Annotated in this window: 57 protein-coding genes, 1 pseudogene and 1 riboswitch (1 of these 59 only partly in view); of the genes and pseudogenes, 35 read left to right on the top strand and 23 right to left on the bottom strand. The window is 72.2% G+C overall.

Annotated features, from left to right (window positions below; all coding sequences use genetic code 11):
• The 5 genes in view from ACFUUZ_RS15125 to ACFUUZ_RS15105 are tightly spaced (at most 38 nt apart) and all read left to right on the top strand, a layout consistent with a single transcriptional unit that may run on beyond the window.
• A protein-coding gene (locus ACFUUZ_RS15125; RefSeq protein WP_378696396.1) for a PDR/VanB family oxidoreductase crosses the window boundary here: on the top strand, positions 1 to 867 show its 3' portion. It extends 60 nt beyond the left edge of the window; only the last 867 of its 927 coding nucleotides appear in the window; the start codon falls outside the window, past its left edge; the stop codon is at positions 865 to 867.
• Positions 864 to 1844: a DUF3445 domain-containing protein gene (locus ACFUUZ_RS15120; protein ID WP_378696394.1), complete on the top strand. Its 981-nt coding sequence runs from the start codon at positions 864 to 866 to the stop codon at positions 1842 to 1844. Before ACFUUZ_RS15125 ends, ACFUUZ_RS15120 begins: the two co-directional genes overlap by 4 nt.
• Positions 1845 to 1882: 38 nt before the next feature.
• Positions 1883 to 2695, top strand: coding sequence for a tRNA (guanosine(46)-N7)-methyltransferase TrmB (gene trmB, locus ACFUUZ_RS15115; protein WP_378696392.1), 813 nt, complete (start codon positions 1883 to 1885; stop codon positions 2693 to 2695).
• Positions 2692 to 3384, top strand: a complete 693-nt coding sequence (locus ACFUUZ_RS15110; RefSeq protein ID WP_378696390.1) for an NYN domain-containing protein — start codon at positions 2692 to 2694, stop codon at positions 3382 to 3384. The genes trmB and ACFUUZ_RS15110 overlap by 4 nt, the downstream gene beginning before the upstream one ends.
• Positions 3384 to 6605: an MMPL family transporter gene (locus ACFUUZ_RS15105; protein WP_378696388.1), complete on the top strand. Its 3222-nt coding sequence runs from the start codon at positions 3384 to 3386 to the stop codon at positions 6603 to 6605. Before ACFUUZ_RS15110 ends, ACFUUZ_RS15105 begins: the two co-directional genes overlap by 1 nt.
• 106 nt (positions 6606 to 6711) lie before the next feature.
• Here ACFUUZ_RS15105 and ACFUUZ_RS15100 read toward each other — a convergent pair whose 3' ends face one another.
• Both ACFUUZ_RS15100 and ACFUUZ_RS15095 read right to left on the bottom strand, forming a co-directional pair.
• Complete coding sequence (locus ACFUUZ_RS15100; RefSeq protein WP_378696386.1) at positions 6712 to 8283, bottom strand: DUF2339 domain-containing protein; 1572 nt, start codon at positions 8281 to 8283, stop codon at positions 6712 to 6714.
• Positions 8284 to 9122: 839 nt separating this feature from the next.
• On the bottom strand, positions 9123 to 9575 hold the full coding sequence (locus ACFUUZ_RS15095; protein WP_378696384.1) for a hypothetical protein: 453 nt from the start codon (positions 9573 to 9575) through the stop codon (positions 9123 to 9125).
• Positions 9576 to 9855: 280 nt separating this feature from the next.
• Between ACFUUZ_RS15095 and ACFUUZ_RS15090 the strand changes: the two genes are divergently transcribed.
• Positions 9856 to 11049 carry a helix-turn-helix domain-containing protein gene (locus ACFUUZ_RS15090; protein WP_378696382.1) on the top strand — a complete coding sequence of 398 codons (1194 nt, stop codon included), beginning with the start codon at positions 9856 to 9858 and terminating at the stop codon, positions 11047 to 11049.
• Here ACFUUZ_RS15090 and ACFUUZ_RS15085 read toward each other — a convergent pair whose 3' ends face one another.
• From ACFUUZ_RS15085 to ACFUUZ_RS15070, 4 genes are all read right to left on the bottom strand, one after another.
• Positions 11050 to 11706 (bottom strand): DUF1707 domain-containing protein, encoded by a 657-nt coding sequence (locus ACFUUZ_RS15085; RefSeq protein WP_378696457.1) that lies wholly within the window; start codon positions 11704 to 11706, stop codon positions 11050 to 11052. It lies immediately after the preceding gene.
• 250 nt (positions 11707 to 11956) lie between these two features.
• Positions 11957 to 12589 (bottom strand): response regulator, encoded by a 633-nt coding sequence (locus ACFUUZ_RS15080; protein ID WP_378696455.1) that lies wholly within the window; start codon positions 12587 to 12589, stop codon positions 11957 to 11959.
• A 23-nt stretch (positions 12590 to 12612) separates the two neighbouring features.
• Positions 12613 to 13806, bottom strand: a complete 1194-nt coding sequence (gene macS / locus ACFUUZ_RS15075; protein ID WP_378696380.1) for a MacS family sensor histidine kinase — start codon at positions 13804 to 13806, stop codon at positions 12613 to 12615.
• On the bottom strand, positions 13784 to 15055 hold the full coding sequence (locus ACFUUZ_RS15070) for an AI-2E family transporter (RefSeq protein WP_378696378.1): 1272 nt from the start codon (positions 15053 to 15055) through the stop codon (positions 13784 to 13786). Before ACFUUZ_RS15070 ends, macS begins: the two co-directional genes overlap by 23 nt.
• Before the next feature lie 110 nt (positions 15056 to 15165).
• Here ACFUUZ_RS15070 and ACFUUZ_RS15065 point away from each other — a divergent pair, with 110 nt between their 5' ends.
• From ACFUUZ_RS15065 to ACFUUZ_RS15055, 3 genes are all read left to right on the top strand, one after another.
• A complete protein-coding gene (locus ACFUUZ_RS15065; protein ID WP_378696376.1) occupies positions 15166 to 16686 on the top strand; it encodes an adenylate/guanylate cyclase domain-containing protein in 1521 nt (506 codons plus the stop codon).
• 4 nt (positions 16687 to 16690) lie between these two features.
• Positions 16691 to 17776 (top strand): YbhN family protein, encoded by a 1086-nt coding sequence (locus ACFUUZ_RS15060; RefSeq protein ID WP_378696374.1) that lies wholly within the window; start codon positions 16691 to 16693, stop codon positions 17774 to 17776.
• 102 nt (positions 17777 to 17878) lie between these two features.
• Positions 17879 to 18241: a DUF3054 domain-containing protein gene (locus ACFUUZ_RS15055; RefSeq protein WP_378696372.1), complete on the top strand. Its 363-nt coding sequence runs from the start codon at positions 17879 to 17881 to the stop codon at positions 18239 to 18241.
• 31 nt (positions 18242 to 18272) lie between these two features.
• Here the strand turns inward: ACFUUZ_RS15055 and ACFUUZ_RS15050 are convergent, their stop codons facing one another.
• Positions 18273 to 19856 (bottom strand): NTF2-like N-terminal transpeptidase domain-containing protein, encoded by a 1584-nt coding sequence (locus ACFUUZ_RS15050; RefSeq protein WP_378696370.1) that lies wholly within the window; start codon positions 19854 to 19856, stop codon positions 18273 to 18275.
• A gap of 429 nt (positions 19857 to 20285) precedes the next feature.
• Between ACFUUZ_RS15050 and ACFUUZ_RS15045 the strand changes: the two genes are divergently transcribed.
• Positions 20286 to 20864: a hypothetical protein gene (locus ACFUUZ_RS15045; protein ID WP_378696368.1), complete on the top strand. Its 579-nt coding sequence runs from the start codon at positions 20286 to 20288 to the stop codon at positions 20862 to 20864.
• Between the two features lie 24 nt (positions 20865 to 20888).
• A complete protein-coding gene (gene aroQ / locus ACFUUZ_RS15040; RefSeq protein WP_378696366.1) occupies positions 20889 to 21329 on the top strand; it encodes a type II 3-dehydroquinate dehydratase in 441 nt (146 codons plus the stop codon).
• Position 21330: 1 nt separating this feature from the next.
• Here the strand turns inward: aroQ and ACFUUZ_RS15035 are convergent, their stop codons facing one another.
• The 7 genes from ACFUUZ_RS15035 to ACFUUZ_RS15005 form a co-directional block, all read right to left on the bottom strand.
• Positions 21331 to 21774, bottom strand: coding sequence for a nitroreductase family deazaflavin-dependent oxidoreductase (locus ACFUUZ_RS15035; protein ID WP_378696364.1), 444 nt, complete (start codon positions 21772 to 21774; stop codon positions 21331 to 21333).
• Positions 21775 to 21858: 84 nt separating this feature from the next.
• Positions 21859 to 23115 (bottom strand): allantoate amidohydrolase, encoded by a 1257-nt coding sequence (locus ACFUUZ_RS15030; protein WP_378696362.1) that lies wholly within the window; start codon positions 23113 to 23115, stop codon positions 21859 to 21861.
• A gap of 46 nt (positions 23116 to 23161) precedes the next feature.
• The gene (locus ACFUUZ_RS15025; protein ID WP_378696360.1) at positions 23162 to 24475 is read right to left on the bottom strand and encodes an FMN-binding glutamate synthase family protein; all 1314 of its coding nucleotides are present in this window, start codon (positions 24473 to 24475) and stop codon (positions 23162 to 23164) included.
• A gap of 11 nt (positions 24476 to 24486) precedes the next feature.
• Complete coding sequence (locus ACFUUZ_RS15020; protein ID WP_378696358.1) at positions 24487 to 25197, bottom strand: protein glxC; 711 nt, start codon at positions 25195 to 25197, stop codon at positions 24487 to 24489.
• The gene (locus ACFUUZ_RS15015) at positions 25182 to 26081 is read right to left on the bottom strand and encodes a glutamine amidotransferase family protein (RefSeq protein ID WP_378696356.1); all 900 of its coding nucleotides are present in this window, start codon (positions 26079 to 26081) and stop codon (positions 25182 to 25184) included. Before ACFUUZ_RS15015 ends, ACFUUZ_RS15020 begins: the two co-directional genes overlap by 16 nt.
• Before the next feature lie 10 nt (positions 26082 to 26091).
• A complete protein-coding gene (gene glnT / locus ACFUUZ_RS15010) occupies positions 26092 to 27429 on the bottom strand; it encodes a type III glutamate--ammonia ligase (RefSeq protein WP_378696354.1) in 1338 nt (445 codons plus the stop codon).
• A 17-nt stretch (positions 27430 to 27446) separates the two neighbouring features.
• Positions 27447 to 28634: an NAD(P)/FAD-dependent oxidoreductase gene (locus ACFUUZ_RS15005; RefSeq protein WP_378696352.1), complete on the bottom strand. Its 1188-nt coding sequence runs from the start codon at positions 28632 to 28634 to the stop codon at positions 27447 to 27449.
• A gap of 273 nt (positions 28635 to 28907) precedes the next feature.
• Between ACFUUZ_RS15005 and ACFUUZ_RS15000 the strand changes: the two genes are divergently transcribed.
• From ACFUUZ_RS15000 to ACFUUZ_RS14980, 5 genes are all read left to right on the top strand, one after another.
• Positions 28908 to 30260 carry an ammonium transporter gene (locus tag ACFUUZ_RS15000; RefSeq protein WP_378696350.1) on the top strand — a complete coding sequence of 451 codons (1353 nt, stop codon included), beginning with the start codon at positions 28908 to 28910 and terminating at the stop codon, positions 30258 to 30260.
• A gap of 15 nt (positions 30261 to 30275) precedes the next feature.
• The gene (locus ACFUUZ_RS14995) at positions 30276 to 30620 is read left to right on the top strand and encodes a hypothetical protein (RefSeq protein WP_378696348.1); all 345 of its coding nucleotides are present in this window, start codon (positions 30276 to 30278) and stop codon (positions 30618 to 30620) included.
• A gap of 7 nt (positions 30621 to 30627) precedes the next feature.
• Complete coding sequence (locus tag ACFUUZ_RS14990; protein ID WP_378696346.1) at positions 30628 to 31116, top strand: hypothetical protein; 489 nt, start codon at positions 30628 to 30630, stop codon at positions 31114 to 31116.
• Positions 31117 to 31145: 29 nt separating this feature from the next.
• Positions 31146 to 31814, top strand: coding sequence for a helix-turn-helix domain-containing protein (locus tag ACFUUZ_RS14985; protein WP_378696344.1), 669 nt, complete (start codon positions 31146 to 31148; stop codon positions 31812 to 31814).
• Between the two features lie 49 nt (positions 31815 to 31863).
• Positions 31864 to 31931: riboswitch (guanidine-III (ykkC-III) riboswitch) on the top strand.
• A gap of 10 nt (positions 31932 to 31941) precedes the next feature.
• Positions 31942 to 32256, top strand: a complete 315-nt coding sequence (locus ACFUUZ_RS14980) for a DMT family transporter (RefSeq protein ID WP_378696342.1) — start codon at positions 31942 to 31944, stop codon at positions 32254 to 32256.
• Positions 32257 to 32259: 3 nt separating this feature from the next.
• On the opposite strand, the gene ACFUUZ_RS14975 is transcribed toward ACFUUZ_RS14980, so the two are convergent.
• Entirely contained in the window at positions 32260 to 33063 is an 804-nt protein-coding gene (locus ACFUUZ_RS14975; protein WP_378696340.1) for an ArsR/SmtB family transcription factor, read from the bottom strand.
• A gap of 142 nt (positions 33064 to 33205) precedes the next feature.
• Between ACFUUZ_RS14975 and ACFUUZ_RS14970 the strand changes: the two genes are divergently transcribed.
• From ACFUUZ_RS14970 to ACFUUZ_RS14960, 3 genes are read left to right on the top strand one after another with little or no spacing between them, the layout of a single operon-like run.
• The gene (locus tag ACFUUZ_RS14970; protein ID WP_378696338.1) at positions 33206 to 34117 is read left to right on the top strand and encodes an ABC transporter ATP-binding protein; all 912 of its coding nucleotides are present in this window, start codon (positions 33206 to 33208) and stop codon (positions 34115 to 34117) included.
• Positions 34114 to 34968: an ABC transporter permease gene (locus tag ACFUUZ_RS14965; RefSeq protein ID WP_378696336.1), complete on the top strand. Its 855-nt coding sequence runs from the start codon at positions 34114 to 34116 to the stop codon at positions 34966 to 34968. Before ACFUUZ_RS14970 ends, ACFUUZ_RS14965 begins: the two co-directional genes overlap by 4 nt.
• Positions 34958 to 35194 (top strand): helix-turn-helix transcriptional regulator, encoded by a 237-nt coding sequence (locus ACFUUZ_RS14960; protein WP_378696334.1) that lies wholly within the window; start codon positions 34958 to 34960, stop codon positions 35192 to 35194. Before ACFUUZ_RS14965 ends, ACFUUZ_RS14960 begins: the two co-directional genes overlap by 11 nt.
• A gap of 1 nt (position 35195) precedes the next feature.
• On the opposite strand, the gene ACFUUZ_RS14955 is transcribed toward ACFUUZ_RS14960, so the two are convergent.
• On the bottom strand, positions 35196 to 36062 hold the full coding sequence (locus tag ACFUUZ_RS14955) for an NAD(P)-dependent oxidoreductase (protein WP_378696332.1): 867 nt from the start codon (positions 36060 to 36062) through the stop codon (positions 35196 to 35198).
• Positions 36063 to 36239: 177 nt separating this feature from the next.
• Between ACFUUZ_RS14955 and ACFUUZ_RS14950 the strand changes: the two genes are divergently transcribed.
• Positions 36240 to 36566: a winged helix-turn-helix transcriptional regulator gene (locus tag ACFUUZ_RS14950; RefSeq protein WP_378696453.1), complete on the top strand. Its 327-nt coding sequence runs from the start codon at positions 36240 to 36242 to the stop codon at positions 36564 to 36566.
• Here the strand turns inward: ACFUUZ_RS14950 and ACFUUZ_RS14945 are convergent, their stop codons facing one another.
• Positions 36567 to 37739 (bottom strand): glycerate kinase, encoded by a 1173-nt coding sequence (locus ACFUUZ_RS14945; RefSeq protein WP_378696330.1) that lies wholly within the window; start codon positions 37737 to 37739, stop codon positions 36567 to 36569.
• Positions 37740 to 37801: 62 nt separating this feature from the next.
• Positions 37802 to 39400: an alpha/beta fold hydrolase gene (locus tag ACFUUZ_RS14940; RefSeq protein WP_378696328.1), complete on the bottom strand. Its 1599-nt coding sequence runs from the start codon at positions 39398 to 39400 to the stop codon at positions 37802 to 37804.
• Positions 39401 to 39629: 229 nt separating this feature from the next.
• Here ACFUUZ_RS14940 and ACFUUZ_RS14935 point away from each other — a divergent pair, with 229 nt between their 5' ends.
• Positions 39630 to 39938, top strand: a complete 309-nt coding sequence (locus tag ACFUUZ_RS14935) for a GNAT family N-acetyltransferase (RefSeq protein WP_378696326.1) — start codon at positions 39630 to 39632, stop codon at positions 39936 to 39938.
• Here ACFUUZ_RS14935 and ACFUUZ_RS14930 read toward each other — a convergent pair.
• Positions 39935 to 40846, bottom strand: a complete 912-nt coding sequence (locus tag ACFUUZ_RS14930) for an AraC family transcriptional regulator (RefSeq protein WP_378696324.1) — start codon at positions 40844 to 40846, stop codon at positions 39935 to 39937. The two genes, ACFUUZ_RS14935 and ACFUUZ_RS14930, sit on opposite strands and share 4 nt — an antisense overlap.
• Positions 40847 to 40981: 135 nt before the next feature.
• On the opposite strand from ACFUUZ_RS14930, the gene ACFUUZ_RS14925 reads away from it, so the two are divergent.
• The gene (locus ACFUUZ_RS14925) at positions 40982 to 41734 is read left to right on the top strand and encodes an SDR family NAD(P)-dependent oxidoreductase (RefSeq protein WP_378696322.1); all 753 of its coding nucleotides are present in this window, start codon (positions 40982 to 40984) and stop codon (positions 41732 to 41734) included.
• On the opposite strand, the gene ACFUUZ_RS14920 is transcribed toward ACFUUZ_RS14925, so the two are convergent.
• The gene (locus ACFUUZ_RS14920; protein WP_378696320.1) at positions 41731 to 42492 is read right to left on the bottom strand and encodes a lysophospholipid acyltransferase family protein; all 762 of its coding nucleotides are present in this window, start codon (positions 42490 to 42492) and stop codon (positions 41731 to 41733) included. The genes ACFUUZ_RS14925 and ACFUUZ_RS14920 overlap by 4 nt on opposite strands.
• Before the next feature lie 82 nt (positions 42493 to 42574).
• On the opposite strand from ACFUUZ_RS14920, the gene ACFUUZ_RS14915 reads away from it, so the two are divergent.
• The 3 genes from ACFUUZ_RS14915 to ACFUUZ_RS14905 all read left to right on the top strand — a co-directional run bounded on the left by ACFUUZ_RS14915 (position 42575) and on the right by ACFUUZ_RS14905 (position 44630).
• On the top strand, positions 42575 to 43216 hold the full coding sequence (locus ACFUUZ_RS14915) for a YqgE/AlgH family protein (RefSeq protein ID WP_378696319.1): 642 nt from the start codon (positions 42575 to 42577) through the stop codon (positions 43214 to 43216).
• A 62-nt stretch (positions 43217 to 43278) separates the two neighbouring features.
• Positions 43279 to 43842: a sigma-70 family RNA polymerase sigma factor gene (locus ACFUUZ_RS14910; RefSeq protein ID WP_378696317.1), complete on the top strand. Its 564-nt coding sequence runs from the start codon at positions 43279 to 43281 to the stop codon at positions 43840 to 43842.
• A complete protein-coding gene (locus ACFUUZ_RS14905) occupies positions 43839 to 44630 on the top strand; it encodes a zf-HC2 domain-containing protein (protein WP_378696315.1) in 792 nt (263 codons plus the stop codon). The genes ACFUUZ_RS14910 and ACFUUZ_RS14905 overlap by 4 nt, the downstream gene beginning before the upstream one ends.
• Before the next feature lie 48 nt (positions 44631 to 44678).
• On the opposite strand, the gene ACFUUZ_RS14900 is transcribed toward ACFUUZ_RS14905, so the two are convergent.
• Positions 44679 to 45284, bottom strand: a complete 606-nt coding sequence (locus ACFUUZ_RS14900; protein ID WP_378696313.1) for a hypothetical protein — start codon at positions 45282 to 45284, stop codon at positions 44679 to 44681.
• A 180-nt stretch (positions 45285 to 45464) separates the two neighbouring features.
• Here ACFUUZ_RS14900 and ACFUUZ_RS14895 point away from each other — a divergent pair, with 180 nt between their 5' ends.
• From ACFUUZ_RS14895 to ACFUUZ_RS14880, 4 genes are all read left to right on the top strand, one after another.
• Complete coding sequence (locus ACFUUZ_RS14895) at positions 45465 to 45923, top strand: hypothetical protein (RefSeq protein WP_378696311.1); 459 nt, start codon at positions 45465 to 45467, stop codon at positions 45921 to 45923.
• Between the two features lie 34 nt (positions 45924 to 45957).
• A complete protein-coding gene (locus ACFUUZ_RS14890) occupies positions 45958 to 46296 on the top strand; it encodes a hypothetical protein (protein WP_378696309.1) in 339 nt (112 codons plus the stop codon).
• Positions 46293 to 46568 (top strand): hypothetical protein, encoded by a 276-nt coding sequence (locus ACFUUZ_RS14885; protein ID WP_378696307.1) that lies wholly within the window; start codon positions 46293 to 46295, stop codon positions 46566 to 46568. Before ACFUUZ_RS14890 ends, ACFUUZ_RS14885 begins: the two co-directional genes overlap by 4 nt.
• A gap of 680 nt (positions 46569 to 47248) precedes the next feature.
• On the top strand, positions 47249 to 47794 hold the full coding sequence (locus ACFUUZ_RS14880; RefSeq protein WP_378696305.1) for a DUF3592 domain-containing protein: 546 nt from the start codon (positions 47249 to 47251) through the stop codon (positions 47792 to 47794).
• A gap of 34 nt (positions 47795 to 47828) precedes the next feature.
• On the opposite strand, the gene ACFUUZ_RS14875 is transcribed toward ACFUUZ_RS14880, so the two are convergent.
• Positions 47829 to 48281 (bottom strand): hypothetical protein, encoded by a 453-nt coding sequence (locus ACFUUZ_RS14875; RefSeq protein WP_378696303.1) that lies wholly within the window; start codon positions 48279 to 48281, stop codon positions 47829 to 47831.
• 58 nt (positions 48282 to 48339) lie between these two features.
• Here ACFUUZ_RS14875 and ACFUUZ_RS14870 point away from each other — a divergent pair, with 58 nt between their 5' ends.
• Together ACFUUZ_RS14870 and ACFUUZ_RS14865 are read left to right on the top strand one after the other, a co-directional pair.
• Positions 48340 to 48612 (top strand): hypothetical protein, encoded by a 273-nt coding sequence (locus ACFUUZ_RS14870; protein WP_378696301.1) that lies wholly within the window; start codon positions 48340 to 48342, stop codon positions 48610 to 48612.
• Positions 48609 to 48986, top strand: a complete 378-nt coding sequence (locus ACFUUZ_RS14865) for a hypothetical protein (RefSeq protein WP_378696299.1) — start codon at positions 48609 to 48611, stop codon at positions 48984 to 48986. The genes ACFUUZ_RS14870 and ACFUUZ_RS14865 overlap by 4 nt, the downstream gene beginning before the upstream one ends.
• A gap of 315 nt (positions 48987 to 49301) precedes the next feature.
• Here ACFUUZ_RS14865 and ACFUUZ_RS14860 read toward each other — a convergent pair whose 3' ends face one another.
• Positions 49302 to 50390: an alpha/beta hydrolase family protein gene (locus ACFUUZ_RS14860; RefSeq protein WP_378696297.1), complete on the bottom strand. Its 1089-nt coding sequence runs from the start codon at positions 50388 to 50390 to the stop codon at positions 49302 to 49304.
• A 73-nt stretch (positions 50391 to 50463) separates the two neighbouring features.
• On the opposite strand from ACFUUZ_RS14860, the gene ACFUUZ_RS14855 reads away from it, so the two are divergent.
• The 4 genes and pseudogenes from ACFUUZ_RS14855 to ACFUUZ_RS14840 all read left to right on the top strand — a co-directional run.
• Positions 50464 to 50706, top strand: a complete 243-nt coding sequence (locus ACFUUZ_RS14855; RefSeq protein WP_378696295.1) for a hypothetical protein — start codon at positions 50464 to 50466, stop codon at positions 50704 to 50706.
• A 91-nt stretch (positions 50707 to 50797) separates the two neighbouring features.
• The gene (locus ACFUUZ_RS14850) at positions 50798 to 51109 is read left to right on the top strand and encodes a hypothetical protein (protein WP_378696293.1); all 312 of its coding nucleotides are present in this window, start codon (positions 50798 to 50800) and stop codon (positions 51107 to 51109) included.
• A gap of 821 nt (positions 51110 to 51930) precedes the next feature.
• Positions 51931 to 52401, top strand: coding sequence for a hypothetical protein (locus ACFUUZ_RS14845; protein ID WP_378696291.1), 471 nt, complete (start codon positions 51931 to 51933; stop codon positions 52399 to 52401).
• Positions 52402 to 52526: 125 nt separating this feature from the next.
• A pseudogene (locus ACFUUZ_RS14840) lies at positions 52527 to 53850 on the top strand (hypothetical protein); the annotation flags it as partial.

Genomic DNA, 53850 nt, shown 5'->3' with positions numbered 1-53850 from the left:
GTGCTGGCCCGCCCCGACGGCGACGTACTGCCGTCGTTCGCGCCGGGCAGCCACATCGGGCTGCACTGCGGCCCCGGGCTGCGCAATGCCTACTCGCTCACCGGCCACGGGCTGGACCCGCGGCACTACGCCGTCTCCGTTCGGCTCGACCCGGCCGGGCGCGGCGGCAGCCGGTGGGTGCACGGGCTGCGGCCTGGCGACCGGGTCAGGGTCGACCCACCGCGCAGCGCCTTCGCCCCCGTCGCCGACGCGCGCCACCACCTGCTTGTCGCGGGCGGAATCGGGGTGACCCCGCTGCTCGCGCACGTGCGCGCCGCGCTGACCTGGGGCCGCTCCTTCCGGCTCCACTACGCGCACCGCCCCGGCCACGGCGCGCACGCCGACGAACTGCGCGCGCTCTGCGGCGACCGGCTCGAGGTCGCGCACTCCGCCGCGGCGCTGTGGGCGGCGCTCGGCCCGGCGCTGCGCCGCCAACCGCTCGGCACCCACCTCTACGTCTGCGGCCCGGCCGCGCTCAACGACGCGGTCACCGCGGCGGCGGCGGAGGCGGGCTGGCCGGACCAGCGCGTACACACCGAAGCCTTCGCCGCGGCCCCGGTCGCCGCGGGCAGCTCGTTCACCGTGCGGCTGGCGCGCAGCGGGCACGAGTTCGAGGTCGGCGCCGAGCAGACCATGCTCGACGCCCTGCTCGCCCGCGGCGCCGCGGTGCCGAACCTGTGCAGACAGGGCGTCTGCGGCGAGTGCAGGCTCGGGGTCCGCTCCGGCCGCGCCGAGCACCGCGACACCGTCCTCACCGCCGACGAGCGCGGCACCGCCGTGCTGCCCTGCGTCTCCCGCGCCACCGGCCGATTGGAGCTGGAGCTGTGATCACCCCGACCGCCGACGTCGCCCGCTACCCCTTCCCGCTGCCCCGCGACGTCTACCGCTACAGCGCCAATGTCGAGCCCGCCGGGGCGCCGCGCGCGACCGAGGCGGGGTCGTGGGGCGCGCACCGGATCGACATCGACCGCCACCTGCGCGCCGAGCTGGCCGAGCGCGCCGCGATCCTGCGCGCCGACCCCACCAGGCACCAGTGCCTGCCGCACATGCGCCCCGCCGCCTGGGAGGCGCTGCTGGTCTGCCTCGGCGAGCTGGCCGCCGCGCACCCGGAGTCGATGGCGCTGCGCCGGGACGGCGACCGCGTGCACTGGCGCAACGACCTGCTCGGCACCGAGCGCGAGTTCACCGTCGGCGACCCCGGCACCGAGCCGCTGCGCTTCCTCGGCACCCAGCTGCAGGAGGACGTCGTCCTGCTCGACCAGCGCGCCGGGCAGCTGTGGGCCGATGCCGGGCTGGTCACCTTCGCGGCCGACTGGTCCATGCGCTTCGACGTCGGCATGAGCTTCCTGCAGATCCACGGCCCGGTGCCGCGGGTGCACACCGAGCGGGTGATCCCGCGCGCGCACGACTTCCTGCTCCGGCTGCCCGCGGGCCCCGGCTTCCGCCGCACCAACTGGACGCTCACCGTCGACCGCAGGCTGGACACCTCGACCGAGACCTACCCGGAGTGGGGCCGCGACCGCAGGACCGTCGCCGACGGCCCGCTGGACGCCGCGGGCGACCGGCTCTGCCTGCGCACCGAGGTGCAGCACCTGATCCGGCTGCCGTACTCCGGCGCGGTGATGTTTCTCATCCGCACCTACCTGCTCTCGCTGCGCGAGCTGGCCGCGGTGCCGGAGTGGGCGGCCCGGCTGGCCGCCGTGCTCGCCGAACTCCCGCCCGACATGGCCGATTACAAGGGGCTGACCCGGACCCGCGCGGTCGCGGTCGAGTGGCTGCGGCGGTACGGCGGCGCACCGCGCTGAACGCCGCGAGCGCGGTCGGCTGCCGACGTGCTCCCAGCATGCTGGACAATGGGGGCGTGAACGACGCCGCCAACCACACTGCCGAGTCGGTTCCGGGCCTGCCGTCCACAGCCCCGGCCCGCGAGCCACGCCGCGGCGCCGCCTCCCGGCTCTACCCCCGGGTCACCAGCTTCCGCTCCCGCCGCGGCGCGCTGACCCCGAACCAGCAGCTCAGCTGGGACCGCACCTGGCCGCTGATCGGCCGCGAGGTGGCCGACGAGCCGCTGGACGCCGCCGCCTGGTTCGGCCGCGAGGCGCCGCTGGTGGTGGAGATCGGCTGCGGCACCGGCACCGCGACCGCGCTGATGGCGCAGGCCGAGCCGGAGCTGAACCTGATCGGCATCGAGGTGTACCAGCCCGGCCTCGCCCAGCTGGTGCAGCGGGTGGAGCGCGAGCAGATCCCGAATATCCGGCTGCTCCGCGGCGACGCCGTCGACGTGCTGGAGAACATGGTTGCCCCGGAGTCGCTGACCGGCGTCCGGGTCTTCTTCCCCGACCCGTGGCCCAAGGCGCGGCACCACAAGCGGCGGCTGCTGCAGCCCGCAACGGTCGCGCTGATCGCCGACCGGCTGATCCAGGGCGGCACGCTGCACGTCGCCACCGACCACGCCGAGTACGCCGAGCAGATCGCCGCCGTCGGTGCGGGCGAACCGCGGCTGACCGGGCTCAACGATGTCACCGGCGGCGATTCGGCGCGGCTCGCCGAGACCGCGCTGATCGGCGTGGAGCGCCCGATCACCAAGTTCGAGAGCAAGGCGCATCGCGTCGGTAGCGCCATCACCGAGCTGGTGTGGGGGAAGATCGGGTCATGAGCCTCAGCGACACGACCCACGACGAGGTGGAGGTTGCCGAAGCGCCCGCTGCCGTCCGCCGGGTGCTGCTGGTCTGGGACGCGCCGAACCTGGACATGGGGCTCGGCGCCATCCTCGGCGGCCGCCCGACCGCCGCCTACCGCCCGCGCTTCGACGCGCTCGGCCGCTGGCTGCTCGCCCGCACCGCCGAGCTCTCCGGGGGCAGCGCGCAGCGGGTGGAGCCGGAGGCGACGGTCTTCACCAATATCGCGCCCGGCACCGCCGACGTGGTGCGGCCGTGGGTGGAGGCGCTGCGGAACGTCGGGTATGCGGTTTTCGCCAAACCCAAGATCGACGAGGACTCCGACGTCGACGCCGACATGCTGGCCCACATCGAGCAGCGCAACCGCGGCGGCGGGCTGGCCGGAATCATGGTCGCCTCCGCTGATGGCCAGGCCTTTCGGGAGCCGCTGGAGCGGCTCGCCGCGGCCGGGGTGCCCGCGCAGGTGCTCGGCTTCCGGGAGCATGCGAGTTGGGCCGTCACATCCGATACCCTCGAGTTCATCGACCTCGAGGACATCCCGGGCGTGTTCCGTGAACCCCTGCCCCGGGTGAGCCTCGACTCGCTGCCCGACGAGGGTGCCTGGCTGCAGCCGTTCCGGCCGCTGTCGGCATTGCTCACCTCTCGCCCCGCCCAAGGAGTCGCTTAGTGTTCACACGCTGGGGCGATCTGGTCTTCAAGCTGCGCTTCGCCGTTCTCGGCATCGTCAGCGCGGCGCTGCTCGCCCTCGGCGGCTACGGCCTCGGCCTCGGCGACCACCTGAGCTCCAGCGGGTGGGACGACCCCACCTCGGAATCGGCTCAGGCGGCCCGCATCTCGGACGAGGCCTTCGGCCGCGACCACAACAGCGACGTGATCGTGCTGTACACCGCCCCGGACGGGACCACGATCGACGACCCGGCCTTCCGCGACAAGATCGTGGAGAGCCTGAACCGGCTGCCGCGCGAGCACCCCGAGCAGATCGCGAAGGTGAACGGCGCCTACTGGCAGACCGAGACCGGCCAGGCCTCGCCGCTCACCTTCGGCTCCAAGGACAGGCAGCACACCTTCGCCTCGATCGCCATCGTCGGCGACGACGACACCACGATGGTGCGCAACTACCGGGACGTCAAAGACGAGTTCGGCATCGACGGCATCAATGTTCAGGTAGCCGGGTTGCAGCCGGTGGCGGGCACCCTGAACGACACCATGGCCGAGGACCAGAAGCGCATGGAGCTGCTGGCCATCCCGGCCGTCGGCGTGCTGCTCTTCTTCGTCTTCGGCGGGCTGGTCGCCGCGGCGCTGCCGCTGGTGGTCGGCGGCCTCACGGTCATCGGCGCGTGGGGCATCGTGCGCTTCCTGACCCACTTCACCGAGGTGAACTCGTTCGTCTCGCCGGTGGTCTCGATGATCGGGCTCGGGCTCGCCATCGACTACGGGCTCTTCATCGTGAGCCGGTTCCGCGAGGAGCGCGCCGAGGGGTACGACACCAGGGCCGCCGTGCGGCGCTCGGTGATGACCGCGGGCCGGACCGTCGTGTTCTCCGCGACCATGATCATCGCCAGCCTCGGCGGCATGCTGCTCTTCCCGCAGGGCTTCCTGAAGTCGGTCGCCTACGGCGCCATCGCCACCGTCTCGCTGGCCGCGGTCACCGCGCTCACCGTGCTCCCCGCCATGCTCGCCATCCTCGGCAAGCGGGTGGACGCGCTCGGGCTCAAGCGGTTCCGCGCCACCAAGACCGCCGAGGAGGTGGAGAACAGCCTCTGGGGGCGCAGCACGAAGTGGGTCATGCGGCACCCGCTGAAGATCGCCATCCCGATCACGATCATCCTGCTGCTGCTCATCATCCCGGTGAAGAACCTGGCCTTCGGCGGCATCAACGAGCGCTACCTGCCGCCGGACAACGCGACCCGGCTGGCGCAGGCCGAGTTCGACCAGATCTTCCCGCTGCGCAAATCCGACCCGGTCCAGATCATCTTCGTCTCCTCCGACACCACCGCCATCGGCCGGGTGCTCAAGGAGGTCAACCAGGCGCCCGGGCTCAGCGCGCCGTTCGAGATCCCGACCAAGTCGCAGACCCAGCCGGACGTCTTCCGCACCAACGCCACCCTGGCCGACTCGGAGAACGCCGACCCCACCATCGAGTACCTGCGCGCGATCGACGTCCCCGACGGCGTCACCATGCTGGTCGGCGGGCAGCCGACGATCCAGAAGGACAGCATCGACGCGCTGCTCGACACGCTGCCGCTGATGATCGCGCTGGTGCTCTTCGTCACCACGCTGCTCATGTTCCTGACCTTCGGCTCGCTGGTGCTGCCGATCAAGGCCGCGCTCATGAGCGCGCTCGGCCTCGGCTCCACGCTCGGCATCCTGACCTGGATCTTCGTCGACGGCCACGGCTCCGAGCTGCTCAACTTCACGCCGCAGCCGATCATGTCGCCGGTGCTCGTGCTGATCATCGCGATCATCTACGGGTTGTCCGTCGACTACGAGGTCTTCCTGCTCTCCCGGATGGTCGAGGCGCGCAGCAAGGGGGCGTCCACCACCGAGGCGGTGCGGGTCGGCACCGCGCACACCGGGCGGATCATCACCGCCGCCGCGCTCATCCTGCTCGTCGTCACCGGTGCCTTCGCCTTCTCCGACCTGGTGATGATGCAGTACATCGCGTACGGCATGGTCGCCGCGCTCTTCATCGACGCCACCGTGCTGCGCATGCTGCTCGTCCCGGCCGTCATGAAGATGCTCGGCGACGACTGCTGGTGGGCGCCCGCCTGGATGAAGCGGGTGCAGGAGAAGATCGGCCTCGGCGAGCCCATCCTGGACGACGAGCGCCCCGGCGGCGACGAAGTGGTCGACCTCGTCAAGACCACGCCGATCACCGACCCGGTGACCATGGTCATGCCCGCCGTCTCCAGCAGCAAGCTGCGCAAGACGCCGCGGCGGCCGCGCACGGTCGAGGAGATCGAGGCGGAGGCGCCGACGGCGCGGATCGGGGGGCGGCACGAGCGGCCCGCGAAGCGGGCTACCGCGCCGCAGGTGTCCAAGGCGGGGCAGCCGGGGACTCCCGCGCGGCCGGGTGAGCCGAGTCGGCCCGGTGAGGTGAAGCGGTCCGGTGAGCCGACCAGGCCGGGCGTGCCGAGGCGGGTCGCGGAGACTCGGCGGCCCGGTGAGGGTGTCGGGATCGGTGAGCCGTCGCGGCCGAACGAACCGGCGCGGCCAGGTGAAGCTGTACGGCCGGGTGGACCTGTGCGTGCCGGTGATGCCGGGCTCGGCGACCAGGGCCGCCCGGGTGGACCGGCGCGGCAGGGCGAACCAGTACGCCCCGGGGAGACCGGGCAGCCGGGCGATCCGAACCGGCCGGGCGGGCCCGCGTGGCCGGGACGCCCCGGCACTCCGAGCGCCCGCGACACCGGCCTCACGGACGCGGGCCGCGCTCCCGGCGCCCCCCTGCTCGACCTCTCCACCGGCCAGTCCGAGCCCGGCACCCCGCGCCCCCACGTGCTGCCCCCCGGCCCGCACGACCCGTCCCGCCCACAACCCCGTCCCACTGGCCGCGCCCGCGTCCTCCCCCCGCGCACCGTCGACCAGCAGACCCAACCGCACACCCCCGCCGACGACCACGGCCCCCACCGCCCCGAGCCCTCGCTCGGCGACGCCACCCCCAGCGGCGCGGGCGCCACCCAGCTCGGCGGCGGCAACGGCGGCGCCACCGACGGCCCCACTCCGGACTCCCCGGTCCAGGGCACGGACGGCCGCAACAGCATCGAGGACTGGATGGCCGAACTCCGCTCCTCCCGCCGCCGCATCACCGCCGCCGAGGAGCCGCGCGCCGGCGACGACGGCCGCACGGTCAGCGTCAACGAGTTGCTGCGCAGGCGCGACGGCGAGTAGCGGGTTTCGGGCGAGAACCGAGAACTGCGCGCCCTGATCCCAGTTCGAGGGCTGAGGCCGAAGGGCTGGAGCGTTGATCGCTCCAGCCCCTCGACATTCGGCTCGACTACTCGACCGTCGAGTTCTCCTGCTTCTCCCCCGCCGCCTCGGCGAAGGCGCGGGCGTAGCGGGTGCCCGCGAGCAGGAGGAGGACGCCGACGACCAGGAAGGCGAGGACGCGGACCAGGCCGTCGAGGGTGGCGAGGTCGAAAAGGAAGAGTTTGGCGAGGGCGGCGGCGGTGACCAGGAGGCCGGAGACCAGGGCGATCTTGGCGGCGCCTGGTGCCGTGGTGAGCAGGCGGAGGCCGTAGAAGAGCGCGGCGGTGGCGCCCGCCATCCAGAGGATGGTGGCAGCGCTGTGGCCTGCGACGAAGCCGTCCGCGGCGCCGGTCGCCACGCCGATGGAGACCGTGGTGACGGTGACGGCGTACAGCGCGACCAGCGCGGCCATGACGCCGAAGATGTAGTCCGCGTTGGTGTCCCGGTTCGGGGCGACGGTGCGCAGGCAGTGGAAGCCGAGGCCCGCCACGGCGACGGCGAGGACGGCGGCGATGGCGGTGGTGAAGCCGAGGTCGTCGACGGCGAGGCGCTGGACGGCCAGCGTTTCGGTGTTCGCCAGGGTGAAGAGCATGCCGGTGCCGAGGACGCCGAAGGCGGTGCCGAGCAGCGCGGCGAGCGTCGACTTCGCCTGGCCGCCGATGGCGAGGAAGCCCGCGGCGACGGCGAGCAGGGCGATCGGGAGCGTGTCCTCGGTGGTCACGGTCACGCAGGTGGCGAGCAGGGCCAGCGCGCCCGCCACGGCGGCGGTGGCCCTGGTGTGCAGCGGGATCCGCAGTGCGGCGGCGAATTTCGCGGAGGTGAGGGCGGCGGCGCCGAGCAGCGCGGTGGCGGTGGCGCCGGAGACGGCGGCCGCGGCGGGGCGGTCGAAGAGCGCGGGCATGCTCAGCAGCGGGACGGTGGTGAGGGCGAAGGCGACGGTGGCGACGATGTCCTTCGGGCGGCGGCGCACGTTGTCGGCCACGCCGGCGGCGCCGAGCAGGGCGATCGCGGTGGCGGCCGCCAGGATCCACAGCACGCGGGACCCGATGGGGTCGTTGATCACCGCGTCGCCGACGGCCCAGAGGGTGGCGAGGACGGCGGGCAGGGTGCGGGCGATCTGCAGCAGCGGCCAGTCGAAGCGGCGGTGCACGGGGAGGCAGGCGGCCATGAGGACGATGAGGAAGGCGACCAGGGCCAGGTCACCGGTGACGGCCGGGGAGAGCGCGGCGACGCCGGCGACCACCAGCACCGCGAAGGGTTGCGAGCGCCACTGCATGGCGAGGGCGACGCCGCCCGCGGCGATACCGAAGGCGACCGCGAGGCCGATGACCGGGTGCAGCCAGCCGTACAGGGTGGTCACGGCGAGGACGTCGAGGTAGCCGCCTGCGATACCGGTTGCGGCGAGCGCGATTCCGCCGACCCGGCCGCCCGCGCGGCCCGAGACCCTGACACCAGCGGCGACCAGCGCGGCGCTGAAAACGGCGCCCGCGAGCACCCGCGGGACCGGGCCGAACCAGCCTGCCTGGGCGGCCAGGACCAGCAGCATGACGACGCCGGTCAGTGTGACGGCGACGCCCGCGACGGCGAGCAGGCGGCTCACGACGCCCTCGCGCTGCCACCACGGTGGGGTGGTCCGCGGGGGGCGGGTGTACGGGGGCGGGTTTCCAGGCGGGCGCTGCCCGTAGGGCGGGATGTGCTGGCCGGGTGCGGGCCAGGGGGCTTGGGGGCGGGCTCCGGGCGGCATCGCACCGGGTGCGGGCCGCCACCCGGCCTGGGGGTGCGCCGCCATCGGGCCGCCTGCCGCCATCCGGGCGGGAGGCGGGACCGCCGGAGCACCTGCTGCCGGACCAGCCGGAGCGCCGGTCACCGAACCAGCGGGTGGCGGGACCGCCGGAGCGCCGGCAGGAACTGGCGGCACACCACCGGGCTTCGGCACCCCACCCGCAGGATTCGGCACGCCCGGATTCGGCGACGCACCAGCCGGGTTCGGCACAGCCGGATTCGGCGACGCACCAGCCGGATTCGGCGTATTACCGGTCGACGCACCGCTCACGGAGTTGTCACCGGCCGGAGTCTCCGGACCACCCGTCGCGGACGGCACCGCGCCCGGACCGGTCGCCGGAACGCCGGGAGAAGAACCGCCTGCGGCTGACTGCGTCGGAGCAGCACCGGGCACCGGACGCTTCCAGACGCCCGCCGGGTCGGCCGGAGCGGGGGCGGCGACCACCCCTTGGGCACTCGAAGAACCGACACCGGGCGCGATCTGACCGCGCAGCAGGTCGAGATCGCGCCCGAGTGCGCCCATGCGCGTACCCAGATCGGTGAACTCCCCGGACAACCGCGCGACCAGGGCCGGGTCGATGAGTGTGCTCATGGGTCCATGGTCGCCGCGGCGGCGTCCGGGGGGATGAGTAGAAACCCCCGGCACACCGCCGGGATCTACGCGGCGGTCATCCGGGTAACGGCGTGCACGGCGGCCAGCACCGCGCCGCGCGCGGGCATGGCGAGCGCACCCGCCCCGGGTTCACCGACCCAGTGGTAGCCGACGCCGGTGTCCGCGGTCGGCAGCATCACGTGACGCCCGCTCGGCACCACGGTCACCCGGTGTCCGGCGAGCGTGTGCCGCTCGCGAATGTCCAGCGGGGCGGCCGGGATCGGCGGGGTGACCAGGAACGTCCAGTTGCCCTCGCCGGGATCGGCGATGACCGGCGCGGTCCGCTCCCGCTCCAGCCGGTTCAGCACGGCGCGTCCCAACTCCGGCGGCATGACGACGGCGCCGAGCACCGAGCCGGTGCTCACGGTCGGGCGCCCGGCGAACAGCTGGACCGGCAGCCCGTAGCGGTGTCGCAGCAGGTAGGCCACATCGTGCGGGGAGTGACAGGATTCGAACATCGGCCTCATCCCTCCCCCGCGCCGCCGCTCCCGCGTAGCGGTAGGCCGCGCTGTCCCGGTGTCGCGGGCCACGTCGCGCGTTCGGCGCTTTCGGCCCCTACGAAGATCTGGGGATGGGTGATCATTCGCTTGCCCGCCCTTTGCGATAGTCAAAGTTGCAGAAAGGCAAAGGTATGTCAAAGACACGTCAACGAGTCGTACGCAATGTCCCACTCACCGCACCGGATGCGGCCTAGCGTCGTACCCTGAAACCTGGATGTAACAAAGGGGCAGGGTGGGTATGGACGATTCGGCGATCGGGGTACGGATCCGGCACTTCCGCGGCCGCGCGCTGACCCAGCGGCAGCTGGCGGACCAGGCCGGGGTCAGCGTCGACCTGGTGCGCAAGCTGGAGCAGGGCGGGCGGCAGACGGCGTCCATCGCGAGCCTGCAGAAGATCGCCCGCGCCCTCGACGTCGACATCGCCGACCTGATCGGCAAGAAGCAGGGCGGCGTCCCCTCCACCGACCCGGACGCGGGCATCGTCGCCATCCGCCGTGCCCTCACCCCGGTCGACGACCTGCTCGGCGCCGCCCCGGACGAGAGCTCCGCCGACCTGGAGGAGGGCCGCCGCGCGGTCGAGTACGCCTGGGGCGCCTACTGGACCGGCCGCTACGGCCTGCTCACCTCGCTGCTCCCGACCGGCCTCACCCAGCTGCGCGCGACGGTGCACGCGGCGCGCAACGGCTCGGTGGCCCCGGCGAACGAGCTGCTGGCCCGGATGTACTGGGTCACCGGCTGCACCCTGGTGCACCTCGGCCAGACCGATCCGGCCTTCCTCGCCATCCGGCAGGCGCTCACCGCGGCCGAGCTCGGCGCCGACCCGCTGCTGCTCGCCACCATTCGCGGCTCGGTCGCCTGGCAGTTGCTGGTGCAGGGGCGGTACGCGGAGTCGCGCGGGGTCGCGCTGCGCGCCGCCGCCGAGCTGGAGCCGGTGGGCGAGGTCGCCACCCCGCAGCTGGCCGCCTACGGCTCGCTGGTGCTGCAGGGCGCCACCGCCGCGGGCCGCGCGCAGGAGGTGCCGGAGGCGCTCGCGCTGGTGCAGGCGGCGGGCGAGGTGGCGCAGCGGATCGGCGCCGACCGGCGCGACTACGAGACCTACTTCGGCCCGTCCCAGGTGGTCATGCAGACCGTGGACGTGAACGTCTCGGCCGAGCGCTACCCGGAGGCGCTGGCGGCCGCCGCCACCATGCCGGAGAAGTGCGGGCTGCCGCAGGCATCCCGGGCCAGGCACCTCACCGACACCGCGGTCGCGCTCACCCGCACCGGCAAGCGCGGGCGCGCGCTGGACACCCTGCTCGACGCCGAGCGGGTCGGCGGCGCGGACTGGCTGGAGTACCAGACCCTGCCGCGGCACATCGTCTCCGAGCTGCTCGACCACGACCGCAGGCTGCCGCTGCGGACCTTCGCCCGCAGGCTCGGTGTGCACGCCTGATCAGCCGTGGTACCCCATCAGCCTGCGCCAGTGCGCGCTCATGGGGTGCTTCGCGGTGACCGAGCCGAAGCGGACGCGGCCCTGCACGATCAGGTGCAGCCTGCCGTAGGGCGGGCCGGTGCGCACCTTGTTGCTGATGCTGGAGCCGATCAGGTCGATATTGTTCAGGTCGACCGTGGCCTCGGTGGGGACGACGAGGGTGAGGCTGCTGCAGTAGTCGTCCAGGTGCAGCTCGACCACCTGGGTGGTCATGATCGCCTGGGTGAAGTCCAGGGTGACCGACGACATCCAGGAGTTGGAGCGCAGCACCGGCGCCACCTGCCAGCGGCCCCTGCGGGTGACGCCGGACATCTTGGCTCTGATCACCGAGCCCTGGTCGCCGATGACCGGCTGCGCGGGGCGGGGGGCGAAGGCGGGGCCGGGCGGCGGGTTGTTCACGAAGGGCGAGGAGGGCGCCGCCGGGCGACCGACCAGGCGCATGCCGGGCAGGTCGATGAGCACGGCGTTCAGCTCGCCGCGGGTCTTGGCGGCGAGCGCGGTGTCCATCCGCTCGGTGAACTCGCCGAGCGAGAGCATGCCGAGGCCGACGGCCCGCTGCAGCAGCTGCCCGACGTGCTCGCGCTCGGCGTCGGAGACCCGCAGCTCGCGATCGCTCACGCTGTGCGCGGGCCCGCCGTGGCCGCGCTCCGCGACCGCCTCGGGGACCGACCCGTGCCCGCCGCGCCCGGCGTGCGACGTCGTGCCCTGTTCGGGCTCGGCCTTGCGCATGCTGTGCGCGGGCTCGGCGGCCGGACCCGGCTCGCGCACGCGGGTCTGCTCGTCTGACTCTGTCTCGGACCCACCCATACTTCGAGATTACCGACGGAATCACCGCCGCGGCATCAGGGCGAACCCGGATACCGGCGTCCTACTCCAGGCCCTGCTCGATGGCGTAGCGGGTGAGCTCGACCCGGTTCGCCAGCTGAAGTTTGCGCAGCGTGGCCTGCACGTGGTTCTCCACCGTGCGGTGGCTGAGGTTCAACCTGCCCGCGATCTGCTTGGCGGAGAGCCCCTTGGCGACCATCCGCAGCACCTCGGTCTCCCGCTCGGTGAGCGCGGGGCGGTGCGGTTCGTCGGCGGTCTCCGGGGTGGTGGCGATCCGCCGGTACTCGCCGAGGACCAGCCCGGCCAGCCCGGGCGTGAAGACCGGCTGCCCGGCCGCGGTGGCGCGCACCGCCTCGATCAGCTCGGCGGCGGAGGCGCTCTTCACCAGGTAGCCGGTGGCGCCCGCCTTGATCGCCTCCAGGACGTCGTCGCGCTCGGCGGAGGCGCTGAGCACCAGCACCCGGCTGTGCGGGGAGACCCGGAGCACCTCGGCGGTGGCCTGCGCGCCGGTGCCGTCCAGCAGCTGCATGTCCATGAGCACGACGTCCGGCTGCACGGCCGCGGCCCTGCGTCCGGCCGTGCCGACGCCGTCCGCGGTGGCCGCGACGGTGAACCCCGCCTCGGTGAGATCGCGGGAGACCCCGTCGCGCCACATCGGGTGGTCGTCGACCACCATCACGGAAACGTCGCTCACGCTGTTCATGGTGCCACCCGCCGCACCGGCATCCGGAACTCCCACTCGGTCCCGAACCCGACCCCGCCGGTCTCCTCGGTGAGCAGCACCGCGGTGCCGCCGAGCGCGGCCAGCCTGCCGACGATGCTGCGCGACACCCCCAGCCGCCCCTCCGCCTCGGCCTCGGCCAGCCGCCCCGGCGCGATCCCGACCCCGTCGTCGCGCACGCTCACGATCAGCTCGTCCCCGGTGTCCTCCAGCAGCACATAGGCCTTCGCCTCCGCCCCGGCGTGCTGCGCGACGTTCGCCAGCGCATTGCGCACCGCGCCGTCCAGCTCCGCGGCGGCCGCGCGGTCGAGCAGCACCGGCTCGCCGGGGGTGGAGACCGAGACGTCGGGGCGGGCCTGCGCGGTGAGCAGCGGCCGCAGGTCGACCTCGTCGCCTGCGCCGCCGCGCGCCCGGCGCCCGCCCTGCTCGGAGAGCAGCACCCGCAGCGCCACCTCCTGCTCGCCGGCCCGGCGCGCGAGCTCCGCGGTGGGGCCCCCGATCTCGGTGCCGCGGCGCTTGATGTAGGCGAGCACCTGGAGGACGCCGTCGTGCACCTCGCGGGCGAGCCGCTCGCGCTCCTCGGCGGCGGCGGTGAGCCGCACCGCCCGCTCCACCTGGCCCTGTGCCCGGCGCGCGGTCTCCGCGGCGAGGCCGAGCGCGAGCCCGACCGAGACCAGCACCGGGACGGTGGCGTCGGCCCAGACGTCGTTGCCCCACTGGTCGCGCACGGTCAGCGCGACCGCGGCGATCAGCAGCCCGGAGAGCACCCCGGCCACCGGCCCGCGCAGGATGGCGGCGGAGATCACCGCGTTGGTGGCCCAGAGCGTGGTCGGCAGGGTCTGGTGGCCGTGGTACCAGTCGTAGTCGGCGACCAGCCGGGTGGCGGCGATGAGCAGGATCACGACCACGTGGTCGCCGACCACCACCCAGATCCGCAGCCGCTGCGCCACGTCGGGAAAGTGCCACTGCGAGAGCATGAGCGCGCTCACCCCGGACCACACCGCCATGAGCGCGATCAACACCCAGCTCAGCCGCTGGTTGGTGTAGTTCGGCACCGAGGCGACCTGCTGCCCGATCGCGTAGAGCAGGGTGACGAGGCGGAAAGCCTGCGCGGCGCGCCAGAGTGGGGCGACGGCGGCGTCCGTCGCGTCAGCTCGGTTCGGGTCGCGCATCGGCGCTGTCCGTACCGGGGCCCGCGTCCTCGCCCTTGCGCAGCCGGACCTTCGCCACCTCCCCGGCGGCGATGGTGCCCAGCTCGAGCCGGTCCGGGGCGGGCATGTCGTCCGGCTCGGCATCGTAGAGCCCGTGTTCGGCGGTGACGGTGTGGATTTCGGAGAACATCTCCTCCGGCTCCCCGGCGAGCAGCGAGCGAATGGCCGTGTTCAACACCGCGACCAGGGGCACCGCGAGCAACCCGCCGACGATCCCGCCGAGCACGACGCCCGCGGTGATCGCCAGCACCACCGCCAGCGGGTGGATGCTCACCGCGCGGCCGAGCAGCAGCGGTTGCAGCACGTGCCCTTCCAGCTGCATGACCGCGATGATGATGCCGAGCACGATCAGCGCGGTGACGAAACCTTTGGTCACCAGCGCGATGAAGACCGCGATGGAACCGGCCAGGAAGGCGCCGATGATCGGGATGAAGGCGCCGACGAAGACCAGCGAGGCGAGCGGGAGGGCGAGCGGCACCCCGAGGATCGCCAGCCCGGCGCCGATGCCGACGGCGTCCACCGCGGCGACGACGACGGTCGCCCGGACGAAGCCGACCAGCGAACCGAAGCCGAGCAGCCCCGCGGTGCGCACCCTGGCGCGCTGCCCGGTCGGCACGATCCTGGTGACGAACTCCCAGATCTGGTCGCCGCTGTAGAGGAAGAAGATCAGGATGAACAGGGTGAGGAAGGTGCCGGTGAGGATGTGCCCGACCACCGTCGCGGTGGTGAGCGCGCCGCTGGTCAGGCTGTCCTGATTGGACTCGATGGCCCGGACGATGGTGTCGCCCGCGCCCCGGATCTGGTCGTCGCTGAGCTGCGCCGGGCCGTGGATCAGCCAGTCCTGGATGGTGTGGATGCTGTTCGTGACCTCGTCGGAGAGCTGCGGCACGCCGTCGACGAACTGCTCGACCACGAAGGTCAGGATCCCGGCGACCAGCCCGATCGACCCGAGCAGCGTGACGGAGACCCCGACCGCCCGCGGCAGCCCGCGGCGCTGCATCCAGTCCACCAGCGGGGCGAGCAGCGCGGCGGCGAGCAGCGCGATGGCGAGCGGGATGACCACGGTCGCCATCCGCTGCACGATCATGGCGAGCGCGAGGAAGGCGACCAGGATCACCAGCAGCCGCCAGGCCCACTCCGCGCTCTGCCGGACCAGCGGGTGCACCGCGTCCGCGGGCCGCCGCGCCTGCTCCGCCCCTGCCTCGGTCATTCCGCGAGCGTATCCGCCGCACCCGCCGCCTGCCGTGCGCCCGGATTCGAAACGCTAGATTGTGTGACGTGTCGGCGCCCCTCGAAGCAATCGCAGCGGTCAAACAGACCATGCGAACGCGGTGGCCGATCTACCTGACCTCCATGCTGCTGGCGAATGCCTTCGGCGCCATCCTGGTCTGGGCCTTCATCCAGTACGGGCTGCCGGTCCCCGAGGGCGAGCAGAGCGGCGCGCGGCGCACCGGGCTGCTGGTCCCTGCCATCGTCTTCGGCGCGGGCGGGGTGCTCAGCCTGACCGCCTCGGCGCTCATGCTGCGCCCGGTCATGCGCTGGCAGATGCGCGGCGGGCCGCCGAGCAGGCGCGAGCAGATGGCCGCGCTGCACGCCCCGCTGCGCCAAGCCATCGTGCACCTGCTCATCTGGCTGGTCGGCGGCGCGATCCTGACCGCCTTCATCCTGCTGGACTCGCCGGAGCTGGCGCTAGCGGTGATCGTCACCCAGTGCATGGCGGCGACCATCGTCTTCGGCTTCACCTACATGCTGGGCGAGCGGATCCTGCGCCCGGTGGCGGCACAGGCGCTCACCGAGGGCACCTTCGACCACACCCTGACGCCCGGCGTCGGCACCAGGATGGCGATGACCTGGGGCATGGGCACCTTCGCGCCGACCATCGCGATCGTGCTGCTCTGCGTCACCCAGATCTCCTCGGACGTGAAGTTCTCCGCGCAGTCGCTGGCCGTCTCCATCCTGCTGCTCTGCGGCGTGGTGATCCTGCAGGCGCTGGCTTTGTCCATGCTCACCGGCTCCAGCATCTCCGACCCGGTGCGCCAGCTCAGCCAGGCCATCGACCGGGTGCAGGCCGGCTCGGTGGACGTGCAGGTCGAGGTGTTCGACGGCAGCGAGATCGGGCTGCTGCAGGTCGGCTTCAACCGGATGATGGAGGAGGCGGCCAAGCGCCGCCAGCTGCAGGAGCTCTTCGGCAGGCACGTCGGCGAGGAGGTCGCGCAGCGCGCGCTCGACTACGGCACCGAGCTGGGCGGCGAGACCAGGTTCGTCGCGGTGCTCTTCGTGGACATGGTCGGCTCCACCGCCACCGCCGCCGAGCGGCCGCCGACCGAGGTGGTCAGCCTGCTCAACGAGTTCTTCCGGATCGTGGTCGACGTCATCGACCGGCACCACGGCTTCGTGAACAAGTTCGTCGGCGACGCCGCGCTCGCCATCTTCGGCGCCCCGCTGGACCGCCCGGACGCCCCCACCGCCGCGCTCGCCGCGGCCCGCGAGCTGCGCGAGACGCTGCGCGGGGTGCCCGGCCTCGACATCGGCATCGGGGTCTCCGCCGGGTTGGCGGTGGCGGGCAATATCGGCGCCGCCAACCGCTTCGAGTACACCGTGATCGGCGACCCGGTGAACGAGGCCTCGCGCCTGACCGAACTCGCCAAGGACCGCCCGGAGCGGGTACTGGCCTCGGGCAGTGCGCTGTACTTCGCCGACGACGCCGAGCAGAGCTTCTGGGTCACCGGCGAGGAGGTCCAGCTGCGCGGAAGGCGCCGGATGACGCTGCTGGCCTGGCCGCGGGAGGGGGCGGGGGCGAGCGGCGATGCCGACCTGGAACAGGCGCGTTGGATAGGCTGAGACAGTGACGGCCAACGGCGATCGGGTGCAGACCCCGGCGCGCCGTGCCCCGAAGCGCTCGGCCCGTTCCCGCTGGCTGCGCTTGACCCTGGGGACCGCGGTGCTGGCGCTGCTCGTCGGCGAGGGCATCTACCTCTGGCCGCGGCTGCACGAGAGCTGGCAGAAGCTCACCGAGATCCACTGGGGCTGGGTGGCGCTCTGCGTCTTCCTGCAGGCGCTCTCCATGAGCGGCTTCGGCCGGGTGCAGAAGCAGCTGCTGCGCGCGGGCGGGGTGATGGTGAGCCAGCTGCGCTCGGTGGCCGTGGTCTACGGCGCCACCGCCATGTCGGTGACGCTGCCCGCCGGGCAGGTCTTCTCCACCGCCTTCACCTACCGGCAGACCAGGCGCTGGGGCGCCAACCCGGTGGTCGCCTCCTGGCAGCTGGTCTTCTCCGGGGTGGTCGCGGCCGCCGGGCTCGCGCTGCTCGGGGTGAGCGGCGCCATCCTGGCGGGCGACCGGATCGGCCCGGCCCAGCTGGTGCTCTCGCTGGCCGCGGTGGCGGCGCTGGTCACCGCGGGCAACTACCTGGCGCGCAGGCCCGGCTCGCTGGAGGCGCTGCTCCGGCGCGCGGTCGGGGTGGTCAACCGGGTGCGCAAGCGGCCGCCGGAGAACGGCGTCGCCAAGGTCAGGGAGGTGCTCGGGCAGCTGGAGTCGGTGCGGCTGAGCCCGCGCGACGGCGCGCTGGTCGGGGTGTGGGCGGTGGTGCACCGGCTCGCCGACGTGGCCTGCCTCGGCGCCGCCTGCTACGCCATCGGCGGCGACCCGGTGTGGGCCGGGCTGCTCATCGCCTTCGCCGCGGGCAAGGCGGTCGGCTCGATCCCGTTCGCGCCCGGCGGCATCGTCTACGTGGACGCCACCCTGATCTACGCGCTGACCGCCGCCGCCGGGCTGCCCGCGGCGCAGGCCGTCGCCGCCGCCTTCGTCTACCGCGCGGTGAGTTTCGTGCTGGTCGCGATCGTCGGCTGGATCGTCTTCGCCTTCCTCTTCCGCACCCCGCACGCCGACGAGGCGGAGTACGAGCGGGAGTTCGAATCCCGCCGCCCGCTCTGACCCGGCCGGGCGGCCCGCGCGTCGACCACCGGAGGTTGCCCGCGAGCCCGGTCGGCCTGCCGCGCTGAGTGCGGGCCCGATCTGTCGGTACCCTCGGAGCCCGTGAGGACCCTGGTGCCGCTGCTGGTCGACGTCGTGCTGGTGATCCTGTTCTGCGCCATCGGCAGGCGCAGCCACGAGGAGGCGGTGCTGGCCGGGCTGCTGCGCACGGTGTGGCCGTTCGCCGCCGGGCTCGCGCTCGGCTGGCTCGGCGCGCTGCTGCTGGCCAGGCGCACCGCCGCCGCCTTCGACGGCTCGGCGCTCTGGCCGACCGGTGTGCTGATCTGGGCGGTCACGCTGGCGGGCGGAATGGCGCTGCGCGCCGTCTCCGGTCAGGGCACCGCCTTCAGCTTCGTGCTGGTCGCGGCCGGGGTGCTGGCGCTCTTCCTACTCGGCTGGCGCGCCGCGGTCTCCGCACTGGGCTGACCTGTCCCTGGCCGGCCGCGCGGAGCCGGGGTCAGGAGTCCGGGGCGGCGAGCGACTGCAGCATGCGGGCCGCCATCCGCGCGGCGGCATTGCCGCTGTCGACCGCGTCGATGTGGATGGCGAAGGCCAGGTCGCCCATGGTGGCGAGGAGCCAGCCGTCGGCGCCCGCGGTGGCGGTGAGCCCGGTGACGTCCCGGTAGCCGCGCACCGGGGCGAAGTCGGGGCGGTCGGTGCCCTCGCGCAGCAGGCCGCGCAGCCGGTCGACCATTTCCGGGTTCAGCCCGCCGAGCGGGGCGTCGGTGGCCCCGGGGCGGCCGACCTCGATCATCGGCGGCGCCAGCGCCCCGCGCGCCACCGCCGCGGTGGCGATGGCCATGCCGAACGGGCTGGCCAGGATGGCGTCGCCGCCGCCGTTCTGGCTCACCTGCTCGGCGCCGCGGCCGCCGGGCAGCCGCCCGGTGACCTCGTCCAGCCCGGGCACCTGGAAATCGACCCCGACCCCGAGCAGCGCCGCCGCGTCGGCGGCCTCCTGCCCGGTGACCTCCTGCGGCGGCTTCCCGTGCGCCACCGAGGCGACCTGGCGGAACAGCTCCGAGGTGCCGCCGACCGGGTAGAGCCCGGTGAAGGCGACCGGCCCGTGCTCGCTGGCCTGGCTGTTCTGCGCCACCGCGACGACGGCGCCGCTGGACGGCTGGATGGCGACGATCGAGGCGGGCGTCGCCGAGCTGACCACGGCGTCCTCGGCGGCGCGCTGCAGCCGCTGGTCCATGGTGGCCGCGATGTCCGGCCCCGGCGGGCCCTGGAAGCCCGCGACCTGCCCGGCGAACTTCCCGTCCGGCTCGAAGAGCTGCACGCCCCAGCCGGAGTGCGCCTCCTGGCTCTCCTGCTGCACCTTGCGCAGCGCGTCCAGCATGGGCGACCAGACCCTGCGGTCGGCGGAGATCAGCCGCGGCTGCTTCTCGATCACGACGCCGGGCACCGCGACCAGGTCGGACTCCAGGATCGCGAAGTCGCCGTCGCGCAGGTTCACCGCGACCACCGGCTTGCCCTGCGAGGTGGCGAGCTGCTGCATGAGCGAGGGGCCGGTGATCAGCGGGGCCACCGGCTCGATGACGCGGGCCAGCGCGTCGGTGGAGGCCACCGGGTCACCGATCCGGGCCGGGTCCAGCTTGACCACGTTGATGTTCTGCTCGGTCATCAGCGGCGCGCCCGCGATGTCGACGACCTTCGGCGCGGGCGCGGGCAGCGTGCGGACCAGCCGGACCGTGCGGTTGTTCTGCAGCGGCGGCATGACGACGCTCGGCTCCCAGGAGATCCGCCAGCCGATGGCGAGCTTGCGCACATTGCCCTGCAGCGAGTAGCGCCACTCCTTGTTCTCGCCGAACGACCAGTCGACGTCCATGCTGTACATCCCCGACTCGCCGTCGAGGCCGATGAACTGGGTCTTGGTGTAGTCGACGGTGCCGGGATCCAGCCCCTCGAACATTTGCTTGAGGGTTGCCGAAGCGGCGGCGGGGTAGGAGGTCAGCTGCGCGGCACCGGAGTAGTCCCGGTCGTCGAGCAACTCGGTGAACCGTTCGACCACCGCCTCCGCCTCGTTCGCCTGCTCGTGCACACCGCATGATCCCATCGCGATCGCGACAGCCGCGACGCCAACGAGCGCCAGGGCGCTCCGGAGGCGAAAGCGACGGGATCCCCACACATCCATGTCCGCCCACTCTTCACTCTTGTCACTTCAGCAACAAGACAACCGTATTCGACCAGTCTCCGCAGGCGACCTCGAGCACCGGGGACGCCACGCATGCTCAGCACCTTCATTGTGCCCCAACCCGGCGAGCCGGGGGCCGATCATGACCTTCGCCCGGCGCAGTCGAGACAACCGGCGCCGCTACCGTACCGGCCGCGCCGCGCGGGCGGGCCACCAACCGCCCGCTTCGGCGTTTCGGGTGGAGCCCGGGCGTGTTCGCGCTGAGCAGAACCCGGTAAGCCCCGTAGCGACGTAATCTTGTAATCACTGCAATACAGCGGACAGGTAGGTGACGTCATGGGACACGGACAGCGACGCGGGTTCGGCAGGCCGGGCGGGTGGCAGCAGGCCGATCTCCCGGATGCGGCGGATGCAGCCGATTGGTTTGCCGGAAGATTGCCGCAGGAGTGGTTCGTCGGCGCGCCGACGCTGGAGATCGACCGCGACGAGATCGTGGTGGTCGGCGAGCTCCGGCTGACGCCGCCCGGCGACGAGCCCGGCGAGGGCGCGGAGATCCCGGCCGCGACGAAGGAGGGCGCGATCGCGCGGTTCCGCGAGGGCACCCGCTCGGCGCGCATGCGGATCGCGGAGGAGGCGCAGCACCGCTACCGCCGCAATGTCGCATGGGGCATCACGGTGGACGGCGAGCGCATCCTCTTCACCCACCTGGCGGTGCCGGTGATGACCCGGCTGCGGCAGCCGGAGCGCAAGGTGCTCGACACCCTGGTCGACGCCGGGGTCGCGCGGTCGCGGGCGGACGCGCTGGCCTGGACGGTCCGGCTGGCGGGCAAGCACGCCGAATCCTGGCTGGCGGAGCTGCGCACGGCCATGAAGACCGTGGACGACCTGCGCGCCGAAGGGCCGAAGGACCTGTGAGCGCCGCCCGGTAGGGTGGCCCACATGTCCGCTCACGGCCCGATCCTGGTGCTCAACGGCCCGAACCTGAACATGCTCGGCACCAGGCAGCCCGAGGTCTACGGCTCGGACACCCTGGACGACGTGGTCGCGCTCTGCCGCAGGACCGCCGAGCGGTACGGCCGCGAGGTCACCGCCTTCCAGTCCAACTCCGAGGGGGCGCTGATCGACCGGATCCACGCCGCGCGCGGCGTGGAGTCCGGGATCGTGATCAACCCGGGCGGGCTCACGCACACCTCGGTGGCGCTGCGCGACGCGCTGGTGATCCCGGAGTTGCCGATCGTGGAGGTGCACATCAGCAATGTGCACGCCCGCGAGGAGTTCCGGCACCACTCCTTCGTCTCGCCGATCGCGACGGCGGTGGTGGCCGGGATGGGCGTCTTCGGCTACGCGGCCGCGATCGAGTTCCTGATCCGGCGCGGCTGAGTCAGCTCAGCCGGAAGACCGGGAAACCGGGCGCGATCCCGGCCAGCTGCTCGTCGGTGGCGTTCTTGTCGATGCCGTCGAAGAAGCGGCCGACCTCCCAGCCCCAGCGGCGCAGGTACTCGCGGAGCAGCGGGTTCTTCTCCGCGTCCGGCACCTCGACCGCGGTGAACGGCTGCACCCTGCGGCCGAGCCGCAGCTCGCCGCCGCCCGCGGCGCGCAGGTTGCGCGCCCACTGGGTGTGGCCGCGCGGGGAGACCAGGTAGCGGACGCCGTCGATCTCCATCGGGTTCACCGGGACGGTGCGCCACTCCCCGCTCTTGCGGCCGCGCACGGCGAGTTCCTGGGAGCCGGCCAGGCTGATGCCCCACCGCGCGAGCTTGCGCACGAGCCGGTTGAAGAGGTTGTCGCCGCCTGCGGGGGCGAGGTAGCGGGTCTCGGCGTTCATGATCTCTCCTCTGTGAGCACTGCTCTCTGTTGAGAGAAGTGTTCCACGAGGTGCGGCACCGAGTCAAGAGCAGTGCTCTCTGTTTCAGCGGACCCAGGCCGCCATCACCTCCGCCAGCGCCGCCGCGCCCCGGTGGCAGTCGACCGCATCGGCGAACTCGTGCGGGGAGTGCGAGACGCCGGTCGGGTTGCGGACGAAGAGCATGGCGGTCGGGACCCGCTCGGCCAGTACGCCCGCGTCGTGGCCCGCGGCGGTGGGGATCACCGGGACGTCCCCGAGGTGCGCGAGCGCGGCGCTCAGCTTCGCGCGCGGTTCGGGCGGGAACTCGACGATCGGTGAGCGGGATTCGGCCGCGGCCGCGAAGCCGATGCCGTCCGCGCCTGCCGCCCGCGCCGCCAGTTCCTCGATCTCGGTGACCAGGGCGGTGAGCGTGGCCTCGTCGGCGGCGCGGGCGTCCAGCCAGGCGCGCACCGCCGAGGGGATGGCATTGGTGCCGTTCGGGGCGACCAGCACCTTGCCGAAGGTGGCCACCGCGCGGTGCTTCTCGGCGGTGCTGCGGGCGGCGTGCACGGCGGTGGCGAAGGTGAGCATGGGGTCGCGGCGGTCGACCAGGCGGGTGGCGCCCGCGTGGTTGGCCTCGCCGGTGAAGGTGAATTCCCAGCGGCCGTGCGGCCAGATCGAGGAGGCGAGCGCGATCGGGCGGTCCACCAGGTCGAGCGCGCGGCCCTGCTCGACGTGCAGCTCGACGAAGACGCCGATCCGCCGCTCCAGCAGCGGGTCGGGGCCGAGCGCGGCGGGGTCGCGGCCCGCGCGGCGCAGCGCCTCGGCCAGGGTGATGCCGTCGCCGTCGCGCAGCCGCAGGGCCCGCTCCGGGGTGAGCGCGCCCGCGCTGAGCTGGGAGCCGATGCAGGCGACGCCGAAGCGGGCGCCCTCCTCGTCCACGAAGCAGGTGACCGCGATCGGGCTGCGCGGGGTGATGCCCCGCGCGCGCACCAGGTCGACCGCGGCGAAGGCGGAGACCACGCCGAGCGGGCCGTCGAAGGCGCCGCCGTCCGGGACCGAGTCCAGGTGCGAGCCGGTGACGAAGGCGTTCTCCGGCTCCCCGGTCCAGCCGGGCGGGAGCCACCAGGCCCAGAGGTTGCCGTTGCGGTCGACCTCCACGTCCATGCCGCGGGCCGCCGCGCAGCCGGTGAACCACTCGCGCAGCGTGAGATCGGCGTCGGCCCAGGCGAATCGCCGATACCCGCCGGTCCGGGGGTCACGACCGACGGTCGAGATCTGGCCCCACAGGGGGTCGAACGCCCGCGCGGCATTCGCCACCGCGAACAACCCGGTCACCACGCTGCCCTGGTCAGCAGGCCCGAGGCAGGGCGCATGCGCACGCCCCTCACCCCACCGCTCCGGGGATCCAGGAGGTGCCAGCGAGCGGCACCCGCGCCATGGCCGACGCCTCGACGGTCAGCGCGACCAGATCCTCCGGCTCCAGGTTGCGCAGGTGCGACTTCCCGCAGGCGCGGGCGAGGGTCTGCGCCTCCATGGTCAGCACCCGCAGGTAGTTGGCGAGGCGACGGCCGCCCGCGACGGGGTCGAGCCGGGCGGCGAGCTCCGGGTCCTGGGTGGTGATCCCGGCCGGATCACGCCCCTCCTGGAAGTCGTCGTAGCTGCCCGCCGCGCTCCCGAGCGCGGCGTACTCGGCGGCGTAGCGCGGGCTGTTGTCCCCGAGCGCGATGAGCGCGGCGGTGCCGATCGCCACCGCGTCCGCCCCGAGCGCCATCGCCTTGGCCACGTCGGCCCCGGTGCGGATCCCGCCGGAGACGATGAGCTGCACCTTCCGGTGCACCCCGAGCTCCTGCAGCGCCTGCACCGCCTGCGGGATCGCGGCCAGCGTCGGAATCCCGACGTGCTCGATGAACACCTCCTGGGTGGCGGCGGTGCCGCCCTGCATCCCATCCACCACCACCACGTCCGCCCCGGCCTTCACCGCGAGCTTGACGTCGTAGTAGGTGCGGCTCGCCCCGACCTTGATGTAGATCGGCTTCTCCCACTGCGTGATCTCGCGCAGCTCCAGGATCTTGATGGCGAGGTCGTCCGGCCCGGTCCAGTCCGGGTGCCTGCAGGCGCTGCGCTGGTCGACGCCGCGCGGCAGCGTGCGCATCGCCGCGACCCGCTCGGTGATCTTCTGCCCGAGCAGCATGCCGCCGCCGCCCGGCTTGGCGCCCTGGCCGAGCACGATCTCGATGGCGTCGGCCTGCCGCAGGTCGTCCGGGTTCATCCCGTACCGCGAGGGAAGGTACTGGTAGACCAGGTTTTTCGACTGGCCGCGCTCCTCGGGTGTCATGCCGCCGTCGCCGGTGGTTGTCGAGCTGCCCATGGCGCTCGCGCCGCGGCCGAGCGCCTCCTTGGCCTGGCCGGAGAGCGCGCCGAAGCTCATGCCCGCGATGGTGATCGGGATGTCGAGGTGCAGCGGGTGTTTCGCGTTGCGGTCGCCGAGCACCACATCGGTGGCGCAGCGCTCCCGGTATCCCTCCAGCGGGTAGCGCGACATGGAGGCGCCGAGGAAGAGCAGGTCGTCGAAGTGCGGCAGCCTGCGCTTGGCGCCCCAGCCGCGGATGTCGTAGATGCCGGTCTCGGCCGCGCGCTGGATCTCGGCGATCACGCCGCGGTCGAAGGTGGCGGATTCCCTCGGCAGGGTTCCGGTCATCGGGGGCCTCCTCAGTACGCGGTCGCGTTGTCGACGTGGAAGTGGTACAGCTCGCGGGCCGAGCCGTAGCGGGTGAACTCGGCCGGGTCGGCGTCGAAACCGGCCGCGGCCAGCAGCTCGGCCAGCTCGGCGCGGTGCTCGGGGCGCAGCTCCTTGCGCACGCAGTCGGCGCCGAGCGAGGCGACCCGGCCGCGCACGTAGATCCTGGCCTCGTAGAGCGAATCCCCCAGCGCCTCACCGGCATCGCCGAGCACGACCAGCCTGCCCGCCTGCCCCATGAAGGCGCTCATGTGCCCGATGTCGCCGCCGACCACGATGTCGACGCCCTTCATCGAGATCCCGCAGCGCGCACCGGCATTGCCCTCGATCACCAGCAGCCCGCCGTGCGCGGTGGCGCCCGCCGACTGCGAGGCGTCGCCGCGCACCCGCACGGTGCCGGACATCATGTTCTCCGCCACCCCGACCCCCGCGCTGCCGTTGACGGTGACGGTGGCGTGCTGGTTCATGCCCGCGCAGTAGTAGCCGACGTGGCCCTCGACGGTGATGTCGATGTCCGCGTTCAGCCCACAGGCCAGGGCGTGCGCCCCGCGCGGGTCGGTGATGGTCAGCGTGGCCGGGTGCTCCGGCGAGGCCAGCAGCGCGTTCACCGCGCGCACCCCTTCGGCCGTCGCGTCGATAATGCAGGCAGCAGGTGCAGGCTCTGAGATCACGGTCGGCGCCATACGTACACCTCTTCCGGTTCGGGTTCGAAGATCCTGGCGTCGGCCACGCCGGGCAGCTCGGCCAGCGCGCGGTACTCCGACGCCATCGCCACCCAGCGATCGGTCTCCGCGACGATCGCGGGCTTGCAGGAGATGGCGTCGCGGACGACCGCGAAGGAGTCGGCGGTCGAAACCAGCAGCGTGTAGAAGCCGTCGAAGACCTCGTTGAGCAGCAGCAGCGCCTTCTCCAGGTCGGCGCCCGCGGCCAGCTGCTGCGCGACGAACCGCGCCCCGACCTCGGTGTCGTTCTCGCTGTCGAACTCGACGCCCGCGCGTCGCAGCTCGTGCCTGATGCTCATGTGGTTGCTGAACGACCCGTTGTGCACCAGGCACTGCCCCGGCCCCACCGAGAACGGGTGCGACCCCTCCGCGGTCACCGCCGACTCGGTCGCCATCCTGGTGTGCGCCACCCCCTGCCACCCCTGCGCCGCGGGCAGCCCGAAGCGGTGCGCCAGCTCGGTCGGGTTGCCGACGCCCTTGAGCACGGTCAGGTCGGCGCCGAAGCCGATCACCCTGGCCGCGGGCACGGCCGCGCGCACCGCCGCGACCAGCGGTTCGTGCGCCACCGGCCCGTGCAGCACCACGGTGGGGGCCAGGTCGTGCGCCTCGACCGGCGCGCCGAGCGCGGCGCTCAGCACCGCCGCCAGCTCCGCGGCCTGCAGCGGGCTGTCCAGCACCGAGACGGTGGTGTGCCCCGGCGGCGACCAGACCGGGTCGCCGTAGACCGCCATCCCGGCCGAGTCCGGCCCGCGGTCGCACATCTGGTCCAGCATCCCGGTGAGCAGCTCGCCCAGCCGGGGGTAGAGCGTGGCATCACGCAGGTGAAGCCCGACGATTCCGCACATGGCGCTCCTCTCAGAAGGCGGTGAGGTAGGTGTCGATCTCCCAGTCCGAGACCGTGTTGTGCCAGGCGAAGAACTCCTCGCGCTTGGCCTGGGCGAAGTAGGCGGCGACGCCGGGGCCCGCGATGTCGAGCGCGCCGGTGAGCACCGGGTCGGCCTCCAGCGCGTCCATGGCGTGCACCAGCGTCATCGGCAGGTCGGCGGCGGCGCCCGCGCCGAGCGGGCCCGGGTGCGCGGCGCGCTCGACCCCGTCCAGCCCGGCCGCGATGGTGGCGGCGGCGGCCAGGTACGGGTTGGCCGAGCCGTCGGCGCCGCGCAGCTCGACCCGGTTGCCGTCCGGCACCCGGAGGAAGTGCGTGCGGTCGTTGCCGCCGTAGGTGGCGCGCCGCGGCGACCAGGTGGCGCCGCTGGTGGTCGAGGTGGCGCCGGTGCGCTTGTAGGAGTTCACCGTCGGCGCGATCACGCCCTGCAGCGCGCAGGCGTGGTCCAGGATGCCCGCCACGAACGAGTACGCCAGCGGCGAGAGCCCGAGCCCCTGCGGGTCGGCACCGGGGAAGAGCGGGGCATCGCCGCGCCACAGCGACAGGTGCAGGTGCATGCCGGAGCCGGTCCGGTCGGTGAACGGCTTGGGCATGAAGGTCGCGGTCATGCCGCGCTTCTCGGCGATCACCGAGAGCAGGTAGCGGGCGGTGATCACCCGGTCGGCGGTGGTCATGGCGTCGGCGTAGTCGAAGTTCTGCTCGAACTGGCCGTTGCCGTCCTCGTGGTCGCTGGCGTAGTTGCCCCAGCCGAGCGCGTTCATCGCCGTCGAGACCTCGGTCAGGTGGTCGTACATCCTGGTGACGTCGCGGGCGTCGTAGCAGGGCTGGGCGCTGATGTCGGCGGCGTCCGCGGTGGCCAGCCTGCCGCTCGCCCGGTCGACCAGGAAGTACTCGATCTCCGCGCCGACGTTCACCGCGTACCCCATGGCCGCGGCGCGGGCCAGTGTGCGCTGCAGGATCACCCGCGGCGCGAACGGCCACGGCGTGCCCTCGACGTGCGGGGTGCAGTGCACCAGCGCCAGCCCGGGCCGGACGAACGGGATCGGGGTGAACGAGCCGGGGTCGGGCAGCGCGACCAGGTCGGGGTCGCGCGGCTGCTGGCCCATCATCCCCGCGGCGTACCCGGCGAAGCCGACGCCGTCCTGCTCGAGCTGGTCGATCGCCTGCACTGGAACCAGCTTGGCGCAGGGCTTGCCGGAGAGCGTGGTGAAGAGCGCGAGCACGAAGGTGGTGCCCGCCTCCGCGGCCAGTTCGCGCAGCGACGGGGTGGTGGTCGGGAGGGTGGACACGGTGGCGGTGTCGGCGGACATGCGGGTGCTCCTGGTGGTCAGCGCATCTCGCCTGCGCCGAGGTACGGGTGCGGGCTGGTGAGCGGCGCACCCTCGGCGAAGCGGCTGAGGCGGAAATCGGCGGGGTCGACGTTGGGCAGGGTGGTGGCGCCGTCGAGCAGCAGCTCGGCGGCGAGCCGCCCGACGGCGGGCGAGATCTTGAAGCCGTGCCCGGAGAAGCCGGTGGCCAGGAAGAGCCCGGGCAGCGGGGCGGGGCCGATGATCGGGTTGTAGTCCGGGGTCACGTCGTAGGCGCCGACGTAGCTGCCGGTGACCCGCGGGTCCGGCATGGCGGGCAGCCGGTGGTCCAGCTTGCCGATCACCGTCTCGACGGTGCTGTCGTCGGCGCGGTCCTGGTAGTCGTCCGGGTCGAGGTACTCGACCTCGGTGTGGTCGCTGTTGCCCGCGAGCAGCTCGCCGTTCGGTTCGCGGCACAGGTACTGCAGGCTCGCGAGGTCGGAGAGGACCGGGACCTCGGGGGTCGGCTCGCCCTGGTCGACCAGGACCAGCTGGGCACGCTGGGCGCGGACCGGGACCTCGAGGCCGAGCGGCGCGGTCAGCGCGGGCACCCACGGTCCGGCGGCCAGGATCACGGTGCCCGCCGCGATGGTCTCGCCCGCGGTGGTGCGCACGCCGGTGACGCTGTCGCCGGTGCGCAGCAGCTCCGCGACCTCGGTCCCCTGCCGGATCCGGACCCCGAGCCTGCGCGCGGCGGCGGCGTAGGCCATGCCGGTGAGGTACGCCTCGCCGCGGCCGCCGAGCGGCTCGTGGGCGAAGGCGGCGAAGTCGTCCAGCCGCAGCCCGGGCCAGAGCTCGGCCATCTCGTCGTGGCCGATGAAGTCGACGTCGATGCCGAGCTGTTGCTGCATGGCCACATTGGCCTTCAGCGGGTCGACGTTCTCCGGGCCGACGCCGACCACGTAGCCGCAGCGGCGGAAGCCGAGGTCGTCGTCGAGGATGTCGCGCGCCGCGCCGAACACTCCGACGCCGTACCAGGACATGGCGGCCAGCGACGGCACCCCGTAGTGGCAGCGCACCACCCCGCTGGACTTGCCGGTCATCCCCGAGCACAGCGTGGCCCGCTCCAGCACGAGCACGTCGGTGACGCCCCGGTCGGCGAGCGACCAGGCGATGGCCAGCCCCTCCAGCCCGCCCCCGACGACCAGGTACTCGGCGGTCTCACCCATGAACCCGTCCTCGTTTCTCATGTCGTGAATCAATGTGTAATCACATGAAACTATCGGCCCGTGACGCGGCGGTCGCGCGGCGGTTACGAACACGTTGCGCCGTTCACCCCTACCCGCGTGCGCGTTGCCGGTGCGAACCGGTCGAATCGGACCGGGATTAACTCGCGGTTCACCGGACGACCATCGCGCGCAACATTCGACGGCGTTTACTGCTGTTCAACCGCACTCGGCTGCGGCCGCAAAGATCCGGCACGACGGACGTAGGTGAGTTCAATGACAGAAGCCCTGGCGGCGGCCAATACCGCCTGGATTCTCGGCGCGTTCACGGCGGTGGCCCTGATGGTCGCGGGCCTTGCGCTGTTCTACGGCGGCATGGTGAGCGTCCGCAGCACACTGAACATGGCGATGATGGTCTTCGGCGCGCTGGCCGTTGTCGGCGTGCTGTGGATCCTCTTCGGCTACTCCGCCGCCTTCGGCGACTCGGTGGGCGGGCTGCGGCTGATCGGCAACCCGCTGGAGTACTTCGGCTCCTCGAAACTCCTGGAGGCACCCGCGGAGCCGGGCATCCCGCCCGCGCTCTTCTCCGCCTTCCAGCTGCTCTTCGCCGCCATCACGGTGGCGCTCATCGCGGGCGCCGTCGCCGACCGGATGAAGTTCGGTTCCTGGATGCTCTTCGCCGGGCTCTGGGCCACGCTGGTCTACTTCCCGGTGGCGCACTGGGTCTTCGCCTTCGACTCCGCCGACGGCTCGGTCCAGGGCGGCTGGATCGCCAACACGCTGCAGGCGGTCGACTTCGCGGGCGGCACCGCGGTGCACGTCAACGCCGGTATCGCCGCGCTCGCGCTGATCCTGGTACTCGGCAGGCGGGCGCTCTTCCCGCACGCGCCGCGGCCGCACAGCCTCCCGCTCACCATGCTCGGCGCGGGCATCCTGTTCTTCGGCTGGTTCGGCTTCAACGCGGGCTCCGCGCTGGCCGCGGGCAACAGCGCCGCGGTCGTCGCGCTGAACACCCTCGCCGCCGCCTGCGCGGGCATCTGCGCCTGGCTGGTCGTGGAGAAGCTGCGGCACGGCCACGCCACCTCGCTCGGCGCCAGCTCCGGGCTGATCGCCGCGCTGGTCGGCATCACCCCCGCCTGCGGCGCGGTCTCCCCGCTCGGCGCGCTCGCCGTCGGCGCCGTCTGCGGCGCCGTCTGCTGCCTGGCGATCACCATGAAATACCGCTTCAAGCTGGATGATTCGCTCGACGTCGTCGGTATCCACCTGGTCGGCGGCATCATCGGCACCCTGCTCATCGGCCTGCTCGCCGACCCCGCCGCCCCCAGCGGCGCCACCGGCCTCTTCTACGGCGGTGGCTTCGGGACGCTCGGCAAGCAGACCGTCGCGGTCCTCGCCGTCGTCGCCTACTCCTTCATCGTCACCTTCCTGATCGCCAAGGTCATGGACATGACCATGGGGCTGCGGGTGCCCGCCGACGCCGAGACCGAGGGCGTCGACGTGGTCGTGCACCGGGAGAGCGCGTACGTGCTCGAGGCGGTCGAGATGGCCGACGGTCGGGTGGAGCCGGTCGCGGCCGTCGTCGCCGCGGAGGTGATCACCGAGAAGGCCGCCACCCCCGCCACCACGTAGGTTTCACGGAGAACAGTGAGCCGCACCGCGTTCGCGCAGTGCGGCTCACTGCTGTTCGGCGCGAACCCTGGTTGTAAACCTGCCCTTGACAGCAGGCGGCATCGTAAAGGTAACCTTGACGGCGTGGAGATATCGGACTCTGCTCGCAAACATGCCGTGGCCGATGCCGACATCCTCCACGCCTGGGAGAACGCTCTCCGGTACATCGAACTCGAGATGTACGGCGAGGACCGGCTGTTGGTCCTCGGCCCGAATCGCGCCGGCCGGATGTTGGAGCTGATCGCCGTTCCCGCGGACGGCCCTGCTCGAATAATCCACGCCGACACCATGAGAGCCAAGTTCCACAAGTATCTGAGGTGATGCCGCGATGACCATCATGAACAACGGAAGGCGCTCCGGACACAAGCCGTCGACCACGCTGTTGGCGTCGGCGGTCGCCCCGCGGCGTCCTACCCTCTCGGCCGACATCAGGCGTGAATTCGCCGCGACCTTCCTCGTGGCCTACTCGAGCGCCGCGGCGGGCCGCCGCGGTTCCCGCGTCGGCCCGGAAGTCCTGTGCAGGCAGTTGCTGACGACATGGGCCGAAGACAGCGCACCGACGGCGCCGCCGCCCTCGGAGCCCGCCCCCGGCGACCTCGATACCGTTCTGGAGCAGCTGAATCCAGACAGCACCCCGGCCCGGGACGCGGCGCACTTCCGGCACATCATCGAGGCCCGCAAGAAGCTGGCCGCGGCGGAGGCCGAGCTGCGGTCGGCCGTGAAACAGGCCAGGGCGGCCGGGGATTCCTGGACGGTGATCGGCGCGGCCCTCGACACCTCGCGGCAGGCCGCGTTCCAGCGGTTCGGCAAGGAGTAGCCATCGACCCGACCTCTAGACTCCAAGACATGCGCGAACCGGCCCGGCGACAGGAGCACCGCGACACCGGTGACCCGGCTCCGGTCGACCGCGAGATCCCGCGGGACGTGCCGACGGCCGCCGGTCTGGAGCAGGTGATCGGGCGGCAGGTCAGGAGCCTGCGGCTGGCGGGCAGCATGTCGGTGGTGGAGCTGGCGGCCAAGGCCGGGATCTCCAAGGCCATGCTGTCGAAGATCGAGAACGCGCAGACCTCGTGCAGCCTCGGCACGCTGGCGGGGCTGGCCAAGGGGCTGGACGTGCCGGTGACGTCGCTGTTCCGCGGTGCCGACGCCACCCGCGAGGCGGTGTACACCCGCTCCGGCAGCGGCGCGGTGATCGTCGGCCGCGGGACCAGGGTGGGCCACCACTACGAGCTGCTCGGCGCGCTGCGCGGCCAGCACAAGCGGCTGGAGCCGGTGCTGGTGACGCTCACCGAGGCCAGCGAGACCTTCCCGCTCTTCCAGCACGCGGGCACCGAGCTGCTCTACATGTTGGAGGGCGTCATGGTCTACGGCCACGGCGACTCCGAATACACCCTCCGCCCTGGTGATTCACTCCTACTGGACGGCGAGGGCCCGCACGGCCCGAACGAGCTGGTCCGGCTGCCCATCCGCTTTCTCGCGATCACTGCCTACCCGGACAACCACGTCGAGCGGTGACCCCGGTCGCCATTGTTTGCCGCCACGCACCCCGTGTGACACGGTGGAGGTAGAGCCCCGGACCAGGGGCTTCCGGACGAGGGGTGCCGTACCCGGAGTGCGACAAGACGGCCCGAGGAGGGTCGTCATGTCGTGGCTGCTTCTGGTGATCTCCGGCGTCCTGGAGGCGGTGTGGGCCACCGCGCTCGGCCGCTCCGAAGGCTTCACGAAGCTCACCCCGTCGCTGGTCTTCGCGGTGGCGCTGCTCGCGAGCATGGCCGGGCTGGCGTTCGCCATGCGGGAGCTGCCGGTGGGCACCTCGTACGCGGTGTGGGTGGGGATCGGCGCGGTGCTCACCGTGGTCTACGCCATGCTCACCGGCGCCGAGTCCGCCTCGATCGCCAAGGCGCTCTTCCTGGTGATGATCGTGGGCGGGGTGGTCGGGCTGAAGCTCGTGCACTGAGCCTCACTCGGACAGCCGCAGCTCCTCGCCGGTCTCCAGCAGCGACTTGAGGCCGGAGAGGATGCTGGGCCAGCCGCCCTGGATGCCCTCGAGCACCGGGCTGCCCGGCGCGAAGCCGTCGTGCACCACGGTCAGCTTCACCACCTCGCCCTGCTGCTCCAGCTCGAAGGTGACGGTGGAGCGCGGGTCGTCGGCCCAGCGCGGGAGGTCGTCGGCGGGCAGCTCGACCTCGGCGGCGAAATCGGCGTCGATGCTGTGCCAGGTGTAGGCGAGCAGCCGGTACGGCTCGGCCCGCACCACAACCTGGCTCTCGTCCTCGTGCGACCAGCCGCCGAGCGACCAGCGCATGGTGGAGCCGGGCTGCCAGTCGGTGTCGAAGGTGGCGCCCCAGTACCGGCTGGTGAAGGCCGGGTCGGTGAGCGCCTGCCAGAGCTTCTCGGGCGTGGTGCGGATGTAGGTGGTGTAGACGAAGGCGGTGTCGGTGGTGGTCATGGGAGCCTCCAGAGCTTCCTTGAGATCGGCGAGCACGCGCACGCGCCCGCGGTGGTAGCGATCGATCCAGCGTTCGGTGATGGCGTCGAGCGGGGCGGCATTGAGGTGGTGCAGCTTCTCCCGGCCGCGGCGCCTGGTGGCGACCAGGTTCGCCGCCTCCAGCACCGCGAGGTGCTTGCTCACCGACTGCCGCGCCATGTCCAGCCCCGCGCAGAGCTCGCGCAGGGTCAGCCCGTCGGCGGCGCGCAGCGAGTCGAGCAACCGGCGCCGGGTGGGGTCGGCGAGTGCGCGGAAGACCGCGTCGTCCTGCTCCATACCGTCCTTCCAATAGGCAACCTCCCGGCTGCCTGTTCGACAATAGGCAGCCGAATAGCTGCCTGTCAATAACAGCAGACCCCTGTCGCCCTGTAGTACTTCTGCTACATAATGACGTCGACAAACTATGGGGAGGTGCCGGATGAGCATCGCAATCGACGTCGAAGAACTCCGCATGCGGTACGGCGACCGCGACGTGCTGCACGACGTGACGTTCCAGGTGCGCGAGGGCGAGGTGCTGGTGCTCCTCGGCCCGAACGGCGCGGGCAAGACCACCACCATCGAGATCCTGGAGGGGTTCCGGCAGCGCTCGGCGGGCCGGGTCTCGGTGCTCGGTGTCGACCCGGAGGGCGGCACCGAGGCGTGGCGCGCCCGGGTCGGGGTGGTGCTGCAGTCCTGGCGCGACCACGGCAAGTGGCGGGTGCGCGAACTGCTGGAGCACCTCGGCCGCTACTACGCCCCCTACGCCACCCCGGAGCGCGAGCGGCCGTGGCGCGTGGACGAGCTGCTCGAGGTCGTCGGGCTGGCGGAGCACGGAGACCGCAAGGTCATGACGCTCTCCGGCGGCCAGCGCCGCAGGCTGGACGTCGCCATCGGCATCGTCGGCAGGCCGGAGCTGCTCTTCCTGGACGAACCCACCGCGGGCTTCGACCCGGAGGCGCGCCGCGAATTCCACGACCTGGTGCACCGGCTCACCGACGAGCTGCGCACCACGGTGCTGCTCACCACGCACGACCTGGACGAGGCGGAGAAGCTCGCGGACCGCATCCTGATCCTGGCGGGCGGCCGGATCATCGCCGACGGCTCGGCGGACGCGCTCTCCCGCAGCGTCGCGGGCGCCGCGGAGATCCGCTGGACCCGCGGCGGCGAGCGCTTCGTGCACACCGCGGTGGAGTCCACCGAGTTCGTACACGACCTCTTCCGCCAGCACGGCGGTGAGATCCGGGAACTCGAGGTGCGCCGCGCCTCGCTGGAGGACACGTACATGACGCTGGTGCGGCACGCCGAATCCGGTGCGGCCGACGTGCGCTCGCTCACGGAGGTGACCCGATGAACCCGATATCGGCAGCGGTGCGCACCGGGCTGCGCCGCGGCGCGATCGAGATCAGGCAGACGCTGACCAGCGGGCAGGACCTGTTCGGGCTGGCGATCTGGCCGCTCTCCTCGCTGATCACCCTGTTCTTCATGCGCGATGCCACCTTCCAGTCCAGCGAGATCGGGCTCGGCGCGCTCGCCCTGCCGAGCCTGCTCGGGCTGCTCATCGTCTTCAACGCGCTCTTCGGGGTCGCGGGCGCGCTCGCCACCGACCGCGAGGACGGCACGCTGCTGCGCGCCAAGGCGACCCCGAACGGCATGACCGGGTACCTCACCGGCAAGATCGTCGCCGCCGCCGCGCTCGCGGTGGTCCCGGCCGTCCCGGTGCTGATCGGCGGGCTCGCGCTGATGGGCGACGGCCTCGATTTCGGCACCCCGGACCGCTGGCTCGCGCTCGCCGCCATCACCGCGCTCGGGCTGCTGGCCACGCTGCCGCTCGGCGCCGCGCTCGGCTCGCTCTTCACCAGCCCGCGCAACCTCGGCTACCTCACCCTGCCGATCATGGGGCTGGTGGCGATCTCCGGCATCTTCTACCCGATCACCGCGCTGCCCGGCTGGCTGCAGGCGGTCGGGCAGGCCTTCCCGATCTACTGGATGGGGCTCGGCACCCGCGCCGCCATGCTTCCAGACACCGCCGCCGCGGTGGAGATCGACGGGTCGTGGCGGCACCTGGAAACCATTGCGGTGCTCGGCTTCTGGGCCGTCATCGGGCTGGTGCTCGCACCCCCGTTCCTGCGCCGAATGGCGCGCCGCGAGTCCGGGTCCAGCGTGGCGGCCCGGCGCGAGAAGGCGCTGCAGCGTGCCTACTGAGGTCATCTACAACCGGATCGCCATGCTGCGCGCCGAGCGCGGCGTCTCCCGGCGCGAGCTGGCCGAGGCGCTCGGCGTGCACTACCAGACCGTCGGGTACCTGGAGCGCGGCGAGTACAGCCCCAGCCTGCACCTGGCGCTGCGGATCGCCGCCTACTTCGAGGTGGCCGTGGAGGTGGTGTTCGCCACCGCCCCCTTCCCCCGGATCGGCAGCGAGACCGGCTGATTCACGCCCCGCGCATGAGCTCAAGGATCGAGACCGGGCGGCCCGCGGCCTTCGAGGCGTCCAGGCCGCGCTGCCACCAGGCCATCGAGGCGTGCGAGAGCGTGGCGTCCACCCCGACGTCTTCGCTGGCGTCCACGATGTGTCGCGCCCCGGCGATCATCATCCGGTACATCGATTCGTCGTACCCGCCACCGGCTTTCGCCGCCGCCACCGACTCAGCCAGGAACGACGGGTACGCGCCCGCCGAGCGCTGCGCGTAGGGCAGGAAGCGGTCGATGTCGTGCCCGCTGCGCTCGATCACCGCGAGCGCCTGGTCGACGGCGAGCAGCCACGGGTGGAAGGTGACCAGCAGCGCCTGGTAGAAGACCTGCGCCACCCCGTCGTCGGCGCCGAGGTACTCCGGCGGGCTGAGCGGTCGCAGCAGCTCGCGGTGGCGCTCGAAGACCTCGGCCGGGCCGCCGTAGAAGATGTACGAGGCCGGGTGCGCGATGTCGTCGCCCGCGGACATGACGCCGCCGGAGAGGAATTCGGCGCCGTGCCCGCGCACCCAGGCGCCGCCGCGCCTGGTGTTCTCCGGCGAGTCGGAGGAGAGGTTCACGATGGTCCGGCCGGGCAGCGCCGCGGTGGCCTGCCCGAGCACGTCGTACATGGCGGGGTAGTCGGTGAGGCTGAGCACCGCGACCTCGTTGGCGGCGAGCGCCCCCGCCACCGAATTCGCGGCGGTGGCGCCGAGCGCCACCATGTCGTCGACCTTGCCGCGGCTGCGGTTCCACACCGTCACCGCGGTGCCCGCGGCGAGGAAGGCGCGCACCATGGCGCGGCCCATCGGACCGAGCCCGATCACCGTCACCGCCGTGTTCTGAGACATCTCTGGAGCCCTTCGCTGGTCTGTCGGATAGTTTCGGCGCCGGTTCCGATGCTGGTCGCGGCCGGTACCATCGACAAGAGCGCACGTCGGGGCGGGGCAACCCCACCCGCGGGTACGTGACCTGGTCAGGAGGCGGCGGTGGACCCGAATGGTGACGCGGATCACGAGGTCTGCGGCATGACCGTCGCCATCGACGTGGTCGGCGGCAAGTGGCGCATGCACCTCATGTGGGTGCTCGGCGAGGGCGCGCACCGGTTCGGCGAGATCCGGCGCAAGCTGGACGGGGTGAGCGAGAAGGTGCTCACCGAGAACCTGCGCCACCTGGAGGCGGCCGGGATCGTGCACCGCGAGGTCTTCCCCGAGGTGCCCCCGCGCGTCGAGTACACGCTCACCGACCTCGGTGAGTCGCTCCGGGTCGCGCTGCTCCCCCTCGAGGAGTGGGGCGACCGCCACCGCGAGCACGTCGCCCGGTGCGAACTGGACGACACCCTCGCCGGAGTCTGATTACTGGACCCGAGCCCGCAGGTAGTGCTCGGCAATGCGCTCCCCCAGGTGGACCAGGAGCGGGCGGGCCTGCGCCATGCAGCGCGCCGGGTCGGGTTCGAGCTCGGTGAGCGGGTGACACCCCGCGAAGCCCGCTTCCCGCACCTGCTCCGCGGTGAGCAGCGAGCGGCCGGGGGTGACCACGCACGGCACGCCCGCCGCCGTCGCGGCGGCGAGCACGCCGAGCGGCGCCTTCCCGCGCAGGCTCTGCTCGTCGAACGACCCCTCCCCGGTCACCACCAGCGCCGCCCCGTTGACCAGGTCGGCGAACCCGAGCAGCTCGAGCACCACATCGATCCCGCTGCGCACCGTCACCGGCATGAGCACGGCCAGCGCGCCGAGCACCCCGAAGCCGGTGCCGCCCGCCGCGCCTGCGCCCGGCCGCACGCCTGCGTCGCCGTACCGCTCCACCGGGAATGCCTCGCCGACCACCCTGGCCCAGTTGGTGAGCGCCGCCTCCAGGATCACCAGCTCCGCAGGCCCCGCCCCCTTCTGCGGCCCGTAGACCGCGACCGCGCCCGCCGGGCCGAGCAGCGGGTTGTCCACGTCGCAGGCCAGCGTCAGCCGGGCCCGGCGCAGCAGCGGGTGCAGCCCGCCCGCGTCCAGCCGCGCGGCGTCGGCGAGCGCAGCGCCACCGGGCGGCAGCTCATTGCCCCTGGCATCCAGGATCCGGGCCCCGAGGCCGCGCAGCATCCCCGCCCCGCCGTCCGAGGAGGCGCTGCCGCCGAGCCCGAGCACCAGGTGCCGCGCCCCCGACTCCAGCGCGTGCGCCAGCACCGTGCCGAGCCCCTCGGTGCCCGCGCCGAGCGGGTCGAACCGCCCCGCGGGCAACTTCGCCGCCCCCGACACCGCCGCCAGCTCCACCACCGCGGTGTCGCCGCGCACGGCGTACGAGGTGGGCACCGCGGCACCGGTCGGGCCGGGCGCGACCAGCTCGACCCGCCGCCACCCCGCCGTCACGAAGGCGTCGACCGTGCCGTCCCCGCCGTCGGCGACCGGCACCCGGTGGATCCGGGCGGCGGGCACCGCCCTGACCACCCCGGTCGCCAGCGCGTCGGCGACCTCGGGTGCGCTCGCCGACCCCTTGAACTTGTCCGGGGCGAGAACCACCCGCGGACTCGGTTCCCGCGTCATCGGCCCATTGTGGGACGCGGCTCGGGCGCGCGCACGTCGGGCATCCGGATGCACGTGCAGCGCTACGGCAGCGGGGCCTGTTCGGCCCGGTCGATCTCGACCGCGCCGGTCTCCAGGTAGCGCACCACCGCGTCGTCGACGGCGGCGTTGCCGCGGCCGAAGGTGCCGTGGTCACCGCCCTCGATGGTGATCAGCCGCCCGTGCACCGCGCGGGCCAGCGCGGGCCCGCCCTCGTAGGCGGTGAGCGCGTCGTGGCGGCTCTGCAACAGCAGCGGCGGGGTCTGCAGCGCGGCGCCGTCCACCGCGACCGGCTTCGCCACCGGGCGCCACGAGCCGCAATTCATCCCGGCGCGGACCAGGTTCGCCCGCGCCTCCATGGCGCTGCCGCCGGAGGCGATGGTGGCCGCCGCCGCGGCGATCAGCTCCGGCCGCGGCTCGACCGCGTTCTCGTTGCAGGTGATGGCGGCGAAGACGACCTGGCCGGTCGGGTCGGAGCTGCCCGCGCCCTCCAGGGCGAGCAGCTTGCCGGTATTGCGCGGGTCGGCGTTGGCGTCGGCCATGGCGCGGGCGAAGTTCGGCCAGAATGCCCTGGTGTAGGTGGCGACGGTGGTGGCGCCGAGCAGCGGGACCTGCGCCGAGGCGCCGCCCGCGACCAGCGTGCGGGTCAGGTTCTGCACCTTGCCGATCTGCTCGACGCTGCCGTTGAAGCCGTCGCGGGCGATCTCGGCGAGCGGCTCGGGCAGCGCGCCTGGCAGGTCGGAGACGGCGGCGGGCGGCGGGGTCAGGTTGGCGTACCAGCCGCCGCCCTGGTCGGCGACGAGCCGCACCCAGTTCCGGTAGACCTGCAGCGGCGTAGTGCCGAGGCGGTACTCGCCGTCGTGCTCGGCGATCCAGGCGAAGAGGTCGTCCAGCCGCTGCTTCCCCGCCACCTGTTGCTGGGCGAACTCCTCGGTCCACACCCAGTCCGGATTGACGTTGGAGTCGAGAATCATCCGGCCGGTGTGGTCGGGGAAGAGCGTGGCGTAGACGGCGCCGAGGTAGGTGCCGTACGAGGTGCCGAGGTAGTCGAGCCGCTCGACGCCGAGCGCGGCGCGCACCGCGTCCAGGTCGCGGGCGGTGCTCTCGGTGGTGATGGTGTCCAGGTAGCCGGGGAGCGCGGCCTCGCAGGTGGCGCGCATGTCGTCGCGGGGCCGCAGCGCGACCTCCTTGACCCCGACCGGCGCGGGCTCGGTGCCGTCCGGTTTCACCGCGCAGTCCAGGGGTGTGGACCAGCGCATGCCGCGCGGCTGCACCGCGATCCGGTCGTACTGCGCCAGCACGGCGGGGAAGGAGTCGATCCGGCGGGCCCAGTAGTCCAGCGCGTCCGCGCCCGGCCCGCCCGGGTTGGCGGCGATCACGCCGCGCGAGCTGCCCTCGGCCCTGACCCGGCTGACCGTCAGTTCGATCTGCGCGCCGTCCGGGTCGGCGTGGTTCATCGGCACCTCGACCACGGCGCACTGCACGCCGGCACCGGCGGGCACCGCCCCCTCCGGGCAGTCGCCGAACGCCACCGCGGGCGCCGCGGCCGCGGGCGCGAGCAGGGCGGGCACCGCCGTCGTCGTGCCGAATACCCCCGCCACCAGGAGCGCGGCCACCCCGGCCGCGCGCTGTGCGCTCGTCATCTTCCGTCCCTCCCGGGCCCGCGCCGCGGCCGCCCCGAGCTCATGAACCGGGCGGCGGGCCACAAGCATTCTCTGCGGCGCAGGCGCGTCGGACAAGTCCACCGGCCGGATTTTCCGCACGCCCGCCGCGCCCGGCGCACCGCCCGACCGGGCGGAGGCGGCGCGGAACCGCTGGCCGCGAATCGGATTCGGGTGCGCGGTCGCGCCCCGCACCGAGTAGCGTCGAGCCATGCCGATCGAGGTCCGCACCAACACCGCCCTCGAGCGGTTCGAGCTCCACATCGACGGGGCCATCGCCGGGTACGCCGAGTACCAGGACACCGCGGGCGAGCGCGCCTTCGTCCGCAGCGAGATCTACGCCAGCCCCGACCGCGGCCACGCCGCCACGCTCTTCGAGGCCGCGCTGCGCGCCACCAGGGCGCAGGGCTTCGAGGTGCTGCCGATGTGTCCGCTGGTCAACCGCTACATCGGCACCCGCGCCGAGCACGTGGCCGCGGTGCCGTCGTGGGCCCGCAGCCAGTTCGGGCTGCCGCTCTAGGCAACCACTTCCCGCGCCTGATTCCGGAACTGGGAGGGTGACGCGCCGACCACCCGCCGGAAGGCGGTGCTGAACGCGCTCTCCGACCGGTAGCCCGTCGCCCTGGCGAGCTCGGAGACGGACTGGGTGCCGCGGGCCAGCGCGTCCCTGGCGAGGCTCATGCGCCACTGGATCAGGTACTCCAGCGGGGGGATCCCGACGTGGCTCTTGAAGGCATGGGCGAACGCGGAGCGCGACATGTGCCCGATCTCCGCGAGCTCCTCGAGGCTCCAGTGGTGCGCGATGTCGGCGTGCACGGCGCGCAGCGCGGCCCCGACGCCGTCCTCGTTGAGCGCGCCGAGCCAGCCGGTGGGCCGGTCGGTCGCGGCGGCGCGCGCGCGCAGCATGTGCACGAGCAGGATCTGGGCGAGGTGATTCTGCACCAGCGGGCCGCCGGGCGCGGCGCTCCCGACCTCGGTGGCGAGCAGCTCGATGAGCTGCGCGAGCGGCCTGCCGTGCGGGTCGGTGTCGTGGACGGTCACCAGCGGCGGCAGCAGGTCGGTGAGCAGGGCGGCGTTCCGGTCGTCGAAGGCGATGTGCCCGGCGCAGAGGTACAGCTCGTCCGGGGACTCCGGGCCGATCCGCACCAATCCGTCCTCGGCGCGGGCCTGCACCGGGTCCGCCGGTCGCGGCGGGACATCGGGCGAGGAGGCGAGGACGTAGGGCGGCGGATTGCCCAGCATGAAGGTGTCACCCTGGCGCAGCCGCACCGGTTCGTGGCCGTCGAGCAGCAGCCAGCACGTGCCCTGCACCAGCCCGCCGATGCGCACATGCGGGAACGGGTCGAAGCGCAGCGCCCACTCCCCCGCGGCCCGCAGGCTCGGCCCGATCACCGTGCGCGGCCGGAGCAGCCCGATCGCGTCGGCCACGGGATCCCGAAATCCGAGCACCGCTTCCTCCTGGACGATCTGTAAAGAATGCCGGACTCTGCATCATGGATAGTACTGCCGATCTTCCGGACCATCGGTATCGAAGGTTTCGGCATCGACAGTGGAGACAGCATCATGGGACACCTGGAAGGCAAGACGGCGCTCGTCACCGGAGGCAGCACCGGCATCGGCCTTGCCACCGCCGTGCGGCTGGCGGACGAGGGCGCGCACGTCTTCGTCACCGGCAGGCGCGAGGCCGAGCTGCGGGCGGCCGTCGCGACCATCGGCGCCGAACGCGCCACCGCGGTCCGCGGCGACATCGCCGAGCCTGCGGATCTCGACCGGCTCTACGCCGCGGTCTCGGAGCGCGGCCGCGGACTGGACGTGCTCGTGGCGAACGCGGCGATCGGCGCGTTCGTGACCCTGGAGGAGACCACCGAGGAGCACTTCGACCAGGTCTTCGCGGTCAACGTCAGGGGAACGGTGCGCACCGTGCAGAAGGCGCTGCCGCTGCTCAACAGCGGAGCATCGGTCGTCCTGGTCGGCTCGACCGCAGGCGACCGCGGCGTTCCCGCCTTCGGCGCCTACGCGGCGTCCAAGGCGGCCGTCCGCTCCTTCGCGCGGACCTGGGCGAACGAGCTCAAGGACCGGAACATCCGGGTCAACGTGGTCTCCCCGGCCTGGATCGAGACGCCGGGCGGCACCGCCGCCTTCGGCGACGAGCAGGCCGCCCGCGCGGTCGCGGAGAACGTCGCGGCCACCGTGCCCGCGGGCCGCATGGGCAGGCCCGAGGAGGCCGCGGCCGCCATCGCCTTCCTGGCCTCGGCCGAGAGCAGCTACGTGACCGGCGCGAACCTCTACGTCGACGGCGGCGCGAACCAGATCTAGTAGGCGGCGACGGCCCCGTCCAGCGCGTACTGCAGCTCCGCCCGCACCAGCCGGGAGATCTCGGCCGGGCGGGTCGGCAGCTCGGTCACCGGGTACCCGAAGTAGAAGGACGACCCGATCACCTCCCGCTTGGACGGCTCGGTGCCGTCGCCGGGCCGCGGCCCGTAGCTCAACCCGAGGCAGACCAGCGCGGGCTCGGCCCCGAGCTTCTGCGCGCGGAAGGCGATGTGCCCGATCCCGCTGCCCACCGGCTGCACCCGGCCCGGGTCGACCACATTGCAGGTGCCCTCCGGGAAGACCGCCAGGTGATCGCCGCGCGCGAGCCGCTCGGCGCAGATGTCCATCATGCGCTGACCTGCGGCGTTCACCGCCCGGAGGCCGTGGTCCTTCCCCCGGAACACCGGAATCGCCCCCATCATGTCCACCTGCTTGCGCAGCTTCGGCTCGACGAAGAGCTCGTCCTTCGCCAGCACCCTGACCCGCCCGATGAGCCGCCGCAGCGGACTGCGCCAGGCCGCCGCGGCGACCGTGTACGGGTCGTGCCTGGAGAGGTGGTTCACCGCGATCAGCAGCGGCCGCCCCGAGCGCACCAGCGCCTTGACCGCGTCCGGCGCCCCCTCCGCGTAGTGCACCCGCGGCCGGAACCGGCGCGCCAGAAACGCGTACGCGCCCAATGCCTTCGCCCGGTTCTGCCGATGGTCCCGGTAGAAGTCGTACACGGTGTCGAAGTCGTCGAGAAGCACCTCGGGCGGTCGCATGGCACGACTCTACGGCGCGGGACGGCCGCTTTCCCACCGTAGAGGGCGAGCGCGGCGGGCCCGCAACTGCGATGATGTCCGGGTGGCACGCGCAGACGACCCCGACGATCGCAGGACCCGCGGGCACGGCGACCACGGTCGCCGCGATCACCGGCCGGGCGAGCCCGTCGTGCGGGCGGGCAGTCTGCTGGTCTCCGCCATCGACCTCGCCGAGCCGACCTTCCGACGCACCGTCATCTACGTCATCGAGCACAACGAGGCGGGCAGCCTCGGCGTCGTCCTGAACCGCCCCAGCGACACCGCCGTGCACGACGTGCTCCCCCGCTGGAGCGAGGTCGTCTCCGCGCCGCAGACGCTGTTCGTCGGCGGCCCGGTCAAGCGGGACGCCGCGCTGTGCGTCGCGACCGTCCGCGTCGGGGTCTCGATCACCGGCGTGAACGGCCTCCGCCGGGTCGACGGCCGCGTGGTGCTGGTGGATCTCGACGCCGACCCCGCCGAGATCGGCCCCCTGATCGAGGGCGCCCGCATCTTCGCCGGCTACGCGGGCTGGACCTTCGGGCAACTGGAGGGCGAACTCGACAACCACGACTGGTACGTCGTCTCCGCCCTCCCCGCCGACCCCATCGCCCCCGGCCGCCCCGACCTCTGGGCCCAGGTGCTTCGGCGTCAACCCCTCCCCCTCTCGCTCCTGGCTTCGCACCCGATCGAACTAGAACGCAACTAGCCTCGTGTAACTCCTCGACAGAGGAGGACAACCCGTGAACCACCCCCCGCTCCGGTGAGCCGATGGACGCCGCCAGCTCGCCCCCACCCCACCCGGAGAACGCACCGTGGGCCGCAGCCGACACCGACCGGGCCACACTCATGGCCGTCCTCTACCGCGACCACGCAGCGGTGCTCTGGCGCTACACCCTCGGCCTGGTCCGGGACGCCGGGCGAGCCGAGGACATCGTCCAGGAGACGCTGCTCCGCGCCTGGCAGCGCCCCGCGGTCCTCGACCAATCAACCCATTCGGCCAGAGCCTGGCTCTTCACCGTGGCCAGGAACCTCGCCGTGGATGACCACCGCAGCGCCCGCAACCGGCGCGAATTCCGCACCGACGCGCCGCCCGAGCAGGCGACGCCCGACCACTCCGACCGGGCACTCGACGGGTGGGTGGTCGCCGACGCGCTGGCCAAACTCGGCGCCGACCACCGCGAGGTGATCGTGCGCGCCTACTATCGCGGGCTCTCGACCCAACAGATCGCCGACGAACTGGGTATTCCGCCCGGGACGGTGAAATCCCGGATGCACTACGGCATGCGGGCCCTACGTCTCACGCTGCAGGAAATGGGGGTGACGAACCGATGACCGACTTCGTCGACGACTACACGACGTGGGATGCCCCCTACGTGCTCGGGTCGCTCACCCGCGCGGAACGCCTGGAGTTCGAGGAGCACCTGGAGGGGTGCTCGCGGTGCCGCGCGGCCGTGGCCGAGCTGGCCGGGATGCCCGGGTTGCTCGGGTTGGTGAGCGCCGAGACCGCCCTCAGCCTCGGGACCGACCCGGAATCGGAGGCCGCGCCCACCGGTCCGCCTACCCGAGCGGGCACCGCCACGCCCCTACCCGCGGCAGGCCGTGCGGACCTGATCATCCCGAACACCGTGCCCGGCCCCCCTGCCGACCTGCTCCCCCGGCTCGCCGCCGCGAGCGAACGCGAACGCCGCCGCTCCCGCTGGCTCACTGCGGGCGCCGCGCTCGCCGCCGCGGCAGCCGCCGTCGCCATCGCGATCCCGGTGGTCGCGGCGGTCACCGCGAATCCGGAACCCGTCGGTACCGAGCAGGTCTTCGCGGAGCGGGCAATGGAGCCGCTGCGCGCCAGCCCGGTCTCGGCCGACTTCCGGCTCGTGGCCGACGGTGACCGTACCCGGGTCGAGATGACCTGCAGCTACGCAGGCGCGGGCACCGGCTACAGCTGGGAGTTCGGCCTGGTCGCCACCGGCGTCGACGGCACCCGCTGGAACCTCGGCCAGTGGCCGGCGGGCCCCGGCGACGTGGTGACCCTGGAGCGCACCGTCCCCACCACCCCGGACCGCATCCGCAGCGTCGAGATCACCTCCGCCGCAACCGGCGACACGGTGCTCCTCGGCACGGTCTGAGCACGCCGACCGCCCCTGTCCCGGCAGGACAGGGGCGGCTCCGGTCGTTCACCGGTAGACGTACTTGCCGAGCGCGCTCTGCAACTCGGTCAGCATCGGAGTCGTGAACAGCCATTCCCGCTCGTGCGGTTCGAGCCGCACCATCATCGGGCACTCGCGGGAAAGGCTCCCGAGAATCTCCTCGGTGCCGACCAGCTTCGCCGACTTCGCCTCGTAGACCCGGGCGACGTATCGCCCCCGGAACAACGGCATCCGCTTGTTCCCGGTGTAGTCGCAGCCCTGGAGGAGTTCGCCGCCGTCCCGGCTGGTTCCCAGACAGACGATGAGCTGATATCTGAGCGGGTCCGACTGGTTCATCCACTCGGGCGGGTTCACCGGCATATTCCACACCGCGCCGAAATCGCGGTTGAATATGGCGACCGGATGCGGCGCGGGACCGACGTAGGCGTCCGCCGCCGGGTAGAACCCCGGCTCCGGGAAGCACGGTTTGTTCATGCCCTCGATACCGTGCGGTGTCTTGGCGGCCGTCGGAATCCCGGGCACGCTGGTCGCCTCGCCCGTGATCCTCGAAGACGCGCCACAGCCGGCGAGCGCCAGCACCACCGATGCCGCTCCCGCCCATCGGAGGACGAACCGACCCTTGTTCGCTGTCACGCGCATTTCTTGTGCTTTCCTGCTGTCCACGCCGGGGTATGCCAGGTGGCAGATTAGCCCCAGCGCGCTCTGCTGAGGCAAGGACCGTCCGGTGCTCCGCACCCGTCGGTCCCCCTCGCTACAGTGACAGTCTCGGGGCGGGCACAGGCGCGCGCCCTATGCCCGATGGGGGAGGAATTGATGTCTCGCACAGTGCTTCTGGGCGCCTTGGTGGCCGCGGCCGCCGCAGCCGGAATGGTGACCGCACCGACGGCCGCGGCCTGGACCGAAGAGGACGCGCGGCTCGCCGCCTGCGATTTCGCCCGCGAGGTCAGCACCTACGACCACACCGCGCTCGACGACTACTTCCAGCGCGTGCGCGACCGCAGCACCGGAGCCTTCGCCGCGGACTTCGCCGAGGCGGAACCGTCGCTGCGGCAGGCCATGCAGCAGGCCCAGGTGCGGTCGTGGACCGAGTGGGCCGAGTGCGGATCGACCGGCGGCGACCCGTTCCGCCAGACGATCCTGATCACGCTGAGCCAGGTACTCACCAACATCGATATTCCTGAACCCAAGGCCCAGCACGTCACCATCACCGCCACCGTCGATAACGTCGGCGGCCGCTGGCTGGTCAGCGAGGTCGACTCGCCGAACCTGTAGCAGTCCTCCTGCGAGCGACTCGAGCGTGCACACGTTGAGCGATCCGGTGCCGCCCGCAACCACCAAACCGCGCCCCGGCGGCGAGAACGACCCGCGGTTCTGGCGGCAAACCGTCCTCGCCACCATCGCGCTGTTCCTCCTCGGGTACCTGTGGTTCCTCGCCGTGTGGAACATGCTCGGCGTGGACCGGTACTTCCTCGCCGTGGCGATCGCGGCGGGCTCGACCCTGGTGCCGCCCCTCGCGCTGGCACCCATCCGACATCGGCGCCGCGGCCGTGCGCTGTTCGCCGCCGCGGCCGCCGTCATCGTCACCTGGCTGGTGGCGCTGTTCGTCATCGCCGTCCTGATAGTCCGCGCGAGCGGTCCCCCGTGAGCGAGCCACGTCGGTCGCGGAACTGGATCGGGCGCCCCACCTTCACCGCCATGACGATCGCCCTGACCGCGTACCTGACGCTCTCGCTGCTCCCCTACCTCGTCATCCTCTGGCTTTTCGTGCTGGTCCCACTCCAACTCCTCACCGGGCTGGCGCTTCTCGCCCGCCCGGGCACGAAACGCCAGGCAGGCGTCGGCCTGCTGCTCGCCCTCCTGACCGCAATCACGGCCACGCTCACCTGGTTCCTGCTCGCCCCGACCAACAACCACTGACCGGCGGAACCGATCGTTCGCGTCGAGCCGTCGGCTCGCCGCCGCATGGTCACCGCCCGGACTTCTTCCGGTGGCTGGTCCGGGCTCGGCGCAGTCGGGTGCCGCGAGCGAGGTGCCGCCATCGCCGGGCTGATCGGCGAGAAGGTCGGCGGTGAGCGCGCGCAGGACGTCCGGCGCCATGGATGCTCGCGCACTTGTCGCCGGACTGCGCGAGCAGGATATATTGCCCGGTCCGGCCGGCATCTCGACTGGCGGATCCGCCATCTCCGACCCATCGGAGCACTGTCTCGTTCAGTGTCACCTGGTCGAGCACGGGGGCGGGACCACCGGCTACATCACGGCTGCTGTGCCCTGATCCCGACCATGCGCCACCGTGCCCCATCCCATGGAGCATCAGCATGGATGCCGAGCAGGACATAACCGCCGATCGTCGCGAGCAGTACGACGACGTTGTCGAGCAATACCGGATCGAATCCGGCGCCGGCTGACTCCGGGGGCGGATTCGGCAAGGGCCGCCCGGTGAGTGTTCGAGTCCCGGTGCGACATTGATGGCCAAAGCGGGTTCGACAATCGGCGACGCCGGACCGGAAAGTTACCGCAGCCTGCACCACCATCTCCTGTTCAGATGATCGCCGTATGCAGGACCTGTCGAGACCACCCTGGATCAATATCCTGTTGCCGTGCACGGCTTCTGGGACTACGTGAGCGCCGCGGCGGTCGCTCTGTTCGAGGTGGCACAACTCGCCATCGGCATCGCGATCTTCCGGCAGACCATCGAGCGGGCGACGCTGTGGCTGCGTGGGCATCGGGCGCGCGCCACCATCACCTCGGTCGGCGAGGAACGCGACGCCGATAGTCACCGCGCATTCAGGCCGATCGTCGAGTTCATCGGAGCAACCGGAAAACCCCGGCGCATCGCACTGGCCGAGACAGTGACGAGCCGCCCCCACATCGGTGCACGGATCACTGTGGTCTACAGACCCGACGACCCTGAACACGTGGACGCACTAGGCATCGCCAAGGGCCTCGGAAGCCTCGTCGTGTCCCCGATCCTGGTGGTCGTCGGGGTCGTCGCCATCGTCCTCCCCATCGCGTACCTGCTCGGCCTCGACGGCGTGCTGTCGTGGAGTGAACAGGCCTCCAGTGCCACGTTCGACTGGCTCGAAGAAGCCCTCGACGGCCCGCTGGGCAGACTCCGGGCAGTCCTTTCGGACTGGCTCGGCTGACGCAGCCGTGGCAACCGCTGCCACCAACGCGCGTTCAGCGCAGCTGATCGGCGATCGTCTGCATACCCTCGCGGATCAACTGCCCATACGCGTCGTCACCAAGCGCACCGATCGTGTCCTGCGCGTGGGCGAGGTACTCGCGTGCCCGGTCCAGATCACCCAGCTTGCGGTAGCACTCGGCCAGATTCAGATACAGCGACGGGTACAGCGCGGCCGCCGAGAGTTCCACGCCTGCCCGCGCAGTGTGCTCATCGGTCACCAGCGCGGCCACCGCCAGCGCTCGCTGATCCCAGGCCAACTCGGCACCGGGGTCGTCCTGCATGTCGGCCAGCGCATGCGCGAGGGTGCACTGCGACAACGGGTCGCCATCCTCGCCGCCGATCTCCTCCCAGATCCGCTCCATCTCCAGGCGGGCGGCTTCCCGCTCACCGGCATGGCCGCGCTGCACCACCTGACCGATACGCAACAGGACAGGGTCGGTGATCATCGGCAACTCCTCGTTCGACAACGCCACTCCCGATAGGCGATGAAGGTAGGATAACCGGATGAGCACGCGGAAGGTCTCCCTGACCCTGCCCGAGGAACTCCTAGCCCGGGCCGAGAAAGCCGTCGCCACCGGCCGAGCCCGCTCGGTCTCGGCCTACATCGCCGCCGCGGCAGGCTCTGGCGAAACCCGCACCACCGTCGACGAGGTGATCGCCCGCTGGCGCGCCGAACACGGCGAACCCAGCGCCGAACAGCGTGCCGCGGCCGAGGCCCGCGCCCGAGCACTGTTCGACCGCGCCGACACCCGCTTGCGCGGCGACGGCGCCGCGTGAGACCCACCGCCGCCGGGACCATCCTCGACGCCTCCGCACTGCTCGCGCTCCCGCACAGCGTCTACGGCCAGGCCCTGATCGAGATCAGCGTGCGCGAGCACCGCCCCTTGGTCATCCCGGCCACCAGCCTCTACACCGCCGCCCTCGCCGGCGCCGACCCCGCCGACTTCGACGCCGTCGGGTTCACCGTCACCCCGCTCAGCCAAGTCATCATCCCCGGCCTGGTCCTTCTCGGGCACACCGCCGGCGCGTCCATCAGCACCGACCTGGTCCACGTCGCCTGGGAAGCCAGGGCGGCCGGTTACCCCGTCCTCACCGCCGACCCCGACCCGTATCGCGTTCTGTCCGCGCCGCCGGACCTCGAAGTCATCTGACCCGCAACTACGTCGCCGCTTGCCTAGCCCGGGCAGCGCCGCCAGCCGTAGGCGAACTACTCGTCAGGAGTTGTCACTCGCGCTGCCCGGTGCAAGATCAGCAGAACAGGGGGCGGGATGCCTCGCCAATCCACTCCGCCAAGGGTTACCACCCGAACGCTTCGACCCAGCGAGGGCTCACATACGCGGACCCAGTGACAGCCTTTCGTCTCGCTCACGAATTGAGGAAGTGACGCACAAAGGTTGCCTGATAACTACGGTTATCGGGCAATGCTCCGGTCTTGGGGTGCTGGTCGACCGGGCGTGGTGCCTGCTCTACGAGTAGGGCACGACCTCGGGCTGGGCCAGGCCGGTGATCGCGGTGGCGAGGTCGCCCCGGGCGAAGACCGTGTCGAACCAGCTGCGCAGGAGGCTGCGTTGCAGCGCGATGGATCGGTCGGCGTCGATGCCGCCGACTACCTTCTGCTTTATCTCGCCCGGGAGGAGCCCGGCCTCGGCGAGCCGGGCCAGGATGAGCTGCTGGTCGCAGAAGGACATGTGCTCGGTGCCCAGCACCCGTAACGGCACCTTGATCCCGGTGCCGGCGGGCCAGTAGGGCTCCCAGCCGGGCCGGCCGAACCACGGGGAGAACTCCCCGGCCAGCATCAGCAGCGGCTGGGCGAGGCCGTCCTCGGCGGCCGGGCCGAGGACCGGGCCGTCCAGGTTCACCCCGGCCCGGATCCGCGGGTCGGCGTGCAGGGCGCCGATCGTGGTCGACCCGCCGAGGGAGTGTCCGAACATCGCCACCCGCGACAGGTCCAGGTTTTCCGCGAGCCCGGCCGGCAGCGCTGCGGCGGGCTGCTCGCCGGCGGCCGCGGTGGTGAGTTCGTCGAGGACGAAGCGGATGTCGGCGACCCGGGTGGGCAGCAGCAGATCGCGCAGGACTTCCCGCGGAGAGTCCAGCGGCACCCGGGTCTCGGCGGTGCGCCCGTCGGGGAACCGCACGGAGAAGGCCTCGTGGGTGTGGTTGAGCGCGACCACCGCGTAGCCGTGGCTGGCCAGGTCCTCGGCTTGGGCGGTGCTCCAGCCGGTCGCGTCGCCCATTCCGGGGGAGTTCAGCAGGACCGGGATCCCGCCGCCGCCGTGCTGGGCGGGTGCGTCGGGCAGGCTGTTGCCGGCCGCGAGGCTCCAGGTACCGGCCTCGACGCCGAGCTGGGTGAGGAAGTCCTCCTGCTCGGCGTGGCCGCCCGGTGGCATCCACGGCGCGGGCTCGCCGCCGGCGGTGGTATCGGCGGGGTACCAGATCTGGGCCAGCACCTCCCGCGGGCCGCCGGTCCAGGGATCGGTGCGAGTCGGATCGGTCAGGTGCCACTCGGTGACCCCGACCGGGGATGGGCCGGTCGGGGTGGGCAGCGTGATGCTCACTGTCGGCTCTCGCGGCGGTGATGCCGCGGTTGTCACCCCGGCAGCACCTCCGAGCAGGACCACACCCGCAGCCATGATCGCCGTCGCCCGCCGTAAACCGTTGCCCGTCAACGCCTACCCCCAGCCTGTCGTATCGGTGGCCCGGAGCCTACAAGCCGCTCTCCACGCGGAACTTGCCGACCAACTGCCGCTCAGCCGGTCGAGCACGCTCTGCGGCCGGGTCGATCCGATCGCGGCGGCGCTGGGCTATTCGCCCCTGTCTCTGAATCGGCGCGCACTCTCAGTGGACATCGCAGAGAATCGAAATATCGTCTGATCAGCGGATATCAGGATCGGGAGTGTGCTCGTAGCGTGAATGGTCAGCCGGGGTCTGCCCGCCCGGTGCCGCTTCAGGGCAGGAGAAATCCATGCGCTCGAAGTTCTTCGCTCCCGTGCTGGCCACGCTGGCGCTGGTGACCGCGGCGGTGGCGGGTTCGGGTACCGCCTCCGCCCAGCCCTACGGGATCGACATGCACCTGGCCTGCCAGGTCACCCACGGGACGATCGGATGGCGCGCCACGCTGGCCTATCCCGCGCAGGGCGGGTGGGGCTGGCGCTGCTACTCGGTGCCGATCTCGACCGGCTACAAGTCCGTCGACATCGAGAAGTACTGCTGGAACGTCTACGGGCTGCACGCCCGCGGTGGCTCCACCGCCTACAACTGGCGGTGCGACTACTGATCCCGGCAAGCCGGAGTGTGCGGGGCGAGTCGGCCCGAGTGCGCTCCGGCTGGATCGGTACGGACGCTGCTGACATCGTGTACCGGCAGCACCGCTCGATGAGCGTCACGCTGGCGGCGTCGGACGGTTCGAGAGTCGAGCCACCGCAGCCGGCTCGGCGGGGAAGAACGGGAGAAGGCCCCGCCGGTGGGCGAGGCCTTCCTCGGGTGCTGGAGCCGGGTCAGCTGGTGAGCCACTCCCAGCCCTCGGTGAGTGGCCTGTTCGGCGGCGGCGCTGAACAGCCGGCCCGCCGCGGCGGCGAGGAAGGTGGTCGCTGACCGTCCAGGACGTCATGGCCCGGGAGAAAGCCGCACCGGAGCCGTAGCGGCGTGCGGGCGCTGGTGCGGTGGGTCACCCCGATGCGCGCCGGCACCGGGGTACCGGCAAGCGCTCCGGGGCCTTCGCCATCTCGATGCCGCGCCCGCCGGCGAGAGGCACCGGGCCGGACGATCTCGGCCGTAGCCAGCCGGAATGGAGAGTTGGTTGCCGTCTCGATTCCTTGGTTTCGAGACGACCTCGGCAGCTCCACCGCTCCGGGCGGAACCTCGACGTCGACCCGTCTCGTACCCCCGTCTCGAATCGTGACCGCCGATAAGAAAATCGAACCGGGGGTCTGGACCCAAGCCCGAGCGGTCGCCCGCGGTAGCGAGGCCACCAGCGGGTGTCGGTAGTTCGAATGACGGTGCAGGGTGGGGTTCTCGGCTAAATTGTGCGGGTTCGCCAGGTCGGTGATGTCGTGCCGAGGCTGGCTCGTGAGCGGGAGTGGGGAGGATTTCGTCGTGGTGGAGACGGTGGCGGCGATCGTCGCGCAGGCGCTGGCTGCTGGTGCGGTCGCGGGGCTGGGTGAGAGCGCTCAGCAGGCGGTGGCCGATGCCTACCAGAAGCTGAAGGGGCTCGTGACCGGCCGCTACGGGCAGGTGGATGTGGCCGCGCTGGAGCAGCGCCCGAACTCCGAGCACCGCCGCGTCGAGCTCGCCGAAGACCTGACCGCGGCCGGTGCCGATCAGGACGTCGAGTTGCTGGCGGCAACGCAGACGCTGGTCGCGATGCTGCGCGCCCACGAAGCCTCCGCCGGCGCGGCGGTCGGTGTGGACCTGGAGCAGATCGAGGGCGCCGCGCTGCGGATCAAGCAGGTCGACTCGACCGGGACCGGCGTCCGGATCTCGCGCGGCACCTTCAGCGGCGATATCGAGATCGGCTCGGTGCGCGCCGGGCACCGGGAACCCGGAGACCCTTCCGCGGCGCCCCGGTAACCTCCCGCCCGGCAGCGCCACCCGCCACAGGCTTCGGGGGCACCACCTACGTCCTGCACGACAACCGCGCGGAGACGATCGTGCTCGGCGGCCCCAGCACGGCACCCCCGCCACAGCCCGCGATCGTGGGCCCGCTCGTGGTCGGCCGGATTCCCCGCGAGCCGCGCAGTTACGTAGTCCGCCCGCAAACGGCCCGGCTGGAGGCGGAGTCCAGCGGGTTGTGGCGGGTGGCGTTGGTGACCGGGATGCGTGGCGCCGGGAAAACGCATGTGGCCGCCGCGTACGCCCGCGGCCGGCTGGCGGCCGGTGTGGGGTTGGCCGGGTGGGTGGATGCCGAGTCCCATGAGACTCTGTATGCCGGGCTGGCCGAGGTAGCTTTGCGCCTCGGCGCCGCCGACCCCGGTGACGATCCGGTCGAGTCGGCCTATCGGCTGCGCGATCACCTCAACGCCCGAGTCGGGGCCGGAATGCTGGTCCTGGACAACGCCATCGACGTCGACCTCGTGCGCCAGCTGCTGCCGGTCTCCGGCGGCACCCAGGTCGTGATCACCAGCACCGTGCGCAGCTTCACCTCGCTGGCTGACCTGCTCGTCGACGTCGGAGGCGGATACACCCGGGACCAGTCCGTGGCCTACCTGAACTCGGTCACCGACCTCAAGGACCCGATCGGTGCGGACGCGATCGCCGACGAGCTGGGAGACCTCCCCTTGGCGCTGGCGACTGCCGCGGCCGCGATCGCCGCCTCCGGCGCGACCTACGAGCGGTTCCTGCGGCGCGTCCGCAGCCAGCCCCTGCCCCGGGCACTGCGCCACCGCGTCGGGCAGGAACATCGGCTGCGCGTCGACCAAGCGATCACCCTCTCCCTCGACGACGCCCGGACCCCGACCGGCGACCCCGAACTCGACACCGCCGTGGGGTGGCTGCTGGAGTTGTTCGCCGTTCTCGCCCCCGCCGGGATCGGCCGCGACCTGCTCACCCACCCAAACCCCGAACTCGACGAGTGGGTCGACGACGCCATCGACCACTGCGTCCAGCGATCCCTGCTGACATGGTCGACCAGCAAGGAATCCCTGCTGGCGCACCGGCTCACCGCCCGTGCTCTGCGCGAGCAGATCCTCGACTCCGGCCACGCCGAGACCGTCCTCACCACAGCCCTCGACGTACTCGAACCGCACCTGTTCGATGAAGACCAAGCCTGGGCACGCCGACTCGAAGGGACCCGGCTGGTCGACCACATCAACGCCATAACCAGCAGCGAGTTGCCCAACCACGCAACTCGGGCATCACGAACCCGAGTCTTGAAGGCTCGCCGATGGGCCACACGCCACCTCACGAAAACCGCCGCCCTCACCCCAGCCATCGAACTCGCACACGACACCCTCGCCGAGCACGAACAGATCCTCGGACCCGACCACCCCGACACCCTGACCACCCGCCACAACCTCGCCC

Source organism: Nocardia sp. NPDC057353, from assembly GCF_042667085.1.
Taxonomy (GTDB): Bacteria; Actinomycetota; Actinomycetes; order Mycobacteriales; family Mycobacteriaceae; genus Nocardia.
Note: the sequence above shows the minus strand (reverse complement) of the source record. Positions and strands in the feature narration are given on the sequence as shown.

Bases quoted from the DNA above. Each gene is read 5' to 3' on its own strand.
- ACFUUZ_RS14925 (WP_378696322.1), top strand. From the start codon at position 40,982: ATGGGACACCTGGAAGGCAAGACGGCGCTCGTCACCGGAGGCAGCACC.
- ACFUUZ_RS14975 (WP_378696340.1), bottom strand. From the start codon at position 33,063: ATGGAGCAGGACGACGCGGTCTTCCGCGCACTCGCCGACCCCACCCGG.
- glnT (WP_378696354.1), bottom strand. From the start codon at position 27,429: ATGTCCGCCGACACCGCCACCGTGTCCACCCTCCCGACCACCACCCCG.
- ACFUUZ_RS15045 (WP_378696368.1), top strand. From the start codon at position 20,286: ATGGGACACGGACAGCGACGCGGGTTCGGCAGGCCGGGCGGGTGGCAG.
- ACFUUZ_RS14875 (WP_378696303.1), bottom strand. From the start codon at position 48,281: ATGATCACCGACCCTGTCCTGTTGCGTATCGGTCAGGTGGTGCAGCGC.
- ACFUUZ_RS14935 (WP_378696326.1), top strand. From the start codon at position 39,630: ATGCCGATCGAGGTCCGCACCAACACCGCCCTCGAGCGGTTCGAGCTC.
- ACFUUZ_RS15025 (WP_378696360.1), bottom strand. From the start codon at position 24,475: ATGACCGGAACCCTGCCGAGGGAATCCGCCACCTTCGACCGCGGCGTG.
- ACFUUZ_RS14990 (WP_378696346.1), top strand. From the start codon at position 30,628: ATGACCATCATGAACAACGGAAGGCGCTCCGGACACAAGCCGTCGACC.
- aroQ (WP_378696366.1), top strand. From the start codon at position 20,889: ATGTCCGCTCACGGCCCGATCCTGGTGCTCAACGGCCCGAACCTGAAC.
- ACFUUZ_RS14850 (WP_378696293.1), top strand. From the start codon at position 50,798: ATGCGCTCGAAGTTCTTCGCTCCCGTGCTGGCCACGCTGGCGCTGGTG.
- ACFUUZ_RS15110 (WP_378696390.1), top strand. From the start codon at position 2,692: ATGAGCCTCAGCGACACGACCCACGACGAGGTGGAGGTTGCCGAAGCG.
- ACFUUZ_RS14950 (WP_378696453.1), top strand. From the start codon at position 36,240: ATGACCGTCGCCATCGACGTGGTCGGCGGCAAGTGGCGCATGCACCTC.
- macS (WP_378696380.1), bottom strand. From the start codon at position 13,806: ATGCGCGACCCGAACCGAGCTGACGCGACGGACGCCGCCGTCGCCCCA.
- ACFUUZ_RS14955 (WP_378696332.1), bottom strand. From the start codon at position 36,062: ATGTCTCAGAACACGGCGGTGACGGTGATCGGGCTCGGTCCGATGGGC.
- ACFUUZ_RS14870 (WP_378696301.1), top strand. From the start codon at position 48,340: ATGAGCACGCGGAAGGTCTCCCTGACCCTGCCCGAGGAACTCCTAGCC.
- ACFUUZ_RS15080 (WP_378696455.1), bottom strand. From the start codon at position 12,589: ATGGTGGTCGACGACCACCCGATGTGGCGCGACGGGGTCTCCCGCGAT.
- ACFUUZ_RS15000 (WP_378696350.1), top strand. From the start codon at position 28,908: ATGACAGAAGCCCTGGCGGCGGCCAATACCGCCTGGATTCTCGGCGCG.
- ACFUUZ_RS14920 (WP_378696320.1), bottom strand. From the start codon at position 42,492: ATGCGACCGCCCGAGGTGCTTCTCGACGACTTCGACACCGTGTACGAC.
- ACFUUZ_RS14895 (WP_378696311.1), top strand. From the start codon at position 45,465: ATGTCTCGCACAGTGCTTCTGGGCGCCTTGGTGGCCGCGGCCGCCGCA.
- ACFUUZ_RS14965 (WP_378696336.1), top strand. From the start codon at position 34,114: ATGAACCCGATATCGGCAGCGGTGCGCACCGGGCTGCGCCGCGGCGCG.
- ACFUUZ_RS15005 (WP_378696352.1), bottom strand. From the start codon at position 28,634: ATGGGTGAGACCGCCGAGTACCTGGTCGTCGGGGGCGGGCTGGAGGGG.
- ACFUUZ_RS14945 (WP_378696330.1), bottom strand. From the start codon at position 37,739: ATGACGCGGGAACCGAGTCCGCGGGTGGTTCTCGCCCCGGACAAGTTC.
- ACFUUZ_RS15020 (WP_378696358.1), bottom strand. From the start codon at position 25,197: ATGGCGCCGACCGTGATCTCAGAGCCTGCACCTGCTGCCTGCATTATC.
- ACFUUZ_RS15095 (WP_378696384.1), bottom strand. From the start codon at position 9,575: ATGTTCGAATCCTGTCACTCCCCGCACGATGTGGCCTACCTGCTGCGA.
- ACFUUZ_RS15015 (WP_378696356.1), bottom strand. From the start codon at position 26,081: ATGTGCGGAATCGTCGGGCTTCACCTGCGTGATGCCACGCTCTACCCC.
- ACFUUZ_RS14980 (WP_378696342.1), top strand. From the start codon at position 31,942: ATGTCGTGGCTGCTTCTGGTGATCTCCGGCGTCCTGGAGGCGGTGTGG.
- ACFUUZ_RS15065 (WP_378696376.1), top strand. From the start codon at position 15,166: ATGCGAACGCGGTGGCCGATCTACCTGACCTCCATGCTGCTGGCGAAT.
- ACFUUZ_RS14940 (WP_378696328.1), bottom strand. From the start codon at position 39,400: ATGACGAGCGCACAGCGCGCGGCCGGGGTGGCCGCGCTCCTGGTGGCG.
- ACFUUZ_RS15035 (WP_378696364.1), bottom strand. From the start codon at position 21,774: ATGAACGCCGAGACCCGCTACCTCGCCCCCGCAGGCGGCGACAACCTC.
- ACFUUZ_RS14970 (WP_378696338.1), top strand. From the start codon at position 33,206: ATGAGCATCGCAATCGACGTCGAAGAACTCCGCATGCGGTACGGCGAC.
- ACFUUZ_RS15070 (WP_378696378.1), bottom strand. From the start codon at position 15,055: ATGACCGAGGCAGGGGCGGAGCAGGCGCGGCGGCCCGCGGACGCGGTG.
- ACFUUZ_RS14910 (WP_378696317.1), top strand. From the start codon at position 43,279: ATGGACGCCGCCAGCTCGCCCCCACCCCACCCGGAGAACGCACCGTGG.
- ACFUUZ_RS15090 (WP_378696382.1), top strand. From the start codon at position 9,856: ATGGACGATTCGGCGATCGGGGTACGGATCCGGCACTTCCGCGGCCGC.
- ACFUUZ_RS14905 (WP_378696315.1), top strand. From the start codon at position 43,839: ATGACCGACTTCGTCGACGACTACACGACGTGGGATGCCCCCTACGTG.
- ACFUUZ_RS14985 (WP_378696344.1), top strand. From the start codon at position 31,146: ATGCGCGAACCGGCCCGGCGACAGGAGCACCGCGACACCGGTGACCCG.
- trmB (WP_378696392.1), top strand. From the start codon at position 1,883: ATGCTGGACAATGGGGGCGTGAACGACGCCGCCAACCACACTGCCGAG.
- ACFUUZ_RS14855 (WP_378696295.1), top strand. From the start codon at position 50,464: ATGATCGCCGTCGCCCGCCGTAAACCGTTGCCCGTCAACGCCTACCCC.